This window comes from Azospirillum sp. (assembly GCF_050789165.1).
Genome location: NZ_JBOZRT010000159.1, coordinates 55,236 through 107,278 on the forward strand (window position 1 = coordinate 55,236; position 52,043 = coordinate 107,278).

The following is a 52,043-nucleotide window of genomic DNA, read 5'->3' on the forward strand; positions in this document are numbered from 1 at the left end:
CGAGGCGTCGGAGAACCTGGAGGCGCGGCTGATCCTGCTGCAACGCCGGCTGGCCGAGCGCTGCGAGGTCCTGCGTCTGGAGAAGACCGGGCGCGGGCGCTTTCGTTTGGTGGTCCAGCGCCCGCTGGCGCTGGAGGAGATGGGGTGAGAGCCCTTTGCCGTCATCCCCGCGAAGGCGGGGAGATGGTCTCACGTTTGAAGCGCAACAGCATGATTTCTGGAGAATAGATCGTCTCATCAACGTGCTGTGGCTCGACCGTGGGAAGGCGCACGTCGCGGCCGCCTTCGAGGTCGATGTTCCTGGTCGCGCCGAATGGCCGTGAGGAAGAGGTCCGCGCCCAGCTCGCCCGGCCCGCGTTCTCCTGTCCGTTTCGGGACCGGTATGAAGGCCGTCCACGCCATCTCGCGCACCTTGGTCTGACGCCCGGAAAGACGTCGGCCGCCCGGAGGCGGTCGACGCTTGGCGCGGAAGGTATGGTGACGTGCTGAGCGTAGGCGTTATGCGTGCGCCACGTCTTCTCGGCAGGGGCGGTAGGGCCGAAGGCCAGCCCTCGGACGAACGAGGCGCCTCGTCTGCATCGTTGAGAGCGGCTGCCCAGGCGATGCAAGATCCTGAGTGTGACGCGGGTTTGGTCCAGAGGTTGGGCACCGGCTTCCCGGCTGGCCAGGTTGGTTCGAGTCCAGCAGCCCGCTCCATCCCTTTCGAGCCGTGACTTCGGCCCCACCACCGGCTGACGGTGATGGGGCCGAAGTCCGTTTCCGGCGCCGATCAGCCCTTACGAGCCTTCCGGCCGACGGCGGTCAGCATTCCGGCGAGCACCAGGAACACGATGGCGCCGCCGCCCCAGACCCGGACGTAGCCGGGCATGCCGAGGCTGGGGACGAAGGCGTAGACGGCGGCCAGAACCGCCCACACGGCGACGATCGCCAGGGTCAGCCAGAGTTCATCGTTCTTCATAACGGATCTCCTGCGCTCAGTGGCCATGGCCGCCGCCGATGGCGATGATCGGCAGGGACTGGATCAGCTGGAACGCGACGATGGTGAAGACGTACATGGCGGCGACCAGAGCCGCGACCGACACCGGCCCGGTCCACGCGGGCGCCGCACCGACACCGCGTGCCCCGGTCTGCCAGTCAACCACCGGCGCCTCGGCCGCGACCGGCGAGCGGCGCGACAGCAGGGTGCGGACGACGCCATAGACGGTGACCGAGATGGCGGCGGCGAAGACGGTGGCACCGACGCCGACCAGCGCCATCAGCACCGGCCATGCTGCCGGGGCCATGCCGCCGTAGCTGACGTCGAACACACGGCGCGGCACGCCCATGAAGCCCGCCGCAATGCCCGCGGCGCCGAAGATGACCAGACCGATGGTGACGATGGCCGGCATGCGCCTCAGCACAGCCGGACGCCACAGCGCGCCGCCGCCGAGTGCCGGAAGCATCACCATCATGGCCGCCAGGAAGGTCTGGGTGAGGACGCCGACCGCGAAGAAGTGGAAGTAGCCGGGGACGAAGAACGTATCGCTCAACATCGGCGCCAGCTCGCCCTGGATCAGGACGAAGGCGAAGGTGATGCCGATCATCATGTTCACCGCCGCCCAAACGGTGTTCGCCATGGCCGGGTTGTCCCACGGCAACCCGCGCATCCAGCCGAAGAAGCCGGCCGCGCCACGCGCCCGCGCGCTGGCTTCCAGCGACGACGCAATGATCGCGAAGGCCGCGAGCGTCGGCACCGAGACGAACAGCGACAACAGCGAGCCGACCACCCGCACGCCTTCCGACAGGTTCGGCTCCAGGAACATGTGGTAGAGCGAGGTGGGCGGCACGAAGACCAGGTAGGTGGCGAAGACGACCTTCGACAGGCGCGCGCCGTGGATGGACTTCACGCCGGTCAGGTGTTCGGTCAGCACGTACCACACCAGCACCGTCGCCATCAGCGGCAGGTAGTGCAGGTTGTGGAACAGGATGTGCCATTCCGTCCCGTGGTCGGCCGGGAATGGCCCCGCGCCGAGCGCCCACAGCACGCCCGGCAGGAAAGCGTTGGTGGCCGCGATGGCGCTGACCACCAGGAAGCCCGCCCAGGCGAACAGGGCGAAGCCGACGGCGGTGAACTCGTTCGCCTCGCCGCGCAGCCGGGGCTGGAGCACCGTGGCGATGCCGCTCACGGCCGAGGCCACGAGGCCACCGGAGAGCAGCAGGTAGCCGAGCGCGAAGAACCCGACCGAGCGCGGGTCGTCTGCCGCGAGCTCAGGGCTGCCGTCGTACAGCAGCGGCGTGCCGGTGTACGAGATCCACTCGCTCACACCGAAGCCCGCCAGCATCAGGGCGGCGCCGAGCCAGGCGAACGGACGTAGCGCCAGCCCGCGGCCGTTCTCGACCGCCGCCAGCACCAGCAGGAGCGCCGCCTGGATCAGGTACAGCCAGTAGAAGAACACCGACACGCCGTGCAGGGTCAGGATGCGGTAAGCGTCGTCCGGGAAGAAGGTGAGCGCACCGGCGCGGGCCAGCGCGGTCACGAAGCCACCGGCCAAACCCAGCGCCAGCGCCAGCAGAGCGGCGCCGAACAGCAGCTTGAGGAGGGCCTTGTCAGGCGTTGGCAGGGTCTTGATGCGCCCCGTCAGGCGCGAGGTCGAAGCACCCGGGGCGAAGTTCGTCGAAATGGCATCCATGATGGGTCCTCCCCGGGTCACGCGACGACGATGCGGCCCTGCATGGCGTCGTGCGCCTGGCCGCAGTAGACGGTGCAGTACACCAGGTACTCGCCCGGCTTGGTGAAGGTGATGACCTGCTCGGTGACCGTGTTCGGGCGCAGGCGGATGATGCGGCTGGCGGAGCCCAGCTGGATCGAGGCGCCGTGCGTGATGTCGTCCGCCATCATGCGGAACCGGTACGGCACACCTGCCTTCAGCCTCAGGACGTCGGGGCTGTAGGCGAACTTCTGGGCCATCAGGTAGACGTCGACCGGCTCACCACCGGCGGCGTGGCTGTGGTCATTCCCCTCGGCGGCGTGGCTGTGCGCGTCCTCGCTCACGTGCGGGTTCACGCCGCCGTCCGGCTGGGTGTAGCGCTGGACGAAATAGTCGTGCTCGAAGCGGAACTCCTCGGGCGCCATCCCCGCGGACGCGCCGTGGCCTCCATGGCCACCGGTCTCGGCGGGCGCCTCCGCGGCGCCATGTCCGCCGTGGCTGCCGCCATGAGCGTCGGGTTCGGGGGCAGCGGCCGTCTTGCCGCCGAAGGGGAGCGGTGCGGCCCCGTAGGCCGCCCAGGCGCCGTACAGGGAGACGGCGCCGAAGCCCAGTCCGGCGATGAAGCCGCGACGGGTTGTGAAATGCCTCTCAGACATTGTGAGAGTCCTCTGATCGCGTGGTCGGAATCACGTGCGGCACCGCGCGAACGCGGCGCATGGCCGGACTCCCGACGCGAACGTCAGAAGGCTCGGCCGATCAGAGGCTGGACTTCGGAGGGGGCGTGTCCGGGGTGATGTCCCGGGCGTCCGGGGCGTAGTCCGGCCGCGGATGCCAGGACGTCTCGACCGTCGTCACCGAGAGGGTGATGACGTGCTTCGCCGGAGCCTCGGCCGCCGGGCAGCACGTCGCGGCGACGGCGAGGGCAGCCTTGTGATGGTCGTGTTGGGACGGTGCCGATGGCACCGGTGCATGGCGGGACCCATGGTGGTCCATCGCGCCGCCATGAGCGTCCACATGCGCCATGGCTCCGCCCGCCGCGCCCGTCAGGAGCGCGAAGGCGAACGCCAGAACGGCGAAGATGTGGCCCAACCGCTTCATGTCTGCCGTCGTCATGAACGACCCAGGACTTCCCAGGTCATCTCGACCATAACCCACAGCCTAGGTCAGGACATTGATCGGCGTCAACCGATGACCCTTCAGAGTCAGTGATTCTCCCGGTTCTCGGCGACCAAGGCGTCGATTCCGTGCGGACTCTCCGGCAGCGGTCACAGGGAAGCGCCGGAATGGCTCTGGCTGCCCAAGTTGCGTCGCTCAGGCCTGTAGCAAGGAAATGAGATCAAAGAACTTTTTCAGTCCGGCGTCGCTGCGGGGGTTGAGAGCCGAGGCGATTGTGCCACGTAGAGAGCGTGCGGCGGATCGGTGTCCATCACCGGTGTCGGCTCTGCTGATTTTGGCCCTTGACCTTCCAGCGACTGGAAGGTGGATGGTGATCCAGCAACCCTTGCGGCGACGTCGAAGGAGTGAGTGGCGGGATGCCGCACCACTCCCCGGAACCCGGGCAAGGACGGTTGCAGAGACCGGGGAATGGTCCTAGGTTTCTAAGAGAGGGCAGTGAGCACTCCGGTGCCGCACGACCTCCATCGAGGATGAGGCAATCGCCATGTGGCGCGGGACGCGGTCGACGGTGAGGAGGGTGGTGGTGAGCCTGCTGACGCTGGCCACGCTGCTCGTCTATGCCGCACCGAGCCACGCCAGTCTTCTCCCGCATCATCCCCAGGCACCACACGAGCACGTTCTGGTCAATGCTCATGGCGATGCCGTCACCGCGGTCGCTGACCATGAGCACGAGCAGGGTCCCTGCAAGGACCTTGGACTGCTCGACGACGGAGTCTGCTGTAGCGTCGCCCAGTGCGCCACCATGCACAGCGGCCTTCCCGCGGTGGTGGTCGAGACGTTCATCCCGCGCCTGAACGCCTCCCTCCATCTGCCTGCCCTGGCCACGCCGGACGGCATCGGCATCGACCCGGCCCTGCGTCCCCCGCTCTGATCATCTGACGCCACGAGTCCGTCCGCGCCCGACCTGAGCCTTGGCTCGGCGAAGGACGCCGGTTTCGGACCTCGTGCGCTTGGCTTTCGCGTCCCCGGCGCTCCCGCGTGGAGTCCGTCCGGGGAAGGCTCGAACCAGATGATCCGATGGAGGACGCCATGTCGTCTCTCACCCGCACGATGCTCCCGGCCTTCGCGCTCGCCGCCATGATGTCGGTCGCCCAGGCCCAGACCACCACCGACCAGGACCACAACGCGCATCATCCCGACGGCGCGGCGCCGACGGCGCAGGCCCAGCCCGTTCCGGCCCCGATCCCAGCTCCCACGCAGCCGGCCCCGGGCGCGAAGCCCGGCACGCCTGGCAACGCGCCGATGATGGGACAGGGCATGGGCAGCGGCATGGTCGTCCAGCCCGGCACCCAGGCGCAGGGCGGCCAGCCTGGCATGATGATGATGAACATGGACCAGATGCGCTCGATGATGGGCAGCATGATGGGCCAGCAGGACGGGCAGTCCGGCATGATGTCCATGATGCGCCAGATGATGATGGGGCAGCAGGGCGCGATGGGCTTGCCCTTCGAGCACGTCGAAGGTCGCATCGCCTTCCTCAAGGCGGAACTCAAGATCACCGACGCCCAGACGGCGCCGTGGAACGCCTTCGCTGACACCCTGCGGGCGAACGCCAAGGCCCATCAGGCGGTGCACGAGCAGATGACCAAGGGCGGCATGCCGTCCTCTTGGCCGGATCGCTTGGCTGTGCAGCAGAAGATGCTGGGCATGCGCCTTGACGCCGTGAAGGCGCTCGAGGCGGCCGCAAAGCCGCTCTACGCCGTACTGACCGACGAGCAGAAGAAGCTCGCGGACAAGCTGCTCACCGGCCCCATGGGCATGATGTGAGGAGGCGGCCATGACGCACCACGAACACACCCATCAAACCCCCGAGCCGCAAGCGTGCACGCCCTGGTACCGGACCTGGACCGGACTGGCCTGCCTCGGCGCGGTCGCCCTGGCGGCCGTGTACCTGCCGCTCTTCCACGTCGACCACGTGCTCGACGCGCTTCCGCTTCTCGTCCTGCTCCAATGGCCGACCGTCCTGACGCTCGCGGTGTTCCCGCTGCTGGTGCTGATGTATGGGCGCTACGCCGCGGTCACGCCGGGTTGGATGCCGCATCTCTCATCCCAAGGGCCGAACCACCCCAGAGTGGGAGGGGCGTTCGGTGCGTGATGTCGGTTTGAAGCTCATGAAGCAGGCGGCGGCAACGACCATTGCCGTGTGCCTGCTGGCGCTCCCGGCCGGTGCGCAGACGCTGCGCGACGCGGTCGAGGGCGCTTGGCGGCTGAACCCGGAGGTCAAGAGCCTGGAGGCGCGGCGGGCCGTGGCCACCGCCCAGCGGGGTGCCGGGACGTCGCTGGTTCCGGCCGCTCCGGCGGTCACGCTGCGGCACACCACGGACTACCTGAGCCGGAACGTCGGGCGGCGCGAGTACGAGGCCGAGCTCGGCGTTCCGCTCTGGCTGCCCGGCCAGGGAACGGCCACCATCCGCGCCGCCGACGCGCTGCTGGCGCGCACCGACGCCGAGATCGCCGCCCGCCAGCTGGCGGTCGCCGGGGAAGTCCGGACGGCCATGTGGCAGGTGGCGCTCGCCGAACGGCGCGCCGAGCTCGCCCGTCAGCGCCTGAAGGTCGCGCGTCAGCTGGAGTCCGATACCCGGAGGACGTCGGCGGCCGGTGAGACCTCCGAGGCCGACCTTCAGCTGGCCCGCGCCGAGGCGCTGGCCGTGGCCGCGGACGTGCGCGACGAGGAACTGGCGCTGGAGGACGCGCGCCAAGCGTTCCGGACCCTGACCGGCATGGGGCCCCCAAAGGCCGCTCCTGAGCCGGACATCGGCAACCCGCCGCTCGACCGGCACCCGTCCCTCCTGGCGGCGCAGCTGGGCGTGCGGGCCGCGCAGGCCCAGCGGCAGCTGGTGGACTTGACCACGCGCGACAACCCCGAGGTCGGGTTGATGGCGCGGCGCGAGCGTGATGTTCGCGGCGAACGGTACGACACCGTCATGGGCATGTCGGTCCGCATCCCGTTCTCGGTCGAGGCGGTGAACGCGCCCAAGCGGGCCGAGGCCATGACCGAAGTCGTCCGGTCCGAGGCCGAGCAGGCCAACGCGGCGCGCACCATCGAAGCGGAGATCCGCCGGGCCCGTCTGGCCTACCAGACGGCGACCGAACGCCAGTCGATCGCCCGCGACCGCGCCGCCGCCCTCCGGGCTCGCCTCTCGAACGTCGAGCGCGCGCGGAGAGGCGGCGAGATCAGCCTCGTCGAGTTCGTGCGCGCCCAGGAGACGGCTTTCGAGGCCGACCTCGCCCGCGCCACCGCCGAAGTCCAGGTCGGCGCCGCCCGCGCCCGCCTGAACCAGTCCCTTGGAGTTCTGCCATGACCATCCGACGCCTTGTCGCCGCGGTCGCGATCGCCGCGGGCGTCGCCGCGCCGGTCGCCTTTCCCGCCCTGGCTCACGAAGGGCACGCGCACGGCGGCGAGGAGCCGAAGCCGGTCGTCACGACAGCCGCCCCCACCCTGGAGACGTCCTCGTCGGATTTCGAGCTCGTGGCGGTCGTCCAGGGCAGGCACCTGCTCGTCCACCTGGACCGCTTCGCCACCAACGAGCCGGTAAACGGCGCCACCGTGGAGGTCGCTGCCGACGGTGAGGCCGTCACCGCCGCGCCGGTGCCCGGTGACGACGGGGTGTACCGGCTCGAAGCCGGATGGCTGTCGAAGCCCGGTGCACACGACTTGACCGTCTCGATCACCGCGGCCGATGCGTCCGACCTGCTGATCGGAAGCCTGGAAATCCCGGTAACCTTGGCCGCCGGCCCGGTCATCGGAACCGGCAACGGCGTCGCCGACGTGCTCGGGCGGGTTCGCCAGGACTCCGGCCTGCTGCTCGGCGCCGCCATGGTCTTCCTGCTCGGCGTGCTGACCACGGTCGCCTTGACCCAGCGCGGGCGCACGCGCACGGCCGCCGGGGCGGCCCTGATTGGGCTCGGCCTGTTGCTGGCCAGCGGTGCCGCCTTCGCGCACGGCGACGAGGACCACAGCCAGGACAACAAGGGCAAGGCTCCCGCAGCGGCCGCGCCGATGGCGCCCACGGGCGCGTCAGAGAGCCCGCGCCGCCTGCCGGACGGCAGCCTGTACGTGCCGAAGCCGTCACAGCGCCTGCTGGCGGTGCGCACGACGGTCGCCAAGCCGCAGGAGGCCGCGCAGACCGTGCAGCTGATCGGCCAGATCGTCGCCGACCCGAACGGCGGCGGCCACGTCCAGGCGACGCAGACCGGCCGCATCGAGCCGGGCGACAAGGGGCTGCCCTTCGTCGGCCAGCGGGTCGAGGCGGGGCAGGTCCTCGCCTACATCGCTCCCGCGGTGACCATCATCGACCGGAGCGGCATCCAGCAGCAGATCGCCACGGTCGAGCAGGAGCTCGTCATCGCCGAATCCCGCGTCCAACGCCTGAGGAAGCTGGAGGGGAGCGTCCCCCAACGCGACATCGAGGAGGCCGAGGCCAATCTGAACGGCTTGCGCAGGCGCCGGGCGGCCCTGTCACCGACCCTGACCACCAAGGAGGCCCTGCGCGCGCCCATCTCGGGCATCGTGACCGCGAACAACGTCAAGGTCGGACAGGTCGTCGAGGGCCGTGACCAAGTGCTGTTCGAGATCGTCGATCCCGCGCGGCTGATGGTCGAGGCCGTCGCCTTCGACCCCCGCGTGGCCAACACCGTCCACGGCGCGACGGCCACCACCGCCGATGGCGTCACCCTGACCCTGGAGCACCTCGGCCACAGCCTGGCGCTGCGCCAGCAGGCCATCCCGCTGCTCTTCCAGATCAACACCCCGCCCCAGGGGCTGAGCGTCGGCCAGCCGGTGCGCATCGTCGCGCAGATCCAGGGCACGATGTCCGGCATCGTTCTGCCGCGCCAGAGTGTGGTCCGCGGGCCGAACGGCCAACCGCTGGTGTGGGAGCACGAGTCCCCACAGCGGTTCGTGGCCCGGCCGGTGCGCATGCAGCCGGTGGACGGCAACACGGTCCTGGTGTCGGCGGGCATCGGGCCGGAGGCGCGTATCGTGACCGACGGCGCCGGTCTCCTCAACCAGGTCCGGTGAGGAGCCGCCCGCCATGTTCAACGTCCTCGTCAACACCAGCCTGCGCAACCGGCTGTTCGTCCTGGCCGCCGCGGCGATCCTCGTCGTCTACGGCTCGTTCGTCCTCAAGGACCTGCCGATCGACGTCTTCCCCGACCTGAACAAGCCCACGGTCACGCTGATGACCGAGGCCGAGGGCTTGGCGCCGGAGGAGGTCGAGCAGCTGGTCACCTTCCCGCTCGAGACCTCGATGAACGGCATGCCGGGCATCACCCGCGTGCGGTCGGTGTCCGGCGTTGGCCTGTCCATCGTCTTCGTCGAGTTCGACTGGGGCACCGACATCTACCGCAACCGCCAGCAGGTCGCGGAACGCTTGGCCATTGTCCAGGGGCAGCTGCCGCCGAACGTCCGCCCGCAGATGGGACCCATCTCGTCCATCATGGGCGAGATCATGCTCATCGCCATGTCCGGCGACGGCGTGAGCCCGATGCAGGTGCGCGAACTCGCGGACTGGGTGGTGCGGCCGCGTCTGCTCGCCATCCCCGGCGTCAGCCAGGTCATTCCCATCGGCGGCGAGATCAAGCAGTACCGCATCGCCCCGGACCCGGCACGCCTGCACGACCTGGAGATTGGCACGGACGTGCTGGTGGCGGCGCTGCGGCAGTTCTCGGCGAACACCGGCGGCGGCTTCATCGACCAGCACTCCGAGGAGTACCTGATCCGCAACATCGGCCGGACGACCCGGCTGGACGACCTGCGCAACCTCGTCGTCGCCTATAAGGTCGGGCAGCCCATTCTGCTCCACCAAGTCGCGGCGGTGGATTTCGCGGCGCGAGTGAAGCGCGGCGATGCGGGCGTGAACGGCAAGCCCGCCGTCATCCTGTCCGTGCAGAAGCAACCCGGCGCCGACACCACCGAGCTCACCGCGGAGGTCGAGAAGGCGCTGGGCGACCTGACGCAGTTCCTTCCCAAGGGCGTCAACGCCGACGAGATCCTGTTCAAGCAGGCCAACTTCATCCAGACCTCGATCGGCAACGTCGAGAAGGTGTTGATGGAGGCGGTCGCCGTCGTGGCGGTCATCCTCTTCCTGTTCCTGCTGAACGTGCGCACCACGTTCATCTCGCTCACCGCCATCCCGATCTCGATCCTGATCACCGTGCTGGTGTTCAAGGCCTTCGGAATGTCCATCAACACCATGACGCTGGGCGGCCTCGCCATCGCCATCGGCGAGCTCGTCGATGACGCCGTGGTGGACGTGGAGAACATCTACCGGCGCTTGGGCGAAAATCGCCGGGCGGGCAACCCGCGGCCCATCCTGGAGGTGGTGGCGTCGGCATCGCAGGAGGTGCGCTCGGGCATCGTCTACGCCACCGTCATCATCATCCTGGTTTTCGTGCCACTGTTCGCGCTGTCCGGCATCGAGGGGCGGCTGTTCGCGCCCCTGGGCGTGGCCTACATCGTCTCGATCCTGGCCAGCCTCATCACGGCGATCACCGTGACGCCGGTGCTGTCCTACTACCTGCTGCCCAGGCTGAAGCGGCTGGAGGAGCACGACAGCTGGCTGGTGCGGCGGCTGAAGGCGGGCAACGCCCGGCTGCTCGGCTGGGCCTTCGCCAACCCGCGCGCGCTGTTCGCCGCCGTGGGCGCTGCCGTGGTAATCGCCGCGGCGACGGTGCCCAGCCTGCCGCGCGCCTTCCTGCCGCCGTTCAACGAGGGCACCCTGACCATCTCCATGGTGCTCAACCCGGGCATCTCGCTGGCCGAGGCCAACCGGGTCGGCCAAGCCGCCGAGAAGCTGATCATGAAGGTGCCGGAGGTGAAGTCGGTCGGGCGCCGCACCGGCCGCGCCGAACTCGATGAGCACGCCGAGGGCGTCCACTCGAGCGAGATCGACGTGGACTTGGAGCCTTCGGTGCGCAGCCGGGCGGAGGTCCTGGCCGACGTGCGCGCCCGGCTGGCGGCGCTGCCGGTGTCGGTGAACATCGGCCAGCCGATCTCCCATCGGCTCGACCACATGCTCTCGGGCGTGCGCGCCCAGATCGCGCTGAAGCTCTATGGCGAAGACCTGGACACCTTGCGCAGCCTCGCCGGGCAGCTCCAGCAGAAGCTCGCGGGCGTCCCCGGACTGGTCGACCTCCAGATCGAGAAGCAGGTCCGGATCCCGCAGGTGCAGGTCGTCGTGGACTATGAGCGGGCGGCGCTGTTCGGCGTCACCCCGGCCATGGCGACCGAGGCGCTGGAGAGCCTGTCGAACGGCCGCGTGGTATCCGAGATCGTCGATGGCACGCGGCGCTTCGACGTGGTGCTGCGCCTGTCCGACGAGGACCGCACCACCAGCGGGTTGGCGAACCTGCTGGTGGAGACCCCGGCGGGCCGGGTGCCGCTCAGCATGTTCGCCTCGGTCGAGGAGACCGACGGGCCCAACCAGATCCTGCGGGAGAACGGCAAGCGGCGCATCGTCATCCTCGGCAACTCCGACGGCAAGACGGACATGGCGCAGATCGTCGCGGGCATCCGCGGCGTGGTCGCCGGGGCGCAGCTGCCGTCCGGGTACTTCACCAGCCTGGAGGGCACCTTCCAGGCGCAGGAGGAGGCGTCGAAGACCATCGCCGCCCTGTCGATGGTGTCCCTGGCGATGATCTTCCTGGTGCTGTACAGCCGCTACCGTTCGGCCGTGCTGGCACTGATCATCATGGGCAACGTGCCGCTGGCCCTCATCGGCAGCGTGGCCGCCCTGTGGATCGCCGGTCAGCCGCTGTCGGTGGCCTCGATGATCGGCTTCATCACGCTGACCGGCATCTCGACGCGCAACGGCATCCTGAAGATCAGCCACTACATCAACCTGGTCCTGCACGAGGGTGAGTCCTTCGGTCGGGCCATGGTGACCCGCGGCAGCCAGGAGCGGCTGACGCCGGTGCTGATGACCGCGCTGTCGGCGGGCGTGGCGCTGGTGCCGCTGATGATCGGCGCCGATGCACCGGGCAAGGAGATCCTGCATCCGGTCGCCGTCACCATCTTCGGCGGCTTGGTCAGCGCCACCCTGCTCGACACGGTCCTCACCCCGGTCCTCTTCCTCAAGCTCGGCGAGAAGCCGCTCAACCGCCTTATTGAAGCCCAGGCCGGTTCGCTGCGCCCCGCCGAGGCGTACTGACCCCTTTCACCTTCGTCCACATGGAGAAACACACGTGAAGTTCCCGACCATCCTCCTCGCCGCCGCCCTGTTCACCGCCCCGGCCACGGCGTTCGCCGATGGCCCCAAGATCGGCCCGAACGGCGGCCAGCGGACCGACGCCGGTCCGTACCACACCGAACTCGTGCTCAAGGGTAACGACGTCGTGCTGTACGTGACCGATGGCGCCGACAAGCCGGTGGATGTGACCGGCGCCAAGGCTGAGGCGACCATCCTGGCGAACAAGCAGACCCAGAAGGTTGCGCTCGAGCCCGCGGGCGCCAACGCCCTGAAGGGGCAGGCCAACCTGGGCGGCGGGCACGACAGCGTGAAGGTGGTCACCGCCCTGACGATGCCGGGACAGAAGCCGGTCCAGGCCCGCTTCGAGATGGGCCACGCGGGTCACTGATCGGCGAACCGGAAGGCACGACGCCATGAACCGGATCTGGGCAGTTCCCGATACGAGGTTGTCAGCGGTCCGCCGGTATGTGGCGGTGATCGCGCTCGGCAACCTGATCTGGGAGTTCGCCCAGATGCCGCTCTACACGTTGTGGCAGACCGGGACGGCAGGCGAGATCGTCGTCGCGGCCCTGCATTGCACCGGGGGCGACGTGCTGATCGCGACGGCGTCGCTGCTGGTGGCCCTCCTCGTCGTCAACTCACCAGACTGGCCACATCAGCGGTTTTTGCCGGTGGCCGGCACGGCGATGGCGTTGGGCTTCGGCTACACGGTGTTCAGCGAGTGGCTGAACATCGAGGTCCGCCGGACCTGGTCCTACTCGGACCTGATGCCGACACTGCCGTGGCTTGGGACCGGTCTCTCTCCGCTGGCCCAGTGGCTCACCATTCCTGCTCTGGCGTTCTGGGCGTCCTATCGCGCGATGGTCCCGGAAGCCGCCACCGCTTCCCTGAAGAACGGAACAGTTCCATGACACCAATATCCAAGAAGACCCTGATGAGCGCCTTGGTCGGTGCCGCCCTGATCGGCGGTGCATCGCTCGGCGCACCCGCCCTCCTGGGCAGCACCCCGGCCGCCGCCCAGCAGGTCGAGGTTTGGAAGTCGCCGACCTGCGGGTGCTGCGGCGGGTGGGTGAAGCACATGGAGGCCGCGGGCTTCTCCATGAAGGTCCACACCATCGAGGATGTCGACGCGGTGAAGGCCGCCAAGGGCGTGCCGGACACCCTGATGTCCTGTCACACGGCGGTCGTGGACGGCTATGTCGTCGAGGGCCACGTGCCCGCGAGCGACATCCGGCGGCTGCTCGCCGAGCGCCCGAAGGCGAAGGGCCTGAGCGCACCCGGCATGCCGCAGTCCTCGCCCGGCATGGACATGCCCGGCCAGCCCTACGACGTCATCGTCTTCGGCACGCCGGAGGGCAACAAGGTCTACGCCCGGCACTGAGGCGGAACGCGAACGGTGAGGTCATGATGCGGGGCGTCCCGAATCTGAAGGTTGGTGTCGGATTGGCGTTGGGCGTGGCGATCGCCGTGGCTGGCGTCGTCCTGTTCGCTGGTCCCAAGGCGGGCGCCGACCCGAACGACGCGGCGCAGGTTGCCCGGGGCAAGGTGGTCTACGCGGAGCAGTGCGCGTCGTGCCACGGCGTGCGGCTCGAGGGCCAGCCGGAGTGGCAAAGCCGCAAGCCGGACGGCCGCCTGCCCGCGCCACCGCATGATGCCTCCGGGCACACGTGGCACCATCCGGACGCCGACCTCTTCAAGATCACGAAGCAGGGCGTCGTCGCGTTCGCCCCGGCCGGGTACGAGAGCGACATGCCCGCCTTCGGCGGCGTGCTGAGCGACGCGGAGATCTGGGCGGTGCTGGCCTTCATCAAGAGCTCCTGGCCGGACGAGACCCGCCGTCGCCACGCCGCCATGAGCGAGCGGACGAAGAAGTGAGCAACGGCGGACGACCGGCACAAGGGCATTGACCTTCCCATCACTGCAAGGCGGAGCCTTGGTTCATGGTGCTCCGCCTGGAAATGGGACGGCACCCGGGAGCGCCACGAGATCGGCGCCGAGCATGCGGAGGGAGCAGACATGAACAACCTGCGCCATGGCCACGCGCACCACCACGACCATCATGCCGAACACGGCGACCATGCCAAGGTGAAGGACCCCGTGTGCGGCATGATGGTCGATCCGGAGCGGACCGAGCACCACGCCGAGCACGGCGGCCAGACCTTCCACTTCTGCTCGGCACGTTGCCGGGGGAAGTTCGTTGCGGCCCCCGAGCAGTACCTGAAGCCGGAGGCCAAGCCCGCAGCGCCCGAAAGCGCCGGTCAGGCTTCACCGCAGACGGGCATGATTTACACCTGCCCGATGCACCCGGAGATCCGCCAGGAGGGGCCGGGCAACTGCCCCATCTGCGGCATGGCCCTGGAGCCGGTCGGCGCCACCCTTGAGGAGGGGCCGAATCCCGAGCTCGTGGACATGACCCGGCGGTTCTGGATTGGCGTGGCGCTGAGCGTGCCGCTGCTGGTGCTGGAGATGGGCAGCCACATCCCGGGCCTCGGCATTCATGGCCTTGCGTCGCCCCGCATCTCCGTGTGGATTCAGTTCCTGCTCGCGACGCCGGTGGTGCTGTGGGCGGGATGGCCGCTCCTCGAGCGCGGCTGGCAGTCCTTCCGGCGGCGCAGCCTGAACATGTTCAGCTTGATCGCGCTCGGTGTCAGCGTTGCCTACGTGTTCAGCTTGGTGGCGACCTTCCTGCCCCGGATTTTCCCACCGACCTTCCGGGGCATGGATGGGGTGGTGGCCGTCTACTACGAGGCGGCCGCGGTCATCACGGTGCTGGTGCTGCTGGGGCAGGTGCTCGAGCTCCGCGCCCGCGAGCAGACCGGCGGCGCGATCCGGGCGCTGCTGAACCTGGCGCCGAAGACGGCGCGCCGCATCCGCGCCAACGGCGAGGACGACGAGATTCCGCTCGACCAGGTCCACGTTGGCGACCGGCTGCGGGTCCGTCCTGGCGACGGTGTTCCGGTCGATGGCGAGGTGCTCGATGGCCGCAGCGCCGTGGACGAGTCCATGGTGACCGGCGAGAGCATGCCAGTCGAGAAGGAGCCGGGCGCCAGGGTCATCGGCGGCACGGTGAACCAGACCGGCGCGCTGGTGATGCGCGCGGACAAGGTCGGCTCGGACACCATGCTGTCGCGCATCGTGACCATGGTCGCCGAGGCTCAGCGCAGCCGTGCGCCCATCCAGCGCATGGCCGACGTGGTGTCCGGCTACTTCGTCCCGGCCGTCATCCTCGTCGCCGTCCTGGCCTTCGTTGGCTGGATGGTTTGGGGGCCGCAGCCCGCCTTTGCGTACGCGCTGATCGCGGCAGTCTCGGTGCTCATCATCGCGTGCCCGTGCGCATTGGGGCTGGCGACGCCCATGTCGATCATGGTCGGCGTCGGCAAGGGGGCCCAGGCGGGCGTGCTCATCAAGGACGCCGCGTCCCTGGAGCGGTTCGAGAAGGTCGACACGCTGGTCGTCGACAAGACCGGCACTCTTACCGAAGGCAAGCCGCGGGTGACCGCCGTCGTCCCGGCGCCGGGTGTCAACGAGGCGACCCTGCTGTCGCTGGCGGCAAGCCTGGAGCGGTCGAGCGAGCATCCGCTGGCAGCTGCCATCGTCGCCTCGGCCAAGGAGCGGGGGCTGCCTTTGCATGAGGTCGCTGACTTCGGCTCCGTCACCGGCAAGGGCGTGCATGGTGGAGTTGGCAGCCGCTTGGTGTCCCTGGGCAACGCCGCGATGATGCGAGACCAGGGGATTGCCTTGGGTGACCTGGAGGCGCGCGCGGAGGAACTGCGGCGCGGGGGCGCCACGGCGCTGTACGCTGCCATCGACGGCCACCCCGGCGGCGTCATCGCAGTCGCCGACCCGATCAAGGCGAGCACGCCTCAAGCGCTGGAGACGCTGCGGGCCGATGGCGTGCGCATCGTGATGCTGACGGGCGACAACCGGACCACGGCCGAGGCGGTGGCACGCCGCCTGGGCATCGCCGAGGTCGAAGCCGAGGTGCTGCCGGACCAGAAGCACCAAGTCGTCCGTAAGCTGAAGGCCGAGGGTCGCGTGGTCGCGATGGCCGGCGACGGCGTGAACGACGCACCGGCGTTGGCCGAAGCCGATGTCGGCGTTGCCATGGGCTCCGGCACCGACGTGGCGATCCAGAGCGCGGGCGTCACCTTGGTGAAGGGCGACTTGGCGGGTATCGCGCGGGCTCGGACGCTCAGCCGGGCGACGATGCGGAACATCCGGCAGAACCTGTTCCTGGCGTTCGTCTACAACGCGCTGGGCGTGCCGGTCGCGGCGGGCGTCTTCTACCCGCTGTTCGGCTGGACGCTGTCACCCATTATCGCGGCCGCGGCCATGGCTCTGAGTTCGGTATCGGTCATCGGCAACGCCTTGCGGCTGCGCAGCACCCGCCTGTAAGGAGGCGAGGACCGGCTTGAACAGCGGCACCGCTCGAAGGGGGTTTCCCCGCTCAGCTCTGGAAGGTGCGGCGCACCTCAAGGGACGTGTCTGATGTGGGAGATCGCGCCCTTTCGTTCTCGTTCGTTTCAGGTTCGAAATCTTCGCTTACGAAAATTTTAGGATTGCGTGAGGGAAGAGTTAGCAACGGCTTCGCTTCAGCCGAGCCTATAGTCCCGGCCGACCTTCACTCCTGACGGGGACGGCACGATGGACACGCGGGAACGCGTTCGGGCGCTGGAGCAGATGATGCTCATCCGCGCCTATGAGGAAACGGTGATCGCGCTGCACGCCGAGCAGCGCGCGGCGGGCACCTGCACCGCGGTCGGGCAGGAGGCTGCGGCGGTGGGCGTGGTGTCCGCGCTGTCGGCCGACGACCAGATCCTGACCAACCACCGCAGCGCCGGCCACCTGCTGGCGCGCGGCGCCGATCCGGGGCGGATGCTGGCCGAGGTGATGGGCCGGCGCGACGGCTATTGCGGCGGCAAGAGCGGGTCGCTGCACATCGCGGCGAAGGAACTGGGGGTGGTGCTGACCTCCACCATCGTCGGCGGCGAGCTGTCGCTGGTCACCGGCGTGGCGCTGTCGCGCTCCATGCTCGGCGGGGAGGGCATCGTCGCCTGCTTCTTCGGCGACGGCGCCGCGTGCGAGGGGCGCTTCCACGAGTCCCTCAACCTCGCCGCCGTGTGGAATCTGCCGATCCTCTATGTGTGCGAGAACAATCAGTGGCAGGCCTTCGTGCACCGGCGCGAGACCACGCTGGCCGAGGGCGTGGCGCCGCAGGCCGCGGCCTACGGCATGGACTGGCGCATCGTCGACGGCAACGACGTGGACGCGGTGCGCGCCGCCGCCGAGCGTGCCGTCGCCACCATCCGCGAGACGCGCAAGCCCTTCCTGTTGGAGGTGCAGACCTACCGTCTGCGCGGCCACTTCGAGCCGGACGACCAGTCCTACGTCGATCCCCAGGAACTGGCCCGTTGGCGTGCCCGCGACCCGATCCTGCTGGCGCAGAGCCGCCTGATCGCGGAGGGCCACCTCTCCGACGCCGCCGCGCGGGAGATGGAGGCCGCCGTGAAGCGGCGGATGGAGCAGGCCGCCGCCTTCGCCGAGGCCAGCCCCTTCCCGGGCTTCGAGGCCCTCACCACCGACGTCTACGCCTGAGGAGGCACCGATGCAGACCATGACCGTCACCGACGCCGTCTCCGCTGCGCTGGCCGAGGAGATGCGCCGCGACGACCGTGTCCTCATCTTCGGCGAGGGCGTGGCGACCAAGCGCAAGGACCTGCTGGCGGAGTTCGGCGCCGCCCGCGTGCGCAACACGCCGCTGGCCGAGGGCATCATCGCCGGCACCGCCGCGGGTGCCGCGGCGACCGGGCTGCGCCCGGTGGTCGACCTGCTGTTCGCGCCGTTCCTGTGCTACGCCATGGACGAGATCGTCAACAGCGCCGGCAAGCTGCGCTACATGTCCGGCGGGCAGTTCGCGTTCCCGATGGTGGTGCTCGCCATGACCGGAGGCGGCTGGGGCGTCGGCGCCCAGCACAATCACAACGTCGAGGCCTGGTTCGTGCACAGTCCCGGCCTGAAGGTGGTCATGCCATCCACGGCCGCCGACTACAAGGGCCTGCTCAAGGCGGCGATCCGCGACGAGAACCCGGTGCTGTTCTTCACCGACATCGCGCTCGGCTACGCGCCCGGCGCGGTGCCGGACGGCGAAGCCGTGGTTCCGCTGGGCAAGGCCGCGGTGCGGCGCGAGGGCACGGACGTGACGCTCGTCAGCTACGCCAAGAGCGTGCACGCCTGCCTCCAGGCCGCCGACCGGCTGGCGACGCAGGGCGTCGCGGCGGAGGTCATCGACCTGCGCACGCTGAAGCCGCTGGACGAGGAGACCGTCCTGCGCTCGGCGCGCAAGACCGGGCGTGTCGTCGTGGTGCACGAGGCGAGCCGCATGTGCGGCGTCGGCGCCGAGATCGCCGCTCTGGTCGCCGAGAAGGCGTTCGGCGATCTCCGCGCCCCGGTGATGCGGCTGACCGGCCCGGACGCCCCGGCCCCCGCCAGCTTTCCGCTGGAGCAGGCCTTCGCCCCGTCCGCCGACACCATCGTCGAGACCGTGGGCCGCCTCGTCGGCCTCGTCCCGGCGTGAGGAGACATCCGATGAAGACCATCAGCCTGTCCGTTTTCGCCGTGGCCCTGTTCGCCACCCAGGCCGCCGCGGCCGAGGACCTCGTCAAGCGGGGCGAATACCTCGCCCGGATCATGGACTGCCAGGGATGCCACACCGGCGGCGCCCTGGCCGGCAAGCCCGATCCCGCCCTGCATCTGGCGGGATCCACCGTGGGCTTCGGCATCCCCGACCTCGGCGTCTTCTACCCGCCCAATCTGACGCCGGACCGCGAGACCGGCCTCGGCGCGTGGAGCGAGGCGGACATCATCCGCGCGGTGCGAACCGGAATGCGGCCGGACGGGCGCCAGCTGGTGCCGGTGATGCCGTGGCCGTCCTACGCCGCGCTCACCGACGCCGACGCCAAGGCGCTGGCAACCTACCTGAAGAGCCTGCCGCCGGTGCGCCACCAGGCGCCGTCGCCGGTCGGCGCCTCCGGCAAGGCCGCGGCCCCCTATCTCGGCGTGATGCTGCCGCAGTAGGGCGCCGCATCGGGCGGCGGGGACGGCAAGCCCCGGGATCGATTTCCTCTCTCCACTTCCCCTCCGGTTCGTTATGATGCCCGACGCATAACGAACCGGAGGGGAATGTCCGAGATGCCGTCGCTGTTTCGCCGCACCGTTCTGACCGCTTTCGCCGCTGTCGCGGTCGTCGGGCTTTCCGCCGCGCCGGGGTTGGCGCAGACGCCGTTCATCACCGTCGCCTCGACCACCTCGACCGAGGATTCCGGGCTGTTCAAGCACATCCTGCCGATCTTCACGGCGAAGACCGGGATCGAGGTGCGCGTCGTCGCCAAGGGCACCGGCCAGGCCATCGACCAGGCCAAGCGCGGCGACGCCGACGTGCTGTTCGTCCACCACAAGCCGTCTGAGGAGAAGTTCGTCGCCGAGGGCTTCGGCGTCGAGCGCTTTCCGGTCATGTACAACGACTTCGTGCTGATCGGCCCGAAGTCCGACCCGGCCGGCGTCAAGGGCGGCAAGGACATCAACGCGGCGCTCAAGACGATCGCCGAGAAGCAGGCGCCCTTCGCCTCGCGCGGCGACGACAGCGGCACCAACAAGACCGAGCTGGGCCTGTGGAAGGCCGCCGGGGTCGAGCCGAAGTCGGGCGGCTGGTACAAGGCGCTGGGCCAGGGCATGGGGCCGACGCTCAACACCGCCGCCGCCATGAACGCCTACACGCTGGCCGACCGCGGCACGTGGCTGAGCTTCAAGAACCGCGGCGACCTGGAGGTCGTGGTCGAGGGCGACAAGCGCCTGTTCAACCAGTACGGCGTCATGCTGGTGAATCCCGCGAAGTTCGCCCACGTCAAGAAGGCCGAGGGGCAGGCGTTCGTCGATTGGCTGCGCTCGCCGGACGGCCAGGGCGCCATCGCCGGCTACAAGATCGGCGGCGAGCCACTGTTCTTCCCCAACGCCGGCGAACCGGGGGCCTGAACGGCCTCCCGGTTGACCAGCGCGACGCCCTTGATCTGCACGTAGACCGGCTGGCCCGGTGCGAGGCCGAGGGCGTCCCACGACTTGCGGGTGACGCGCGCCAGCAGGCGGGCGCCGGCGCCGTCCTCGCCCAGCCCCACCACCGCCATCACCTGCACGCCGTCCTGCGGCTCGGCGGCGGCGATGCGGCCGGGCAGCACGTTGAGGATGGTGCTGTCCGCCGCCGGACGCCGCGCCAGGCTGACGTCGGAGGCGGCGATGCGGACGCGGCGCGGCGTTCCCTCCGCACCCAGGTCGCCCGGCACCAGCAGCCGGCCGCCGTGCAGCGCCAGCGCGGTCAGGCCGTAGGCGGGCTCGTGGCCGGCGACCGTGGCGGGCAGGGTGACGCCGGCCTCCGGCATGCGGGCGGTGGGCAGCGTCGGGTCGGCCTGCAGCTCCTGCACCGGGCCGGACGCCACGACCCGGCCGTCGTTGAGCAGCACCAGATGGTCGGCCAGCCGCTCCACCTCGGCGATGTCGTGGCTGACGTAGAGCACCGGCACCGACAGCGCGTCGTGCAGCCGTTCCAGGTAGGGCAGGATCTCGTCCTTGCTGAAGCGGTCGAGGGCGGCCAGCGGCTCGTCCATCAGCAGCAGCTTGGGCTGCGACAGCAGCGCCCGCCCGATTGCCACGCGCTGGCGCTCGCCGCCCGAGAGGTGCCCCACGGCGCGGTCGAACAGCCGCCCGAGGCCCAGCAGCTCGATCACCTCGTCCACCCGGATGGTCTCGGGCACGCCGCGGCCGACGGTGCGGCGGTGGCCGTACAGCAGGTTGGCGCGCACGCCGAGGTGGGGGAACAGGCTCGCCTCCTGGAAGACGTAGCCGATGGGCCGCTGGTGCGTGGGGCGGAAGGCGGCGCCGTCCTGCCAGACTTCGCCGTCCAGCGCGAAGCGGCCGTCCAGGCGCTGCAGCCCGGCGACGCAGCGCAGCACGGTGGTCTTGCCGCAGCCGGACGGCCCGAACAGCGCGGTGACGCCGCGCCCCGGCGCCTCGAACGCCACGTCGAGCGTGAAGGAGCCCTGGGCGCCGTGGAAGCGGGCCTCCATCCGGCCGCTCACGGCTTCGCCCGCCCGATGCGCTTCTCCAGCGTCATCATGGTGAGGATCACGGCGAAGGAGAACACCAGCATGCCGCCGGCCAGCAGGTGCGCCTCCGTCCATTGCAGCGTCTCGACGTAGTCGAGGATCGCGACGGACAGCACGCGCGTCTTGCCCGGGATGTTGCCGCCGATCATCAGCACCACGCCGAACTCGCCCATGGTGTGGGCGAAGCCGAGCACCGCGCCGGTCAGGAAGCCGCGCCGCGCCAGCGGCACCGCCACCGTGAAGAAGGTGTCGAGCGGCGAGGCGCGCAGCGTCGCCGCCGCCTCCAGCGGGCGGTCGCCGATCGCCTCGAAAGCGTTGCGGATCGGCTGCACCACGAAGGGCATGGAGTAGAGGATCGAGCCGATCAGCAGCCCCTCGAAGCTGAAGGCCAGCGAGCGCCCGCCCCACAGCGACGCCAGCCAGCCGCCGGGCCCGTTCGGCCCCAGCAGCATCAGCAGGTAGAAGCCCAGCACGGTGGGCGGCAGCACCAGCGGCAGCGCCACCACGGTGGCCACCGCCTCCTTCCACCACGCCTTCGAGCGCGCCAGCCACCACGCCAGCGGCGTGCCGATCAGCAGCAGGATGACGGTGGTGAGCGACGCCAGCTTCAGGGTCAGGAGGATGGGCTGCCAGATCGACATGGGGCCGTTGGGGTGAGAGGTGGTGCGCAGTGCTGTGCCCCCTCCCTAACCCTCCCCCGCTTCGCGGTGGAGGGAACTCCGCTGCTTCGGCGGCAGACCCCCTCTCCCGCAACGCGGGGGAGGGATGGGGAGGGGGCAAACGGTCAGTTCGTAGCCGCCGTGCCGTAGCCGTACTTGGCGATCACCGCGCCGGCCTCGGGACCCTTGAGGAAGGCGAGGAACGCCTTGGCCGCCTCGTCGCCGGCGCCCTTCTTCAGCAGCACGGCGTCCTGGCGGATCGGGTCGTGCAGCGCCTCCGGCACCAGCCAGCGCGAGCCCCCGGCCTTCAGCGCGACCTGCGACAGGGCGACGAAGCCGACCTCGGCGTTGCCGGTTTCGACGAACTGGTAGGTCTGGGCGATGGTGTTGCCCTGCACGAACTTCGGCTGCAGCGCGTCGAACACGCCCAGCTTCTTCATCGCCTGCACCGCCGCGGCGCCGTAGGGGGCGACCGCCGGGTTGGCCAGCGCGACCTTGTCGAAGGCGGCTTTCTTCAGCGTCTCCTCGCCGCCGACCTTGGCCGGGTCCTTGCTCCACAGCACGAGGCGCCCGATGGCGTAGGTGAAGCGCGACTCGGCGACCGCGAGGCCGTCCTCCACCGCCTTCGCCGGCGTCGTGTCGTCGGCCGCCAGCAGCACGGTGAACGGCGCGTCCTGTTTGATCTGCGCGTAGAACTGGCCGGTGGCGCCGAAGCTCAGCACCGCGGTGTGGCCGGTCCTGGCGGTGAAGGCCTTGGCGATCTCCTTCGCCGGCTCGGTGAAGTTGGCGGCGACCGCGACGGTGGTCTCGGCGGCGTGGGCGGCGCCGGCCGACAGCAGCAGGGCGGCGGCGAGGAGGACGGTCTTCATGCCAGGGGGCTCCTTGTCTTCAGTCGACGGCCAGGATGATGTGCGAGGCGTCGATCAGCGCGCAGGCCGGCTGCCCGACGGCGAAGCCGAGGTCGTCGGCGCTGTGCTTGGTGATGATGGCGGTCAAGGTCTTGCCGCCGCCGATGTCCAGCGTGACCTCGGCGTTGACGGCGCCGTCCTCGCGGCGGCAGACCGTGCCCTCGACCCGGTTGCGCACCGAGGTGCGGCGCGCCTCGTCCGCGGGGGCGAGGATGACGAAGGGGGCCTTGATCAGCGCCGTCGCCTCGCGCCCCGGGAACAGGCCCAGGTCGCGCACGCTGTCGCGGGTGATGACGGCGGTCAGGGTGGTCTGGTCGGACACCCGGAGCGCCACCTCGGCGTTCACCGCGCCGTCGGTGACGGCGGTGACGGTGCCGCGGAGCGCGTTGCGGGCGCTGGTGCGCATGAAGAACCCCCACATCAGGTTGGCGGCGGAGAGGCCGGTTCCGGTCAGTTCCGGCTCCAGCGCGTGGAAGGCGCGGGCCAGTTCGCCCTCCAGGCGGTGGAACGTCTCGACCAGCCTGAGCCCCTCCGGCGTCAGCGCCGCGCCGCCGCCGCGCTTGCCGCCGGTCTGACCGGCCACCAAGGGCTGGCCGAACAGGTTGTTCATGGCGTCGATGGCGTCCCACGCCGCCTTGTAGGTGATGCCGGTCGCCCGCGCCGCGGCGGAGATGCTGCCCTCGCGCGCCACTGCCTCGAGCAGGCGGATGCGCTCCCGCCCGACCGGCGAGCCGCTGGGTGCGGCGAAGGAAACCTGGGCACGAACGGTCATGGGCCGTCCCCGTCGAAGCGGTGTATACCTGAACTACATAACGCGGTTGACGACGGAAGGGAAGCCTGTATTCTCAAGATCGCCGGACAGCATTCCGCGATCCGGCGAAAGGAGAACGGCCGGCTGGCGCCCGAATCGGTGCGAGGCGGACGCTTGCACGCAGTAATCATGTGGTCAAAATCCGTGCAATCCGCGCATTCCCTGTGCGGGAATACGGATCCATGACCGCGCCATCAGGGAGTCCGATCATGAAGCTCAGCGCCCGCAACCAGCTCAAGGGCACCGTCATCTCCGTCGAGAAGGGGCCGATCTCGGCCAAGGTGAAGATCGACGTGGGCGGCGGCAACACCATCACCTCGACCGTGACGGCGGAGACCATCGACGACCTCGGCCTGAAGGACGGCGACGCGGTGGTCGCCATCATCAAGTCGTCCGAGGTCATCATCGGCAAGTGACGCGACGCGACGCGGCGGGAGCGGCCCCGGCGCCGCTTCCGGCCCGCGGCGCCCGGACCACGGCGCTTGTGCGAACCCGGGCGATGTGGCAGATAGCCGTCTTCCGATTCGCAACCCCTTTGGTAAAGCCGGCGCTATGGACATCGTTTATGGAAAGCACTCCGTCCGGGCGGTGTTCATGACCCGCCCCGAGGACGTCCGGCGGATGCTTCTCCTGTCCGGCAAGATGGAACCGCCGGAGGAGTTCCTGGCCCTGGCGCGCAAGCACGGCATCAAGCCGGAGATCCTGCCCTGGGACAAGTTCCTCAAGGGCGGCAAGATGACCGACAGCGACAACCACCAGGGTGTCTGCATCTTCACCGAGCCGCGCACGATCCTCGACGAGTACGACCTGGGCTCGCTGGCCGACGCCAAGTCGGTGCTGGTGCTGGACCAGATCACCAACCCGCAGAACCTCGGCACCATCCTGCGCAACGCCGCGTTCTTCGGCGTCGATGCGGTGGTGTTCCTGAAGAACCGGGCGGTCGACGTCACCTCCACCGCGGTGCGCGTGGCGGTGGGCGGCGCGGAGTTCGTCAAGATCTACCGCGTCACCAATCTGGCCCGCGCGCTGGAGAAGATGAAGGAGCTGGGCTTCTGGGTCTACGGCCTGGACGAGCGCGGCGAGAAGACCCTGGCGCAGACCGAGTTCGCCGAGAAGGCGGTGTTCGTGGTCGGCGCCGAGGGCGAGGGCCTGCGCCTGCGCACCGCCGACATCTGCGACGTGCTGGTGCGCATCCCCGGCGGCCGTCCGGGCCTGGAGAGCCTGAACGCCGGCGTGGCGACCGCCGTGGCGCTGGCCGAGCTGTTCCGCAACCGGACCTGAGCGGCGTTCAGAGCGCCCGCTTCCCCTGCACGTATGTCGCCTTGACCGCCCGGTCGTCGCCGAGCGTCATCAGGACGAACAGCTCCTCCTCCAGGTCGCCGCGCACCGTCTCCATGCGGTGCGCCATCGCGGGCGTGGCGCGGGAATCCAGCACCACCACGTCGGCCCAGCGGCCGGGCTCCAGCGAGCCGATCGCATCGCGCAGGCCGAGCGCCTCGGCGTTGCCGCGGGTCATGGCGTGGAAGGCGGTCAGCGCCGGCAGGTTCTGGCCTTGCAGCTGGAGCACCTTGTACGCCTCGGCCGCGGTGCGCAGCATCGAATAGCTGGTGCCGCCGCCGACGTCGGTGGCCAGCGCGGTGCGCACCGGCGGCGCATGGCCTTTGAGCCGCGCCATGTCGAACAGGCCGCTGCCGATGAACAGGTTGGAGGTCGGGCAGAACACCGCCACCGAGCCGGCCTCGGCCAGCCGCCGCACCTCGTCGTCCTCCAGGTGGATGCAGTGCCCGAACAGCGAGCGGGGGCCGAGCAGCCCGTGCCGGTCGTAGACGTCGGTGTAGTGCTTCGCCCAGGGAAAGCGGGCGCGCACCGTGGCGATCTCCGCGTGGTTCTCCGACAGGTGGGTCTGGAGGTAGCAGTCGGGGTGCTCGCGCAGCAGCGCGCCGGAGGCCGCCAGTTGCTCCTCCGTCGACGTGACGGCGAAGCGCGGGGTCACGGCATAGCGTTGCCGGCCGCGGCCGTGCCAGCGGGCGATGAGCGCCTTGCTGTCGTCGTAGCCGCTCTGCGCGGTGTCGCGCAACGCGTCGGGCGCGCCGTGGTCCATCATCACCTTGCCGGCGATCATCGCGGTGCCGCGGCGCTCGGATTCGGTGAAGAACGCGTCGACGGACTGGGAATGGACGGTGCAGTACACCGCCGCCGTCGTGGTGCCGTTGCGCAGCAGCTCGTCCAGGAAGAAGCGGGCGTTGGCGGCGGCGTGCGCCGGGTCGGCGTACTTCTGCTCCTCGACGAAGGTGTACTTTTCCAGCCAGTCCAGCAGTTGCGCGCCGTAGGAGGCGATCACCTGCGTCTGCGGGAAGTGGATGTGCGGGTCGATGAAGCCCGGCATCACCAGGGCGTCCGGATGATGCTCCATCGGCGTGCCGGGCGGCAGGGATGGCAGCAGGTCGTCGGCCGGGCCGCACGCTGCGATCCGGCCGTCCTCGATCCGCAGCAGGCCGTCGGGGAGGTACCGATAACTGCCAGCGTCGCCCGGTCCGGCGGGCTCGGCGGTGAAGGTCAGCAGGCGGCCGCGGATGGCGCGGGTGTCGGTCATGGTTGGGTCCAGGCGGCGAGGATCCGGCGCTCCTCCGGGGTGATGCCGGTGACGTTGCCGGGCGGCATGGCGTCGGACAGGCCGGCCTGCACGCGGATCGGCCCGGCGTGCCGGCGGATGGCCTCGGCGCTGTCCAGGCGAACGCCGCGCGGGGCCTCGTGGATCCCGGCCCAGACGGGGGAGGCGGCGTGGCACATGCTGCACCGGGTCGAGACGATCTCCTGGATCTCGGCAAAGCCGACGCGGGTCGGCGCGGCAGCGAGGGCGGAGTCCTTCGGCCCGGCGGTGCTGAGCCACGCGATGGCCAGCATGCCGGCGGCGGCGGCGCCCCAGGTCCACCAGGGCACCGGCCGGCCGGCGTGCTTGGAATTGAAGAAGTGGCGGATCACCGCGCCCATCGCCAGCACGATGGCGGCGATCACCCAGTTGTACCTGGTGGCGAACGCCAGCGGGTAATGGTTGCTGATCATGAAGAACACGACCGGCAGCGTCAGGTAGTTGTTGTGCAGCGAGCGCTGCTTGGCCTGCTTGCCCAGGGCCGGGTCGGGCGCCTCGCCGCGCAGCATGGCGTCGACGGTCTTGCGCTGGTTCGGGATGATGATCAGGAAGACGTTGGCCGACATCATGGTGCCGATCAGCGCGCCCAGGTGCAGCAGCGCGCCGCGCCCGCTGAACACGTGCGTCAGCCCCCAGGCCACCGCCACCAGGAACACGTAGCCGGCCAGCGCCAGCCGCGTATCGTCCTTGCCCAGCGGCGACTTGCACAGCGCGTCGTAGACGTGCCAGCCGACCGCCAGCGACGCGAGGCTCGCCAGCACCGCGCCCCACCAGGGCAGGTCGAGCACCGCCGGATCGATCAGCAGCAGATCGGCGCTGCGGTAGTACAGCACGACCAGCAGGAAGAAGCCGCTGAGCCACGTGCTGTAGGACTCCCACTTGAACCAGGTGAGTTCCTTCGGCAGCTGCGGCGGGGCGACCAGGTACTTGACCATGTTGTAGAAGCCGCCGCCGTGAATCTGCCACGCCTCGCCCTGCGTGCCCTCGGCCAGATGCGGGCGCTTCCGCAGCGAGAGGTCGAGGTGGATGAAGTAGAAGGACGACCCGATCCACGCCACCGCCGTGACGACGTGCAGCCAGCGCGCGGCGACGTTGATCCACTCCCAGACGATCGGTTCCATGGCGCTCCTCGCGGGCGGGGTCGTTCGGGCGAAGTGTACGGTGCCGGTGTGCGCCGCGGGAAGCGGCGGCTGGGCGGCAGCACTTTCAAACAATCCGAAAAGGTGGAATGATTTTCCCCGCTTGCGAGGGGATGGCCGTGGCGCTGCTGGAGAACATGCGGGTTTTCGCGCGGGTGGTGGAACTGGGCAGCCTGTCGGCCGCCGGGCGGAACCTGCGCCTGTCGCCGGCCGTCGTCAGCCATCGCCTGCAGAACCTGGAGGAGCACCTCAACGTCCGCCTGCTGAACCGCACCACGCGGCAGGTGTCGCTGACCGAGGCGGGCCGGGTGTTCTACGAGCACTGCCAGGAGGTGCTGGAGGCCGCCGAGCGGGCGGAGAGCAGCGTCGCCGCCATCGGCGGCGCGCCGGCCGGCAGCCTGCGGGTGACGGCGCCGCTGGGCTTCGGCCGGCGGGTGCTGGCGCCGATGGTGCCGCGCTTCCGCGCCCTGCACCCGCTGGTGGACGTGCGGCTGCGCCTGTCCGACCACATGCTCGACTTGCTGCGCGAGGCGGCGGACGTCGCCATCCGCATGGCGGTGCTGAAGGATTCCAGCTTCGTCGTGCGCAAGGTGGCGGACTTGCGGCGGGTGCTGTGCGCCGCGCCCTCCTACCTGGAGGCGCGCGGCACGCCGGAGCGGCCGGAGGATCTGCTGGACCACCACTGCCTGCTGCTGCGCTTTCCCGGAACCCAGCAGTTCCAGTGGACCGTGCAGGGGCCGGAGGGGCCGATGAGCCTGTCGGTCGGCGGGCATTTCGACGCCGACGACGGCGACGTGCTGACGCGCTGGGCGCTGGACGGGCAGGGCGTCGTGCTGAAGCCGGTGTGGGAGGTCGGCGAGCATCTGGCGAGCGGGGCGTTGCGCGTCGTGCTGCCGCGGTTCCCGCCGGAGCCGGTGAGCCTCGCGGTGCTCTACCCGCACCGCAGCCTGCTGCCGGCGAAGATCCGCGCCTTCATCGACTTCTTCGCCGAGAACGTGCGGGCCGACCTCATGGCGATGAGCCCCGACGCGCTGCTGTGACGGCGGCGGCGAAGCGCTCCGCGGCTTCGTCGATCTCCGCTTCCGTGGTGGTGCGGCCGAGGCCGAAGCGGAACGAGGCGTGCGCCTCCTCCGGCGTGAGGCCCAGCGCCAGCAGGACGTGCGACGGCCCGGTCCGGTCGGTCGCGCAGGCGGACCCGGTGGACAGCGCCACGTCCGGCAGGTCGAGCAGCAGGTCGGCGGCGTCGACGCCGGGCACCACGAGGTTCAGGCAGCCGGGCAGGCAGCCCTCGGCCGGGCTGGTGCGGCGGAGGTCGATCCGGGCGGACAGCGATTGGAACAGCCGTTCGCGCAACGTCGCGATCCGCCGCGCGTCCTCGTCGCGGCGCAGACGGGCGAGCCGGCAGGCCTCGCCGAAGCCGACGCACAGCGCGGTCGGCAGCGTGCCGGCGCGGCGGCCCTGCTGCTGGTGGCCGCCGCGCATCAGCGGACGCAACACGACGCCGTCCCGGACCACCAGCGCGCCGATGCCCTGCGGGCCGTACAGCTTGTGGCCGGACAGGCTCAGGAGGTCGATGCCGTCCATCGGCACCGGTTCCTGCGCGGCGTCGCAGTGGAACAGCGCGCCGTGGGCGCGGCACAGCGCGGCGATCCCGGCGAGCGGCTGGAGCGTGCCGACCTCGTTGTTGGCGGCCATGACGGAGACCAGCGCCGGCCCGGCGCGCAGCGCCCGTTCCAGGCGGTCCAGATCGACCACGCCGCGCCGGTCGACGACCAGGCGCTCGTCCACGCCGCACGCCAGGACGCTCGGGTGCTCGATGGCGGAGGCGAGCACCCGCCCTCCCTCCGGCCGCGCGCCGAGCAGGGCGAGGTTGTTGGCCTCGGTGGCACCGGAGGTGAAGACCACGTCGCCCGGCTTGGCGCCGACCAGCGCGGCGACCTCGGCTCGGGCGGCGTCGATGGCCGTGGCGGCGGCCCAGCCCGGCCGGTGGCGGGCGTGCGGGTTGCCGGCGTGCGTCAACCACGGCAGCATCGCCTCCAGCACCGCCGGGTCGAGCGGCGTGGACGCGAGGTGGTCGAGGTAGATCACCACGTGAGCCCTCCCCCAGCCCCGCTGGGGGAGGGTTGGGTGGGGGCTAGGGATTCTCGGGCAGGGCGTTGCCCCCACCTAACCTCCCCCAGCGGGGCTGGGGGAGGGACTGTGACGGCGATCAGCACCTCCGCCGCCGCCAGCACCGCGATCACCGCTGGGCGCTTGTCGCCCTTCAGCGCGCCGCCGATGGGGCAGGTCAGGCGCTCCAAGGCTGCCGGATCCTGCCCGCGCGCCAGATATTCGCGCTCGAAGCGCCGCCGCTTGGTGGCGGAGCCGATCAGGCCGGCGTATGCGGCGTCGCCACGGCCCAGCACCGCCGCGGCGATGGTGAAGTCCAGCGCGTGGCTGTGCGTCAGGATCAGGTAGCCGCTTCCGGACGGAGCCGCCGCGACGTGATCCAGTGCGTTGGCGCTGACCACCCTCCGCACGCCGGGCGGCACCGGGGCGGGAAACTCGTGCGCCCGCTCGTCGATCCAGCGCACCGCCAGCGGCAAGGGCGCCAGCGCCGCCGCGATGGCCTTGCCGACGTGTCCGGCGCCGAACAGCAGCACGGTCGGGCGGCGCTCCGCCTCGGCCCGCTCCGCGTCTTCGAGGGAAGCCAGCGTGCCGATGTCCGCCCGCTCCAGCCGCAGCGTCACGTGCCCGCCGCAGCACTGCCCGAGCGCCGGGCCGAGCGGCATGTCCAGCGACTCCACCGCCGGGCCGCCGTCCAGCATGCGCCGCGCCCGCTCCACCGCCTCCCACTCCAGCCGGCCGCCGCCGACGGTGCCGAGCGCCGCGCTCCGCCCCACCAGCATGCGCGCCCCCTCTTCGCGCGGGGTGGAGCCGCGCGCCTCGGATATGGCCACCAGCACCGCCGGCTCGCCGCGCGCCAGCCAGTCCCGCAGCGTGGCGGCGAGGCCGGTCATGATCTGCGCAGCCGCTCTATGGCGGCCAGCACGCGCTCCGGCGTCGCCGGGGCGTCGAGGCGCGGGCAGACCCTGTGGTCGGCCACGCTCGCCACCGCGTCCGACAGCGCGTGCAGCACCGAGATGCCGAGCATGAACGGCGGCTCGCCCACCGCCTTGGAGCGGAACAGGTTGTCCTCGCGGTTCGGTGCGTCGAAGAAGCGCACGTTGAAGGTCTTCGGCCGGTCACCGCAGGCGGGGATCTTGTAGGTGGAGGGGGCGTGCGTGCGCAGCCGGCCTTGCCCGTCCCACCACAGCTCCTCCATGGTCAGCCAGCCGGCACCCTGGACGAAGCCGCCCTCCACCTGCCCGCGGTCGATGGCCGGGTTCAGCGAACGCCCGACGTCGTGCAGGATGTCCGCGCGGTCCAGCCGGTACTCGCCGGTCAGCGTGTCCACCGTCACCTCGGACACGGCGGCGCCGTAGGCGAAGTAGAAGAACGGCCGTCCCTCGCCGGTCCCGCGGTTCCAGTGGATGTGCGGCGTCTTGTGGAAGCCGGTGGAGGACAGGTGCACCCGCGCCATGTAAGCCGCCTTGACCAAATCGGCGAAGTCCATGGCGTGGTTGCCGACGTGCACCCGCCCGGCGCGGAACAGCACGGCGTCGCGCGGCACGCCCCAGTGCCCGGCGGCGAAGTCGATGAGGCGGTCCTTGATGGTGCGCGCGGCGTTCTGCGCCGCCCGGCCGTTGAGGTCGGTGCCGCTGGACGCCGCGGTGGCCGAGGTGTTCGGCACCTTGGCGGTGGTGGTGGCGGTGATGCGCACGCGGTCGATGTCGACCTGGAACTCTTCGGCCACCACCTGCGCCACCTTGGTGTGCAGGCCCTGGCCCATCTCGGTGCCGCCGTGGTTCAGGTGGATGGAGCCGTCGGTGTAGACGTGCACCAGCGCCGAGCCCTGGTTGTAGTGCGTGGCGGTGAAGGAGATGCCGAACTTCACCGGCGTCAGCGCCAGCCCCTTGCGCAGCCAGCGGTTCTCCCGGTTGAAGGCGCGGACCTGGGCGCGGCGGTCCCAGTAGCGGCTCTCCTCCTCCAACTGCGCGATCAGCTCGGGCAGGATGTTGTCCTCGACCGTCTGCTTGTAGGGCGTGACGTCGCGGCCGGGGCCGTAGAGGTTTAGCTTGCGGATCTCCAGCGGGTCCTTGCCCAGCGCGAAGGCGATCTCCTCGACGACGCGTTCGGCGCCGACCATGCCCTGCGGGCCGCCGAAGCCGCGGAAGGCGGTGTTGGATACCGTGTTGGTCTTCAGCGGCAGCGATTCGATGCGCGCGGCCGGGTAGAAGTAGCCGTTGTCGGCGTGGAACAGCGCGCGGTCGGTCACCGGCCCCGACAGATCGGCGGAGTAGCCGCAGCGCGCCGCGTAGACCATGTCGACGGCGAGGATGCGGCCCTCGTCGTCGAAGCCGACGGAGTAGTCGACCTCGAAGTCGTGGCGCTTGCCGGTGATGACCATGTCGTCGTCGCGGTCCGGGCGGATCTTGGCGGCGCGGCCGGTCTTCTTGGCGACCAGCGCCGCGCAGGCGGCGAACAGGTTGGCCTGCGTCTCCTTGCCGCCGAAGCCGCCGCCCATGCGCCGCACCTCGATCGCCACCGCGCCGTCCGGCACGCCCAGCACGTGGGCGACGATGTGCTGCACCTCGCTGGGGTGCTGGGTGGAGGAATGCACCAGCACCTCGTCGTCCTCCGCCGGGATGGCGAGCGCGGCGTGGCTTTCCAGGTAGAAGTGTTCCTGCCCGCCCATGACGAGACGGCCCGAGACGGTGCGCGGCGCCTGCGCCAGCGCCGCCGCGGGGTCGCCCGTCTTCAGCGTCATCGGCGGGAAGACCAGCTGCGGGTCCGGGCGGGCGGCGGCGATGTCCAGCACCGCCGGCAGGTCCTCGTACTCCACCGCGGCGAGTCTGGCGGCGCGGCGGGCGGCGTCGCGGGTGGTCGCGGCGACGGCGAACAGCGGCTGCCCGGCGTACTCGACGAGGTCGGTGGCGAACAGCGGTTCGTCGTGGCGGCCCATCGGGCTGACGTCGTTCTCGCCGGGCACGTCTTCGGCGGTGAACACCGCGACGACGCCCGGTGCGGCGCGCACCTCGGACAGGTCCATGGACCGCACGCGCGCGTGCGCCTTCGCCGACAGGCCGAGATAGACGTGCAGCAGCCCGGCGGGCTCCGGCATGTCATCGACGTAGACGGCCTCGCCGCTGACGTGCTTGTGGGCGCTGTCGTGGCGGCGCTCCTGATGGACGCCTCCGGTGATGGTGAGCGGCTGCGGCGTGTCAGGCATGGGCGAGCCTCCCCGGGCCGACGAGGCGGGTGACGGCCGCCTCCTCCGTCGTCTCGACGAACAGCTTCAGCAGCAGGTTGGCGGCCACCGTGGCGCGGTAGTCGGCGCCGGCGCGCCAGTCGGTCAGCGGCGTGAAGTCCTCCCGCAGCGCCGCCATGGCGCGCCGCACGCTGGCCTCGCTCCAGGACTGGCCGACCAGCGCGGCCTCGGCGGCCGAGGCGCGCTTCGGCGTCGCCGCCATGCCGCCGTAGGCGAGGCGGGCGCGGCTGACCCGGCCGTTGTCCAGCTCGACCAGAAAGGCGCCGCAGACGGCCGAGATGTCCTGATCGAAGCGCTTCGACACCTTGTAGGCGCGGAACAGCGCGCCGGGGGCGGGCCTGGGCAGGACGATCTTCTCGACGAACTCGCCGGGCCGCCGGTCCTGCTTGCCGTAGGCGAGGAAGAAGTCCTCCAGCGGCAGCGTGCGCCGCTCGATGCCGAGGCGCAGCACCACCGTCGCCCCGGCGGCGATCAGCGCCGGCGGCGTGTCGCCGATGGGCGAGCCGTTGGCGACGTTGCCGCCGATGGTGCCGGCGTTGCGCACCTGCACCGCGCCGATGCGGCGGATCAGCTCGCCGAAGTCGGGGTAGAGCGCGGCGATGGCGTCGGCGGCGTCGGTGTAGGTGACGGCGGCGCCGATCTCCAACGCGGTGTCGGTCGCGCGCAGGCGCCTCAACTCGGCGACGCGGCCGGTCCAGACGATGTCCGGCAGCACGCGCTGGAACTTGGTGACCCACAGCCCGACGTCGGTGGCGCCGGACACGATGGTGGCGTCCGGGTGCTGCAGAAGCAGGTCGGCGAACTGCCCCTCGGTGGCCGGGGCGTAGAAGCGGCGTCCGCCGTGGCCGACGCACAGCACCTCCTCGTCCCGCAAGGCGCGCAGCCGGTCGGCGACGGAGTCGGCGGCCAGGGCGAAGCGGTCGCGGGCGCGGTCGCCCAGGTCGTACATGCGCTGCGCCGCGCGGACGATGGGGGCGTAGCCGGTGCAGCGGCACAGGTTGCCGGCCAGCGCGTCGTCGATGCGGTCCTCGGCCGGGCGGTCCTCGTTCAGGTACAGCGCCAGCATCGACATGACGAAGCCCGGCGTGCAGAAGCCGCACTGCGAGCCGTGCTCGTCCACCATCGCCTGTTGCACCGGGTGCAGCGCGCCGTCCGGGCCCTTCAGATGCTCGACGGTCAGCAGCTGGCAGCCGTCCAGGGTGGGCAGGAAGCGGATGCAGGCGTTCACCGCCTCGTAGCGCAGCGTCTCGCCATCCAGGCGGCCGACCACCACGGTGCAGGCGCCGCAGTCGCCCTCGTTGCAGCCCTCCTTGGTGCCGGTGCGCCGTTCCTCCAGCCGCAGCCAGTCGAGCACGGTCATGGTTGGATCGACGTCGCGGATCTCGCGCGGCTCGTCGCCCAGCAGGAAGCGGAGGGTCTCGCGCATCCGCATCGTTCAGCTGCCCCGGTATGTGGAATAGCCGTAGGGCGAGACCAGCAGCGGCACGTGGTAGTGCTGCTCGGCCACGGAGATCGCGAAGCGGATCGGGATGACGTCGAGGAACGCCGGCTCGTCCAGCGCCACGCCCAGGCCGCGGAAATAGGCGCCGACCTTGAACACCAGCTCGTAGCAGCCGGGTTTCATGGTCTCGCCGGCCAGCAGCGGCACGTCGCAGCGCCCGTCGGCGTTGGTGCGGGCGTCGAGCACCCAGATGCGCTGCTCGGTCTCGACGCGGTAGAGGGTCACCGCGATGCCGGCGCCCGGCCGGCCGTGCGTGGTGTCGAGGACATGGGTGGTGAGCCGTCCACCGGTGCTCATATCGTCTCGTCTCCCCGGTCTTCCGCCGTATGTTAGGGAAGTATATCGACGCTGGCGCGCGGCTCTAACAGGGGGTGCCGGGGAAAGACTTTCAAACCGATCCGAAAGGTACCACCGCTTTTCGTCGATTATCATGGGAATGGCAGCGCAGCAGGGGGTAAGGCATGTCCGGTTCCGGCTATCCCAGGGATCTCATCGGCTACGGGCCGACCCCGCCCAAGGCCGACTGGCCCGGCGGGGCGCGCATCGCGGTGCAGTGCGTCCTCAACTACGAGGAGGGCGGCGAGAACAACATCCTGCACGGCGACGCGGCGTCCGAGGCCTTCCTGTCGGAGATGGTCGCCGCCCAGCCGCTGCCCGGCCGGCGCAGCATGGCCATGGAGTCGCTGTACGAGTACGGCTCGCGCGTCGGCGTCTGGCGCCTGCTGAAGCTGTTCGAGCGCAAGGGCATCCCGCTCACCGTCTTCGCCGTCGCCATGGCGGCCGAGCGGCACCCGGACGTCATCCGCGCCATGGTGGACGCCGGGCACGAGATCGCCAGCCACGGCTGGCGCTGGATCAACTACCAGGACATGGACGAGGCGGAGGAGCGCGCGCACCTGCACCGCGCCATGGAGATCCTGACGCGCCTGACCGGCGACCGGCCGCTCGGCTGGTACACCGGGCGGACCGGCCCGAACACGCGGCGGCTGGTGGCGGAGTACGGCGGCTTCCTCTACGACGCCGACGCCTACGACGACGACCTGCCGCACTGGGAGTTGGTCGAGGGCAGGCCGCAACTGATCGTGCCCTACACGCTGGACTGCAACGACATGCGCTTCACCCAGGTGCAAGGCTTCAACAGCGGCGACCAGTTCTTCACCTACCTCAAGGACAGCTTCGACGCGCTGTACGAGGAGGGGGCGGAGACGCCGCGCATGATATCGGTCGGCCTGCACTGCCGGCTGGTCGGCAAGCCGGGTCGCATCAAGGCGCTGGAACGCTTCCTCGACTACGCCGCCGGGCACGAGGGCGTATGGTTCTGCCGCCGCGTGGACATCGCCCGGCACTGGCACGAGCGGCACCCATACCAGGGGGGCGAGTGATGCGCCCCGGCGATATGGACCGCGACGCCTTCGTCGCCCGCTTCGGTCCCGTCTTCGAGCATTCCCCGTGGATCGCCGAGGAGGCGTGGGACGCCAGGCTGCGGCCGGACACCGCCGAGGGGCTGCACGCCGCCCTGGTCGCCGTGCTGCGCGACGCCCCGCGCGAGCGGCAGCTGGCCCTGCTCAACGCGCACCCCGATCTCGCCGGCAAGCTGGCGGTGCGCGGCGCGCTGACCGCGGATTCGACGGCCGAGCAGGCCTCGGCCGGCCTGGATCGCTGCACGCCGGAGGAGTTCGCCCGCTTCACCGAACTGAACGACGCCTACAAGGCCAGGTTCGGCTTCCCCTTCATCCTGGCGGTCAAGGGCCGGACCCGCGCCGAGATCCTGGAGGCGTTCGAGCGCCGCATCCACAACACCCCGGAGGAGGAGTTCGCCACGGCCCTGGGCCAAGTTGAGCGCATCGCATTGCTGCGCCTGAAGGATCTGTTGCCATGAGCGACCTGATGGCGCGCCTGGACGCGTTCGCCGCGTTCTCGGCCGACGACGGCGCGCTGACCCGGCTGTGCTTCTCGCCGCCGCACCGCGCCGCCGCCGACCGGCTGATGGAGTGGATGCGCGCGGCGGGGATGGCCGTCCATCTCGACCCCGCCGGCACGGTGGTCGGCCGCTACGAGGGCGCGCGGCCGGGCGCGCCGGCGCTGCTGCTGGGCTCGCACATCGACACGGTGCGCAACGCCGGGAAGTACGACGGCAACCTCGGCGTGCTGGCGGCGGTCGAGGCGGTGGCCGAGCTGAACCGGCTGGGCGAGCGGTTGCCCTTCGCCATCGAGGTGCTGGGCTTCGGCGACGAGGAGGGGGTGCGCTTCCCGGTCACCCTGACCGGCAGCCGCGCCGCCGCCGGCCGCTTCGACCCGGCGGCGCTGGAGGGCCGCGACCGCGACGGCGTGCGCTTCGCCGACGCGCTGGCCGCCTTCGGCGGCGACCCGGCGCGCATCGCCGAGGCGAAGCGGGACGCGCTGGCCTATCTGGAAGTCCACATCGAGCAGGGGCCGGTGCTGGAGGCGGAGGGGCTGCCGCTCGGCACCGTCACGGCGATCAACGGCGCCACCCGCTTCACGGTGACCGTCACCGGCATGGCCGGCCACGCCGGCACCGTGCCGATGGAGCTGCGCCGCGACGCGCTGGCCGCAGCGGCGGAGATGGTGCTGGCGGTCGAGGCCCGGGGGGCGTCGGCGCCCGGCCTGGTGGCGACGGTCGGGCGGCTGGAGACCTTCCCCGGCGCCGTCAACGTCATTCCCGGCAGGGTCGTCTTCACCGTCGATGTGCGCGCCTCGGACGACGCGCTGCGCCGGTCGGCGGTCCAGGCGATCCGGGAGGCCTGCGCGGCCGTCGCCGGCCGGCGCGGCGTGGCGCTGGACGTCCAGCCGGGCCACGACGCCGACGCGGCGCCGTGCTCGCCGGGCGTCGTCGCCCAGATCGAGGCGGCGGTGCGGCGCGCCGGCGTCCGGCCGTTCCGGCTGCCGAGCGGGGCCGGGCACGACGCCATGGCCTTTACGGGCGTCCTGCCGATGGGCATGCTGTTCGTCCGCTGCAAGGGCGGCATCAGCCACAACCCTGCCGAATCCATCACCGCCGAGGACGCCGCCCTGGCGGTGCGCGTCCTTCTCGACATCCTCCGCAACTTCGAGCCCGCGCCATGACCGACGCCCAAGCCATCCGCGACTTCCTGCGCGCCTCGCGGGAGGCCCAGACCCGCTTCCTGGCCGAGCTGGTCAAGGTCCCCTCCGACAACCCGCCCGGCGACTGCGCCCCGCACGCCGAGCGCGCCGGCGCGCTGCTGGAAGACCTGGGCTTCACCGTCGAGCGGCACCGCGTGCCGGACGACCTCGTGCGCGCCAACGGGATGGCCAGCGCGGTCAACCTCGTGGTGCGCCGGCGTTTCGGCGACGGGCCGGTGGTGGCGTTGAACGCGCATGGCGACGTGGTGCCGCCCGGCGAGGGCTGGACGAAGGACCCGTACGGCGCCGAGATCGTGGACGGCTGGATGTACGGCCGCGGTGTCGCCGTGTCGAAATCCGATTTCGCGACGTACGCGTACGCCCTGCTGGCGCTGGAGAAGTCCGGCCTGGACCGCGGCACGGTCGAGCTGCACCTGACGTACGACGAGGAGGCCGGCGGCGAGATCGGCCCGAAATGGCTGCTCGACGAGGGCATCTCCAAGCCCGACTGCGCCATCGGCGCCGGCTTCAGCTACGGCGTGGTGACCGCGCACAACGGCTGCCTGCACCTGGAGGTCGAGGTCAACGGCAAGTCGGCGCACGCCGCCTTGCCCGGCACCGGTATCGACGCGCTGGAGGCGGCGACCGGCGTGCTGAACGCCCTGTACGCGCTGCGCAAGACGTACGGCGAAACGGTGTCGGCGGTGCCCGGCATCGGCTCGCCTCAGCTGACGGTCGGCCTGATCAAGGGCGGCATCAACACCAACGTGGTGCCGGACCGCATCATGCTGCGCCTTGACCGCCGCATGATCCCGGAGGAGACGCCGGAAGCGGTGGAGGAGGGCGTGCGCGCCGTGATCGCCGAGGCCGCCAGGGCCTTCCCGCAGGCGCGCGTCGCGGTCCGGCGCATCCTGCTCGCCCGGCCGCTGAAGCCGCTGCCCGGCACCGACCGGCTGGCCGGCATCCTCTGCGGCCACGCCAGCCGCGTCATGGGCGAGCCGGTGGAGGCCCGGGGGGTGCCGCTCTACACCGACGCGCGGCATTACGCCGATGCCGGCGTGCCGATCATCCTCTACGGCGCCGGCCCGCACACCATCGAGGAGGCCAACGCCCACCGCGCCGACGAGCGCCTGCCGCTGTCCGACCTGCACAAGGCGACCGAGGTGGTGGCGCTGACCCTGGCCGATCTGTTGGCGGCGGACCTGCTGGCGGCCTCATGACCGAGGCCGCCCGCGTCGAGGGGAGCCGCTCGCCGGCCGTCTGGCATCTGGTGGGGCTGCTGCTGGCGGTGGCGGGGGTGCTCGCCTTCTCGCTGCGGCCGGTCATCATCAAGACCGCCTACACCTACGGCGTCGATCCGATCACGCTGATCCTGCTGCGCATGGTCTTCGCGCTGCCGTTCTTCCTGGGCATGGCGGCGTGGAGCGGTTGGCGCGGCGGGCGGGCGCGCATCTCCGGACGCGACTGGGCGCTGACGCTGGGGCTGGGCGCGCTCGGCTACTATCTGGCGAGCTTCTTCGATTTCCTGGGGCTGCAGTACGTCAGCGCCGGCATCGGGCGGCTGCTGCTGTTCCTCTACCCGACCATCGTGGTGGTGCTCTCCGCGCTGTTCCTCGGCAAGCGCATCGGCGGGCGCGAGGTGCTGTCGCTGGCGGTGTCCTACGCCGGCGTGGCGCTGGTGGTGTCCACCGAGTGGCGCGACGGCGGGGCGGACTTCGGCTGGGGCGCGCTGCTCGTGTTCGGCAGCGCGGTCTGCTACGCGGTCTACCTGGTGGCCGGCAGCAAGGTGATCGAGCGCGTCGGCTCGCTGCGCTTCACCGCCTATGCGCTGACCAGCGCCAGCGTGTGCTGCATCGTGCAGTTCCTGGCGCTGCGCCCGCTGTCGGCGCTCGACCTGCCGGCGGCGGTTTACGGGCTGTCGGGGATCATGGCGGTGGTCTGCACCGTGCTGCCGGTGTTCATGACCGCAGAGGCGCTGCGCCGCGTCGGCGCCAACAGCGTGGCGCTGGTTGGGGCGCTGGGCCCGGTGTCGGCGGCCGGCCTGGGCTATCTGGCGCTGGGCGAGGAGGTGACCTGGGTGCAGATGGTCGGGGCCGCGCTGGTGGTCTTTGGTGTGATGATCGTCAGCCTTAAGGGTCGGCGCTGAATTGACGCGTGACAACGTGTCGCGGGTCCATTAGCATTTCGGCAGTTCGACCCACGGAAGTTCCGCATGTTTTCCCTTGCCGACCATGGTGGATCAAGGCGGATGTGTACGGGCATCCCCGCCACGCAGGGGGATGTCCGGCATTGCGGCGAGTGCCGCAGCTTCCTCGACGGCCAGTGCCGCGGGCGCGACCCGCAGGTGCCGCTGCAGGTGTCCTGCGGCGTGCTGCTGCTGGGGCTGATCCTGGTCGGGGCCGTGGTGTTCTCGTAACGGGCTTCCGGCGCCCGCTCACTCCCACCATTTCGGCGGCGGGCCGTCGTAGCGGACCGGCTGCAACGGCACGATCTCGTCGAGGGTGGGGGCCAGCTCCACCTCCTCGCGCAGCTCGGTCGGGCGCTTGGCCGGCCGGCGGCCGAGATCGGCCATCAGGCGGGTGCGGGCCCGGCCGGCGCCCTCGGTCTCGGCGTCCTGCAGCGCGGCCTTCGCCTCGATCAGGCGCTCGCCCGGCTGCGGGATCTGCGGCATGCGCAGGCGACCGCGCTCGCTGCGCGCCAGCTCGTAGGCGCGGTCGACGATCCGGCCGCGGAAGCTCGGGTCCAGCGAATCGAAGGCGACGGTGGCGTACTCCAGGTCGGTCCGGTTGCGCGAGGTGGCGGCGCGCGCCAGCGCGTCGGAGGCGACCGAGAACTCGACGATGCCCGGCACGCGCTCGCGCTGCACGGCGAGCGCCAGAACCTGCACCGCCGTCGCGGTGTCGTCGTCCAGGGACGCCGGGGAGGGGAGGGGCGGTGCCATGATCCGCGTTTGAGTCCGGAAATCAACGAAGTCTGGCAACTATCTGATTCCCATGCTAGGTGCGTCAACGTCCGGTCGCGGGCCTCCGTGCAGGAAACCAGGAAGTGTTGCGCGGCGGACTCACCCCGCCCCGGCCCCCTGGCCGGGGGCGCCGACACCCACCACCTCCTTGCGACCCGCCCGAAGAGCGCCATGCGTGACATCCCCGCCGAACCCGCAAACGAACCCGCACCGCCCTCCCTGGCGGACGAGCTGCTGATCGACGTCGAGGACGGCGCTATCCCTGAGCGCCCGCGCCACCCGCTGCTGATCGCCGCGGCGCTGGTGCTGATCGCGCTCAACCTGCGCCCGGCGCTGTCCAGCCTCGGCACGGTGCTGGCGGAGGTGGTGCGCGACACCGGCGTTTCCGCCTCCTCCGCCAGCATCCTGACCACCGTGCCGGTGGTCTGCCTGGGGGTGTTCGGGCTGGCGGCGCCCGCACTGGCGCGGCGGTTCGGCAGCGAGCGGGTGATCCTCGCCATGCTGGCGGCGCTGGCCGCCGGCATCGCGTTGCGCGCCGTGCCCACCTTCGCCGCGCAGGTGGCGGCTGCCCTGGTGGTCGGGGCCGGCATCGGCGTCGTCGGCGCGCTGCTGCCCGGCCTCGTCAAGCGCGACTTCCCGGAACGCGCCGCGCTGATGACCGGCGTCTACACCATGGCGCTGTGCGGCGGGGCGGCGCTGGCCGCCGGCACCACCGTGCCGCTGTCGCACGCGCTGGGCGGTTGGCCGCTGGCGCTCGCCTTCTGGGCGCTGCCGGCGCTGGTCGCCGTGGCAGTGTGGTTTACCGGCCTGCCCGACGCCGGGGCCCACCGCGCCCACGGCCGGTGGGAGGTGCGCGGGCTGTGGCGCGACCCGCTGGCGTGGCAGGTGACGCTGTTCATGGGGCTGCAATCCTCGCTGGCCTACGTGGTGTTCGCGTGGCTGGCGCCGATCCTGCGCGACCGCGGGCTCGACCCGGTGACGGCGGGCTTCGTGGTCTCCAGCTCGATCCTGGTGCAGCTGACCACCGCGCTGACGGCGCCGATCGTCGCCGGCCGGAGCCGGCACCAGGGCGGGGTTGTGCTGGTCGTGGTGGCGCTGACCCTCGCCGGGCTGCTCGGCTGCCTGTACGCGCCGATCGGCAGCGTGTGGCTGTGGGCGGTGCTGGTCGGGTTGGGACAGGGCGGCAGCTTCGCGCTGGCACTGACGCTGATCGTGCTGCGCGCCGGCGACCCGCACGTCGCCGCAGCGCTGTCCAGCATGGCGCAGAGCGTCGGCTACACCCTGGCGTCCTTCGGGCCGCTGCTGGTCGGGCTGCTGCACGACCGCACCGGAGGCTGGGGGCTGTCGGGCGTGCTGTTCGCGGTGGTGATGGCTGGAGCCGCGGTGTTCGGCGTGCTGGCCGGACGGCCGCTGCACGTGCGGGTCGTCAGCCGCCCCGTTTGACTGCTAGCATGCGCGCCATGGACGCCGCCACCGCCACCGAGTCCCCCCGCAAGCCGCGCAAGGCCGGCACCCCCCGCGACCCCGAGGGCACGCGCGCCCGCATCCTGGCGGCGGCGCGCGACGAGTTCGCGCGGCACGGTCTGGGCGGCGCCCGGGTGGACCGCATCGCCGAGGCGGCGGGCACCAACAAGCGCATGCTCTACTACCACGTCGGCAACAAGCAGGAACTGTACCTGGCGGTGCTGGAGGCGGCCTACGCCGACATCCGCACCGCCGAACGCGCGCTGAGCCTGGAGACGCTGGCGCCGCCGGACGCCATCGCCCGGCTCATCGCCTTCACGTGGCAGTACTTCATCGAGCACCCGGAGTTCCTGGCGCTGCTCAACACCGAGAACATCCACCGCGCCGAGCACCTGAGGCGGTCGCAGAACGTCGCGTCCATGCACTCGCCCTTCGTCCGGCTGATCGCCGACGTGCTGGCGCGCGGCGAGGCCGACGGCGTCTTCCGCACCGGGGTTGACCCGGTGCAGCTCTACATCTCCATCGCGGCGCTGGCCTATTTCTACCTGTCGAACGTGCACACGCTCTCGGCGATCTTCGGCCGCGACCTGCTGGCCGAGTCCGCCAAGAGCGAGCGCCTCGCCCACATGACCGAACTGGTGCTCGCCTCGCTGCGGCGCTGACCGGCGGTCAGTGCATCGACGACATGTCTCGTTCCATCTGGATGCGCTTCGCCGTGTCGCTGGGCGGCTCGCCGCCGTCGCGCCGGTCGAAGAACGAGCCGAACCCCGGGTCGTACGCGCGGCCGGAGCGGCCGCTGTACACCGGGCGGTCGCGGTCATAGCGACGGTGCGCCGGCCGGTCATAGTAGCCGACCGCCGGCCGGTCGTAATAGCCGTATGATGAGCCGAACGACGGGCGGTCGTAATAGCCGTACCCGTAGCCGTCGTCGTACCCCGGCCCGATGCAGGCCGACAGCGACAGCGCCACCGCTCCGGCCGCCAGCACCCGCGTGATCCTCATTGGTCTCCTCCATGGGTTCATAGGGAGATGAACAGCGGAAAACGCGGTTTCATCCCATCCCCTGCCGTAAGCCGGGGTGGGCGAATGATCCGCCTATCCCTCTTGGTGGATTGACGGGCATAGGCCCACGCCGGTAACTTTTAACCAGCCGGTTAAAACGCGCACGGACGAGGCGCGCGCCGGCGGGGAGGGAGCGATGGACCGTCAACGCGGCGTGACCGCGGCTGAGCGCGTGCTGAATTCCGGCTGGCTGCGGCCGCTGATCTTCCTGGTGCTGCTGACCGTGCTGTGGGACGTGACGGTGCGCGTCATGAAGATCCCGCCCTACCTGATCCCGGCGCCGAAGGACGTGATCGTCGCGCTGATCGCCGAGTGGGACACGCTGCTCGCCGCCGCGGTGCCGACCACCGTGGCGACGCTGGGCGGCTTCGCGCTGTCGGTCGCCTTCGGCATCCCGATCGCCATGCTGATCGCCGGTTCGCGCACGGTGGAGGCGTACGTCTACCCGCTGCTGGTGTTCTCGCAGTCGATTCCCAAGGTCGCCATCGCGCCGCTGTTCGTCGTGTGGTTCGGCTTCGGCATCGTGCCGAAGGTGATCTCGGCGTTCCTGCTGGCCTTCTTCCCCGTCGTCGTCTCGGCGGTGCAGGGCTTCAAGTCGGTGGACCAGGACATGATGGACCTCGCGCGCTCGATGAAGGCGTCGCGGCTCCAGACCTTCCGCATGGTCAGCCTGCCGCACGCGCTGCCGGCGATCTTCGCCGGGCTGAAGGTGTCGGTGACCCTGGCCGTCGTGGGGGCCGTGGTGGGGGAGTTCGTGGGTTCGAACTCCGGCATCGGCTTCGTGCTGCAGCGCTCCATCGGCAACTTCGAGCTGCCGACCATGTTCGCCGCGCTGATCGTCCTGGCGCTGATCGGCGTGGTGCTGTTCTGGATCATCGACGTCGTCGAACGGCTCGCCATCCCCTGGCGTCACCTCGTCGTCGCCACCGCGTGAAGCACGAAACAAACGGGAGGGAACGGATGAAGAAGGCTTGGTTCGCGGCCGTGGCCGCGCTGTTCGCCGCGTCTCCGGCGTTCGCGGCGGACAAGGTCACGCTGATGCTCAACTGGTACGTCTACGGCGAGCACGCGCCCTTCTACTACGGCAAGGAGAAGGGTTATTTCGCCGAGCAGGGCATCGACCTGGAGATCCAGGAGGGCCGCGGCTCCGCCGTGACGGCGCAGGCGGTGGCGGCGAAGACCGCCGACTTCGGCTACATCGACGTGCCCACCATGATCAAGGCCGCCGCCAAGGGCGCGCCGCTGGTCGCCACCGGCGTGCTGCTGCAGACCAGCCCGATGTCGGCCATGGGCTTCTCCGACAAGAACATCCGCAAGCCCGAGGACATCAAGGGCAAGACCGTCGCCGTCACGCCGGGCGATTCCATGTCGCAGATCTGGCCGCTGTTCCTCAAGAAGACCGGCCTGAAGGAGAGCGACTTCCGCACCGTGTCCGGCGACGCGCAGACCAAGCTGAACGCCGTCATCAACGGGCAGGCCGACCTGCTGCTCGGCTACGTCATGGACCAGTCCATGAAGATCAAGGACGCCACCGGCAAGGCGGTGACGCCGATCCGCTTCGCCGACTACGGCATCAAGATGGTCAGCTCCGGCATCGTGGCGAACACCGACTACGTGAAGGAGAAGGAGGGGCTGGTGCGCCGCTTCATGGCGGCGGCGACCAAGTCGGTCGAGGAGGCCTCCAAGCACCCGAAGGACGCGGCGCAGTCGATCCTCACCGCCAACCCCAAGGGCGGGCAGATCGCCACGCTGACCGAGGGCTTCGAGCTGACCATCCCGCTGTACAAGGACCCGGACGGCAAGAGCAAGCAGCCGTTCCGCGTCTCCGAGGACAACATGAAGGAGTCGGTGGACCTGCTGGTGGAGTACGGCGGCCTCGACGCGGCGGCGAAGGGCAAGCTCGCCAGCTTCTACACCAACGCCTACCTGCCGAACCCCGGCCAGTGACGGAGAATGTGGGGATGGCATCGCACCTGAAGCTGGTGGGGGAGGCGCCGATGACGGCGCAGCGGCCGCCGCAGACCCTGATCCGGGTCGAGGGCGTGTCGAAGACCTACCGCACCCGCGACGGCGAGGTGCCGTCCCTGCAGCCGCTCACCTTCGACGTCCGCGAGGGCGAATTCCTGGTGATCGTCGGGCCGTCGGGCTGCGGCAAGTCGACGCTGCTGAAGATGGTCGCCGGCCTGCTGCCGGCGACCGGCGGCTCGATCCGCATCGAGGGCACGGAGATCACCGAGCCGCACGACGACGTCGGCATCGTGTTCCAGAGCCCGGTGCTGCTGGCGTGGCGCTCGGTGCTGCGCAACATCATGATGCCGGTGGAGGTGCGCGGCCTACCGCGGGCCGAATACCTGGAGCGGGCTCAACGCCTGCTGCGCACGACCGGGCTGGAGGGCTTCGCCAACAAGTACCCCTGGCAGCTGTCGGGCGGCATGCAGCAGCGGGCATCCCTGTGCCGGGCGCTGGTGCACGACCCGAAGATCCTGCTGATGGACGAGCCGTTCGGCGCGCTCGACGCCATGACGCGGGAGCGCATGAACCTGGAACTGCAGCGCATCCAGCACGAGACCGGCAAGACCGTGCTGCTGATCACCCACTCGATCCCCGAGGCGGTGTTCCTCGCCGACCGCGTCATGGTGATGAGCGAGCGGCCGGGCACCATCGCCGCGACCTACGAGGTGCCGCTGCCCCGGCCGCGCACGCTGGACGTCATGGGCGACCCGGTCTTCGTGCAGCTGACGCAGAAGATCCGCGGGCACTTTTTCACCCAGGGGCACCTCGACTGATGGAGGCGCCCCGGCTCCGCATCCGCACCGTTGAGCTGTTCGAGCGGCCCGTGCGCTTCCGCAAGCCCTTCCGCTTCGGTGCGGTGACCGTGGAGGCGGCGGCGCAGGCGTTCGTCCGCGTGCTGGTCGATGTGGAAGGCCGCGGCGAGGCGTGGGGCTGCACCGCCGAGATGATGATGCCCAAGTGGTTCGACAAGCGCCCCGACCGAAGCCCGGCGCGGACGGTGGACGGGCTGCGGGTGTCGCTTCGCCTCGCGGCGCGCGGGTATGGGGGCGGGTCCTGGCCCGACACGGCGTTCGGCCACCACGCGGCGGTGCGCGGCGCACACGAGGCGGCCTGCCTAGCGGCGGGCGAGACCCGGCTGACCGCGGCCTACGGGCCGGCGCTGCTCGACAAGGCGGTGCTGGACGGGCTGCTGCGGGCGCTCGGCGTGGATTTCTTCACCGGGATGGCGGGGAACGTCGCCGGCATCGACACGCGTTCGACGCCGGACCTCGACGGGTTCGGGCTGGATGGGTTCCTCAAGGGGCTGCGGCCGCTGGCGGCGGTGTGTCTGCGGCACACGGTGGGGCTGGTGGACGATGTGGAGTCGTTGAGGGCGCTCGTTGCCGGCCCCCTCCCTAACCCTCCCCCGCTTCGCGGTGGAGGGAACTCCGCCGCTTCGGCGGCAGACTCCCTCTCCCGCGAAGCGGGGGAGGGATGGGGAGGGGGCAAATGCCCCCACCACGTCAAGATCAAGCTCTCCGGCGACCCGGCCTCCGACCTCGACCGGCTGCGCGCCATCGCCGCGGTGCTCGGCCCGGCGCTGCCCACCTGCCGCGCCACGCTGGACGGCAACGAGCAGTACCCCGACACCGCGACGCTCGCCGCCTTCCTCGACGGGCTGGAGGCCGACCCGGCCCTCGCCGCGTTCCGCCGCGCCCTGCTGTACGTCGAGCAACCCATCGCCCGCGAGCGCGCGCTCGACGAGCCGCTCGGCCCCGTCGGCCAGCGGCACGCCGTCATCATCGACGAGTCCGACGAATCCTATGACGCCTTCCCGCGCGCCCGCGCCATGGGCTACCGGGGCGTCTCGTCGAAGTCGTGCAAGGGCCTGTACAAGGCGATCCTCAACGCCGCCCGTTGCGCGGCGTGGAACGGCGACGGCAGCCGCCACTTCATCTCGGCCGAGGACCTGACCTGCCAGGCCGGGCTGTCGGTGCAGCAGGACACCGCGCTGGTCGCCCTGCTCGGCATCGGCCACGCCGAGCGCAACGGGCACCAGTACGTGGACGGCTTCGCCGGCGCTCCCGAGGAGGAGGCCGAGGCGTTCCTGGCCGCCCACCCCGGCTTCTACGCCCGCCAGGACGGCCCCCATGGAGGTGGCGTCCGGCTGAACACCGGCGCCGGCAGCCTGCCGACATCCCCGCTTCGCGTCCCCGGCTTCGCCCACGCGGCGGAGCCGCGCTGGGACAGCCTGCAACCCCTCGCCTCTCCGGCCGAAGTCAGTAAGGAGACCCTTTCATGAGCACGCGTCGTCTTGGGATCATCATGCACGGCGTGACCGGCCGCATGGGGATGAACCAGCACCTGATCCGCTCCATTCTCGCCATCCGCGCCCAGGGCGGCGTCGCGCTGTCGGACGGCAGCCGCGTCATGCCCGATCCGATCCTGGTCGGCCGCAACGAGGAGAAGATCCGCCGCCTCGCCGAGCAGCACGGCGTCGAGCGCTGGACCACCGACCTCGATCGGGCGCTCGATGACCCGAAGGACGAGCTGTTCTTCGACGCCGGCACCACGCAGATGCGCCCGACGCTGCTGGAGAAGGCGATGCGCGCCGGCAAGCACGTCTACTGCGAGAAGCCCATCGCCACCAACCTGGAGCAGGCGCTGCACGTGGTGCGCCTCGCCAAGGAACTGGGCCTGAAGAACGGCACGGTGCAGGACAAGCTGTTCCTGCCCGGCCTGCAGAAGATGCGCATGCTGAAGGACTCCGGCTTCTTCGGTCGGCTGCTGTCGGTGCGCGGCGAGTTCGGCTACTGGGTGTTCGAGGGCGACTGGCAAACGGCGCAGCGGCCCTCCTGGAACTACCGGGCGGAGGACGGCGGCGGCATCATCCTCGACATGCTCTGCCACTGGCGCTACGTGCTGGACAACCTGTTCGGCGAGGTGCGCAGCGTGTCGTGCCTGGGCGCCACCCACATCCCCGAGCGCTGGGACGAGCAGGGCCAGCGCTACGAGGCCACCGCCGACGACGCCGCCTACGCCACCTTCCAGCTGGAGGGCGGGGTGATCGCGCAGATGAACTCGTCCTGGACCACGCGCGTCCACCGCGACGACCTCGTGACCTTCCACGCCGACGGCACGCTGGGCTCGGCGGTCGCCGGGCTGCACGACTGCGTGATCCAGCCGCGCGCCGCGACGCCGCGCCCGGTGTGGAACCCCGACCAGAGGCAGACGCTGGACTTCTACGACACCTGGGCGACGGTGCCCGACAACCAGCCCTTCGATAACGGCTTCAAGGCGCAGTGGGAGATGTTCATCCGCCACCTCTGCGAGGACGCCCCCTACCGCTACACGCTGATCGAGGGTGCCAAGGGCGTGCAGCTGGTCGAGGCGGCGCTGCGGAGCTGGAAGGAGCGGCGCTGGGTGGACGTTCCGGCGCTGGAGGTGTGAGCATGTCCCTGACCATCCGCCTGCCGCGCCCCGACCGCACGCTGGAACCCTACGAGGTCGCCCCGGCGCGCGGCTTCCCCGGCAGGATCGCCGGGCCGCTCAACCGCGTCGCCTTCGCCGCCGCGCACGTGGTGGCCGACCCGCTGGCCGACGCCGACCCGTGGCTGACCCCGGCCATCGACTGGGACCGCACCATCGCCTTCCGCGAGCACCTGTGGGACCTCGGCTTCGGCGTCGCCGAGGCGATGGACACCGCGCAGCGCGGCATGGGGCTGGACTGGGCGGCCTCGCAGGAGCTGATCCGGCGCTCGCTGGCCGCCGCCCGGCCGCGCGGCGGGCTGGTGTTCAGCGGCGCCGGCACCGACCATCTGGCGCCGGAGGACGCCCGCTCGCTCGACGACGTCATCCGCGCCTACGAGGAGCAGGTGGCGGCGGTCGAGGGCATGGGCGGGCGCATCATCCTGATGGCGTCGCGCGCGCTGGCCCGCGTTGCGCGCTCGGCCGACGATTACCTGCGGGTCTATTCCCGCATCCTGTCCCAGGTGAAGGAGCCGGTGATCATCCACTGGCTGGGCGACATGTTCGACCCGGCCCTGGCGGGGTACTGGGGCACAAAGGACCTCGACGCCGCCATGGACACCGCGGTGGCGATCATCAACGACCACGCCGCCAAGGTGGACGGGGTGAAGGTCTCCCTCCTCGACAAGGACAAGGAGATCGCCATGCGCCGGCGGCTGAACCCGCAGGTGCGCATGTACACCGGCGACGACTTCAACTACGCGGAGCTGATCGCGGGCGACGAGCACGGCTTCAGCCACGCGCTGCTCGGCATCTTCGACGCCATCGCGCCGGCCGCCTCGGCCGCCCTGGCGGCGCTGGCGGGGGGCGATGCCAAGACCTTCCACAGCATCCTGGAGCCGACGGTGCCGCTGTCGCGCCACATCTTCCGGGCGCCGACGCGCTTCTACAAGACCGGCGTCGTCTTCATGGCCTACCTGAACGGCCACCAGGACCATTTCACCATGGTCGGCGGCCAGGAGAGCGCACGCTCCACCCTGCACCTGACCGAGATCTTCAAACTCGCCGACAAGGCCGGCCTGCTGCGCGATCCCGAGCAGGCGGTGTGGCGAATGGCCGACGTGCTGGCGGTGCGCGGGATCGAGGCGGTGTGATGCGCGACTTTTCGCCCAGAGATTTTTCCGGGGATCACCGCTGGCTCTCCATCAACACCGCCACCGTCAAGGCGCAGGGCGACTTCGTGCAGATCGCCGAGGCCTGCGCCCGGCACGGCATCCGCGCCGTCTCCCCCTGGCGCGACCAGGTCGCGGCGGTCGGGCTGGAGCACGCCGTGCGGGCGGTGCGCGCCGCGGAGCTGGAGCTGTCCGGCTACTGCCGCGGCGGCATGTTCCCGGCGGACGCCGCGCACCGGGCGCAAGCGCGCGACGACAACCGCCGCGCCGTCGATGAGGCGAAGGCGCTGGGCGCGCGCTGCCTCGTGCTGGTGGTCGGCGGGCTGCCGCAGTATTCCCGCCCCGGCTCGGCGCCTTCGAAAGACATCGCCGCGGCGCGGGGACTGGTGGAGGACGGCATCGCCGAGCTGCTGGAGCACGCCCGCGGCGCCGGCATGCCGCTGGCCATCGAGCCGCTGCACCCGATGTACGCCGCCGACCGCGCCTGCGTGAACACGATGCGCCACGCGCTCGACCTGTGCGACCGGCTGGATCCGGGGCGGACGGGCGCGCTCGGCGTGGCGGTGGACGTCTACCACGTCTGGTGGGACCCGGAGCTGGAGGCGCAGATCGCCCGCGCCGGCCGCGACCGGCTGCTGGCCTTCCACGTCTGCGACTGGCTGGTGCCGACCACCGACCTGCTGCTCGACCGCGGTATGATGGGCGACGGGGTGATCGACATCCCGAAGATCCGCGCCCTCGTCGAGGCGCAGGGCTACGCCGGGCACGCGGAAGTGGAGATCTTCTCCAACCGCTGGTGGGGGCGGCCGATGGGCGAGGTGCTGGCCACCTGCATCGAGCGGTACCGGACGGTGGTGTAGCGGTTCCGAGTGGAACGGTTTGGAACACCGTGGAACAGTGTGCAGGGGGTGTTCAGTACGCCATCCCGGGCGTTGGACGCAGCTCGGGCCTTTGTGACTGCGATCCTATCGGAACGCGGTGCGCTTGGCAAGATGGTCGTGCCGCGGGCTGGTGAGTCGTGGGACGGCTTTCCGTTCTGTGCGACCTTTCTCAACCGTCATCCTTGCGCAGGCGCATGGGTGCTGACTTTGGCCCCGGTCCACCACCTTCTTGGCCGTCATCCCCGCGAAGGCGGGGATGACGGCTTGGGAAGGGAATGAGCGCGGGGAAGGGGGCCCAATCGCTTGATTGAGTGCCTATGCGCCTTTGCGGGGACGCCGACGACGGTGAGGTCGGACGAACCGGCAAGCCCTCCTACCCGGCGGCGTGCCACACCTCCAGCAGCGCCGCCTCGAAAGCGGCGGTGAAGCGTGCGGCGTCGCAGATCTCCGCCGCCATGTCCGCGCGCAACGCCGCCCGGCGGGCAGTCAGCGCGGCGGGATCGGCGATCAGGCGCGCGGCGATGTCCAGGTAGGCCTCGGGCGCGGCGGCCACCAGATCGGGGTGGCCGATCTGCCGGAGGATCGCCAGCGACTGCCGCGCCACCGGGCGGCGGCCCTCCAGCGTCACCACCGGCACGCCCATCCACAGCGCCTCCAGCGTCGTCAGGCAGCCGCAGAACGGGAACGGGTCGAGCGCCACGTCGATGTCGGCGTATTCCGCCAGCATCGCGTCGTGCTGCGAGGCCCCGCGCAGGTCGAGGCGGCTGGGGGCGACGCCGTGCGCGGCGAAGGCGACGCGAAGGGCGGTGCGCTCCTCCCCGTCGCCCAGCGTGTGCCACTTCAGCACGAGGCGCGCGGCCGGCACCCGTTTCAGCAGCGCCGCCCACAGCGCGACCACCGCCGGCGTCAGCTTGGACAGGTTGTTGAAGCTGCCGAAGGTCGGGGCGCCGCGCGCCAGCAGCGGCGGCGGCGCCACCGGCGGGCTGGGCTGCGGCGGGGTGTAGCAGAAGCGGCCGGACGCCAGCGGCACCACGCGCTCGGAGAACCAGCCGCGATGCTCCGGCGGAACGCTGGCGGCGTCGGTGAACAGCGCGTCGATGGTCGGCAGGCCGGTGGTGTGGAAGTAGCCGAGCCAGCTCACCTGCACCGGCGCCGGCTTGGCGGCGAAGACCATCAGACGGTTGTTCGCGGTGTGCCCGGCGAGGTCGATCAGGATGTCGATGCCGGCGCGGCGCACCGCCGTCTCCAGATCGGCGTCGGACCAGCCGGCGCTGTCGTGCCAGACGTCGGCTGCGGCGCGCAGGCGGGCGGTGAGGTCGTCGGGCGCGCGGACGTCGCTGAACACGTGCACCTCGAACCGGCTGCGGTCGCGCCGCTCCAGCGCCGCCGCGGCGAGATAGCCGACCGGGTGCCGCTTGAGGTCGGGCGAGACGTAGCCCAGCCGCAGCCGCTCGTGCCGGACGCGGGCCGGCGGGCGCGGGCGGGCGACGGCGGCGCCCCAGGCGCGGTGCGCGGCGGCGAGGTCGTCGTCGCCGACCGCCGGGTCGTAGTTGAGCGCCAGCAGCAGGTTCGAGGTGGCGCCCCCGGCCCGGCCGGCGAGGGTCTGCGCCCACGCCAGCGCGCGGCGCGCCCGCTCCGGCCAGCGGCCGGCGAGCAGCGCGACGCCGAGGTTGTTGCACGCCTCCACCGCCTGCGGATCGAGCGCCAGCGCGGTGGCC

Annotated in this window: 52 protein-coding genes and 1 tRNA gene (1 of these 53 only partly in view); 35 read left to right on the forward strand and 18 right to left on the reverse strand. The window is 70.8% G+C overall.

From position 1 onward, the window contains the following. On the forward strand, positions 1-148 hold the final stretch of the coding sequence (locus tag ACRWK7_RS33695; protein ID WP_431861989.1) for a GAF domain-containing protein. The gene continues 1,202 nt to the left of window position 1, outside the view; the window shows 148 of its 1,350 coding nt (coding positions 1,203-1,350); the start codon falls outside the window, past its left edge; it ends in the stop codon at positions 146-148. A 475-nt stretch (positions 149-623) separates the two neighbouring features. Further along, positions 624-696 (forward strand) — tRNA-OTHER (locus tag ACRWK7_RS33700). 73 nt (positions 697-769) lie between these two features. Here ACRWK7_RS33700 and ACRWK7_RS33705 read toward each other — a convergent pair. The 4 genes from ACRWK7_RS33705 to ACRWK7_RS33720 all read right to left on the reverse strand — a co-directional run bounded on the left by ACRWK7_RS33705 (position 770) and on the right by ACRWK7_RS33720 (position 3,800). Continuing rightward, complete coding sequence (locus tag ACRWK7_RS33705; protein WP_431861991.1) at positions 770-958, reverse strand: hypothetical protein; 189 nt, start codon at positions 956-958, stop codon at positions 770-772. A 16-nt stretch (positions 959-974) separates the two neighbouring features. Beyond that, positions 975-2,669, reverse strand: coding sequence for a cbb3-type cytochrome c oxidase subunit I (locus ACRWK7_RS33710; protein ID WP_431861992.1), 1,695 nt, complete (start codon positions 2,667-2,669; stop codon positions 975-977). Between the two features lie 17 nt (positions 2,670-2,686). After that, entirely contained in the window at positions 2,687-3,343 is a 657-nt protein-coding gene (locus tag ACRWK7_RS33715) for a hypothetical protein (protein ID WP_431861993.1), read from the reverse strand. 100 nt (positions 3,344-3,443) lie between these two features. After that, positions 3,444-3,800, reverse strand: a complete 357-nt coding sequence (locus tag ACRWK7_RS33720; RefSeq protein WP_431861994.1) for a hypothetical protein — start codon at positions 3,798-3,800, stop codon at positions 3,444-3,446. A 586-nt stretch (positions 3,801-4,386) separates the two neighbouring features. Here ACRWK7_RS33720 and ACRWK7_RS33725 point away from each other — a divergent pair. From ACRWK7_RS33725 to ACRWK7_RS33795, 15 genes are all read left to right on the forward strand, one after another. Then, a complete protein-coding gene (locus ACRWK7_RS33725) occupies positions 4,387-4,734 on the forward strand; it encodes a hypothetical protein (RefSeq protein ID WP_431861996.1) in 348 nt (115 codons plus the stop codon). Positions 4,735-4,892: 158 nt separating this feature from the next. Continuing rightward, on the forward strand, positions 4,893-5,630 hold the full coding sequence (locus tag ACRWK7_RS33730; protein WP_431861997.1) for a Spy/CpxP family protein refolding chaperone: 738 nt from the start codon (positions 4,893-4,895) through the stop codon (positions 5,628-5,630). A 10-nt stretch (positions 5,631-5,640) separates the two neighbouring features. Beyond that, positions 5,641-5,958 (forward strand): hypothetical protein, encoded by a 318-nt coding sequence (locus ACRWK7_RS33735; RefSeq protein ID WP_431861999.1) that lies wholly within the window; start codon positions 5,641-5,643, stop codon positions 5,956-5,958. Then, positions 5,951-7,165, forward strand: a complete 1,215-nt coding sequence (locus tag ACRWK7_RS33740; protein ID WP_431862000.1) for a TolC family protein — start codon at positions 5,951-5,953, stop codon at positions 7,163-7,165. Before ACRWK7_RS33735 ends, ACRWK7_RS33740 begins: the two co-directional genes overlap by 8 nt. Positions 7,166-7,332: 167 nt before the next feature. Beyond that, entirely contained in the window at positions 7,333-8,883 is a 1,551-nt protein-coding gene (locus tag ACRWK7_RS33745) for an efflux RND transporter periplasmic adaptor subunit (protein WP_431862001.1), read from the forward strand. A gap of 13 nt (positions 8,884-8,896) precedes the next feature. Further along, complete coding sequence (locus ACRWK7_RS33750) at positions 8,897-12,013, forward strand: efflux RND transporter permease subunit (protein ID WP_431862002.1); 3,117 nt, start codon at positions 8,897-8,899, stop codon at positions 12,011-12,013. A 34-nt stretch (positions 12,014-12,047) separates the two neighbouring features. After that, complete coding sequence (locus ACRWK7_RS33755; RefSeq protein ID WP_431862003.1) at positions 12,048-12,440, forward strand: hypothetical protein; 393 nt, start codon at positions 12,048-12,050, stop codon at positions 12,438-12,440. A 25-nt stretch (positions 12,441-12,465) separates the two neighbouring features. Then, a complete protein-coding gene (locus tag ACRWK7_RS33760) occupies positions 12,466-12,963 on the forward strand; it encodes a hypothetical protein (RefSeq protein WP_431862004.1) in 498 nt (165 codons plus the stop codon). Positions 12,964-12,986: 23 nt separating this feature from the next. Beyond that, positions 12,987-13,433, forward strand: coding sequence for a DUF411 domain-containing protein (locus ACRWK7_RS33765; RefSeq protein WP_431862006.1), 447 nt, complete (start codon positions 12,987-12,989; stop codon positions 13,431-13,433). A gap of 86 nt (positions 13,434-13,519) precedes the next feature. Then, the gene (locus tag ACRWK7_RS33770; protein ID WP_431862008.1) at positions 13,520-13,927 is read left to right on the forward strand and encodes a c-type cytochrome; all 408 of its coding nucleotides are present in this window, start codon (positions 13,520-13,522) and stop codon (positions 13,925-13,927) included. Between the two features lie 141 nt (positions 13,928-14,068). Beyond that, positions 14,069-16,447, forward strand: a complete 2,379-nt coding sequence (locus tag ACRWK7_RS33775) for a heavy metal translocating P-type ATPase (RefSeq protein WP_431862010.1) — start codon at positions 14,069-14,071, stop codon at positions 16,445-16,447. Positions 16,448-16,696: 249 nt separating this feature from the next. After that, entirely contained in the window at positions 16,697-17,647 is a 951-nt protein-coding gene (locus tag ACRWK7_RS33780; RefSeq protein WP_431862012.1) for a thiamine pyrophosphate-dependent dehydrogenase E1 component subunit alpha, read from the forward strand. Between the two features lie 10 nt (positions 17,648-17,657). Beyond that, positions 17,658-18,626, forward strand: coding sequence for an alpha-ketoacid dehydrogenase subunit beta (locus tag ACRWK7_RS33785; protein ID WP_431862014.1), 969 nt, complete (start codon positions 17,658-17,660; stop codon positions 18,624-18,626). Between the two features lie 11 nt (positions 18,627-18,637). After that, positions 18,638-19,126 carry a c-type cytochrome gene (locus tag ACRWK7_RS33790; RefSeq protein WP_431862015.1) on the forward strand — a complete coding sequence of 163 codons (489 nt, stop codon included), beginning with the start codon at positions 18,638-18,640 and terminating at the stop codon, positions 19,124-19,126. Between the two features lie 114 nt (positions 19,127-19,240). After that, positions 19,241-20,080, forward strand: a complete 840-nt coding sequence (locus ACRWK7_RS33795) for a substrate-binding domain-containing protein (RefSeq protein ID WP_431862017.1) — start codon at positions 19,241-19,243, stop codon at positions 20,078-20,080. On the opposite strand, the gene modC is transcribed toward ACRWK7_RS33795, so the two are convergent. The 4 genes from modC to ACRWK7_RS33815 form a co-directional block, all read right to left on the reverse strand. Further along, positions 20,023-21,177 carry a molybdenum ABC transporter ATP-binding protein gene (modC, locus tag ACRWK7_RS33800; RefSeq protein ID WP_431862019.1) on the reverse strand — a complete coding sequence of 385 codons (1,155 nt, stop codon included), beginning with the start codon at positions 21,175-21,177 and terminating at the stop codon, positions 20,023-20,025. The genes ACRWK7_RS33795 and modC overlap by 58 nt on opposite strands. Then, on the reverse strand, positions 21,174-21,845 hold the full coding sequence (modB, locus tag ACRWK7_RS33805) for a molybdate ABC transporter permease subunit (RefSeq protein WP_431862020.1): 672 nt from the start codon (positions 21,843-21,845) through the stop codon (positions 21,174-21,176). The genes modC and modB overlap by 4 nt, the downstream gene beginning before the upstream one ends. Before the next feature lie 143 nt (positions 21,846-21,988). Then, positions 21,989-22,732, reverse strand: a complete 744-nt coding sequence (gene modA, locus ACRWK7_RS33810; protein ID WP_431862022.1) for a molybdate ABC transporter substrate-binding protein — start codon at positions 22,730-22,732, stop codon at positions 21,989-21,991. A gap of 19 nt (positions 22,733-22,751) precedes the next feature. Then, the gene (locus tag ACRWK7_RS33815; protein ID WP_431862024.1) at positions 22,752-23,543 is read right to left on the reverse strand and encodes a TOBE domain-containing protein; all 792 of its coding nucleotides are present in this window, start codon (positions 23,541-23,543) and stop codon (positions 22,752-22,754) included. 248 nt (positions 23,544-23,791) lie between these two features. On the opposite strand from ACRWK7_RS33815, the gene ACRWK7_RS33820 reads away from it, so the two are divergent. Beyond that, entirely contained in the window at positions 23,792-23,998 is a 207-nt protein-coding gene (locus ACRWK7_RS33820) for a TOBE domain-containing protein (protein ID WP_431862026.1), read from the forward strand. Positions 23,999-24,134: 136 nt separating this feature from the next. Beyond that, positions 24,135-24,863, forward strand: coding sequence for a 23S rRNA (guanosine(2251)-2'-O)-methyltransferase RlmB (gene rlmB / locus ACRWK7_RS33825; RefSeq protein ID WP_431862027.1), 729 nt, complete (start codon positions 24,135-24,137; stop codon positions 24,861-24,863). 7 nt (positions 24,864-24,870) lie between these two features. Here rlmB and guaD read toward each other — a convergent pair whose 3' ends face one another. Together guaD and ACRWK7_RS33835 are read right to left on the reverse strand one after the other, a co-directional pair. Further along, entirely contained in the window at positions 24,871-26,175 is a 1,305-nt protein-coding gene (gene guaD, locus ACRWK7_RS33830; protein ID WP_431862029.1) for a guanine deaminase, read from the reverse strand. Further along, positions 26,172-27,353 (reverse strand): urate hydroxylase PuuD, encoded by a 1,182-nt coding sequence (locus tag ACRWK7_RS33835; protein ID WP_431862030.1) that lies wholly within the window; start codon positions 27,351-27,353, stop codon positions 26,172-26,174. Before ACRWK7_RS33835 ends, guaD begins: the two co-directional genes overlap by 4 nt. A 107-nt stretch (positions 27,354-27,460) precedes the next feature. Here ACRWK7_RS33835 and ACRWK7_RS33840 point away from each other — a divergent pair, with 107 nt between their 5' ends. Next, positions 27,461-28,411 carry a LysR family transcriptional regulator gene (locus tag ACRWK7_RS33840; RefSeq protein WP_431862031.1) on the forward strand — a complete coding sequence of 317 codons (951 nt, stop codon included), beginning with the start codon at positions 27,461-27,463 and terminating at the stop codon, positions 28,409-28,411. Here ACRWK7_RS33840 and ACRWK7_RS33845 read toward each other — a convergent pair. From ACRWK7_RS33845 to uraH, 5 genes are read right to left on the reverse strand one after another with little or no spacing between them, the layout of a single operon-like run. After that, positions 28,380-29,462 carry a cysteine desulfurase family protein gene (locus tag ACRWK7_RS33845; RefSeq protein WP_431862033.1) on the reverse strand — a complete coding sequence of 361 codons (1,083 nt, stop codon included), beginning with the start codon at positions 29,460-29,462 and terminating at the stop codon, positions 28,380-28,382. The genes ACRWK7_RS33840 and ACRWK7_RS33845 overlap by 32 nt on opposite strands. Beyond that, a complete protein-coding gene (gene xdhC / locus ACRWK7_RS33850; RefSeq protein WP_431862035.1) occupies positions 29,456-30,370 on the reverse strand; it encodes a xanthine dehydrogenase accessory protein XdhC in 915 nt (304 codons plus the stop codon). Before xdhC ends, ACRWK7_RS33845 begins: the two co-directional genes overlap by 7 nt. After that, positions 30,367-32,682 carry a xanthine dehydrogenase molybdopterin binding subunit gene (gene xdhB, locus ACRWK7_RS33855; protein WP_431862037.1) on the reverse strand — a complete coding sequence of 772 codons (2,316 nt, stop codon included), beginning with the start codon at positions 32,680-32,682 and terminating at the stop codon, positions 30,367-30,369. Before xdhB ends, xdhC begins: the two co-directional genes overlap by 4 nt. Then, positions 32,675-34,147, reverse strand: coding sequence for a xanthine dehydrogenase small subunit (gene xdhA / locus ACRWK7_RS33860; RefSeq protein WP_431862039.1), 1,473 nt, complete (start codon positions 34,145-34,147; stop codon positions 32,675-32,677). Before xdhA ends, xdhB begins: the two co-directional genes overlap by 8 nt. Positions 34,148-34,156: 9 nt before the next feature. Beyond that, positions 34,157-34,519 (reverse strand): hydroxyisourate hydrolase, encoded by a 363-nt coding sequence (gene uraH, locus ACRWK7_RS33865; RefSeq protein WP_431862041.1) that lies wholly within the window; start codon positions 34,517-34,519, stop codon positions 34,157-34,159. Between the two features lie 164 nt (positions 34,520-34,683). Here uraH and puuE point away from each other — a divergent pair, with 164 nt between their 5' ends. The 6 genes from puuE (at position 34,684) to ACRWK7_RS33895 (ending at position 39,740) form a co-directional block, all read left to right on the forward strand. Then, a complete protein-coding gene (gene puuE / locus ACRWK7_RS33870; RefSeq protein WP_431862043.1) occupies positions 34,684-35,604 on the forward strand; it encodes an allantoinase PuuE in 921 nt (306 codons plus the stop codon). Continuing rightward, on the forward strand, positions 35,604-36,101 hold the full coding sequence (gene uraD, locus ACRWK7_RS33875) for a 2-oxo-4-hydroxy-4-carboxy-5-ureidoimidazoline decarboxylase (RefSeq protein ID WP_431862045.1): 498 nt from the start codon (positions 35,604-35,606) through the stop codon (positions 36,099-36,101). Before puuE ends, uraD begins: the two co-directional genes overlap by 1 nt. Beyond that, the gene (locus tag ACRWK7_RS33880) at positions 36,098-37,306 is read left to right on the forward strand and encodes an allantoate amidohydrolase (protein WP_431862047.1); all 1,209 of its coding nucleotides are present in this window, start codon (positions 36,098-36,100) and stop codon (positions 37,304-37,306) included. Before uraD ends, ACRWK7_RS33880 begins: the two co-directional genes overlap by 4 nt. Next, entirely contained in the window at positions 37,303-38,544 is a 1,242-nt protein-coding gene (locus ACRWK7_RS33885; protein WP_431862049.1) for a M20/M25/M40 family metallo-hydrolase, read from the forward strand. Before ACRWK7_RS33880 ends, ACRWK7_RS33885 begins: the two co-directional genes overlap by 4 nt. Continuing rightward, complete coding sequence (locus ACRWK7_RS33890) at positions 38,541-39,470, forward strand: DMT family transporter (RefSeq protein ID WP_431862051.1); 930 nt, start codon at positions 38,541-38,543, stop codon at positions 39,468-39,470. Before ACRWK7_RS33885 ends, ACRWK7_RS33890 begins: the two co-directional genes overlap by 4 nt. Before the next feature lie 102 nt (positions 39,471-39,572). Further along, positions 39,573-39,740 (forward strand): hypothetical protein, encoded by a 168-nt coding sequence (locus ACRWK7_RS33895; RefSeq protein WP_158284292.1) that lies wholly within the window; start codon positions 39,573-39,575, stop codon positions 39,738-39,740. A gap of 18 nt (positions 39,741-39,758) precedes the next feature. Here ACRWK7_RS33895 and ACRWK7_RS33900 read toward each other — a convergent pair whose 3' ends face one another. Next, on the reverse strand, positions 39,759-40,265 hold the full coding sequence (locus ACRWK7_RS33900) for a hypothetical protein (RefSeq protein ID WP_431862053.1): 507 nt from the start codon (positions 40,263-40,265) through the stop codon (positions 39,759-39,761). 192 nt (positions 40,266-40,457) lie between these two features. Here ACRWK7_RS33900 and ACRWK7_RS33905 point away from each other — a divergent pair, with 192 nt between their 5' ends. Together ACRWK7_RS33905 and ACRWK7_RS33910 are read left to right on the forward strand one after the other, a co-directional pair. Continuing rightward, positions 40,458-41,729, forward strand: coding sequence for a CynX/NimT family MFS transporter (locus ACRWK7_RS33905; protein ID WP_431862055.1), 1,272 nt, complete (start codon positions 40,458-40,460; stop codon positions 41,727-41,729). Positions 41,730-41,746: 17 nt separating this feature from the next. Further along, entirely contained in the window at positions 41,747-42,412 is a 666-nt protein-coding gene (locus ACRWK7_RS33910; RefSeq protein WP_431862057.1) for a TetR family transcriptional regulator, read from the forward strand. Between the two features lie 7 nt (positions 42,413-42,419). Here ACRWK7_RS33910 and ACRWK7_RS33915 read toward each other — a convergent pair whose 3' ends face one another. Beyond that, positions 42,420-42,752, reverse strand: a complete 333-nt coding sequence (locus ACRWK7_RS33915) for a hypothetical protein (protein WP_431862059.1) — start codon at positions 42,750-42,752, stop codon at positions 42,420-42,422. 196 nt (positions 42,753-42,948) lie between these two features. Between ACRWK7_RS33915 and ACRWK7_RS33920 the strand changes: the two genes are divergently transcribed. Genes ACRWK7_RS33920 through ACRWK7_RS33950 form a run of 7 tightly spaced genes read left to right on the forward strand, consistent with a single transcriptional unit; the run spans position 42,949 to position 50,304 of the window. After that, the gene (locus tag ACRWK7_RS33920; RefSeq protein ID WP_431862061.1) at positions 42,949-43,746 is read left to right on the forward strand and encodes an ABC transporter permease; all 798 of its coding nucleotides are present in this window, start codon (positions 42,949-42,951) and stop codon (positions 43,744-43,746) included. A 26-nt stretch (positions 43,747-43,772) separates the two neighbouring features. Next, entirely contained in the window at positions 43,773-44,759 is a 987-nt protein-coding gene (locus ACRWK7_RS33925) for an ABC transporter substrate-binding protein (RefSeq protein ID WP_431862063.1), read from the forward strand. Between the two features lie 14 nt (positions 44,760-44,773). Next, positions 44,774-45,598: an ABC transporter ATP-binding protein gene (locus tag ACRWK7_RS33930; protein WP_431862065.1), complete on the forward strand. Its 825-nt coding sequence runs from the start codon at positions 44,774-44,776 to the stop codon at positions 45,596-45,598. Further along, a complete protein-coding gene (locus ACRWK7_RS33935; RefSeq protein ID WP_431862067.1) occupies positions 45,598-47,106 on the forward strand; it encodes a hypothetical protein in 1,509 nt (502 codons plus the stop codon). The genes ACRWK7_RS33930 and ACRWK7_RS33935 overlap by 1 nt, the downstream gene beginning before the upstream one ends. After that, positions 47,103-48,254 carry a Gfo/Idh/MocA family protein gene (locus ACRWK7_RS33940; protein ID WP_431862069.1) on the forward strand — a complete coding sequence of 384 codons (1,152 nt, stop codon included), beginning with the start codon at positions 47,103-47,105 and terminating at the stop codon, positions 48,252-48,254. Before ACRWK7_RS33935 ends, ACRWK7_RS33940 begins: the two co-directional genes overlap by 4 nt. 2 nt (positions 48,255-48,256) lie before the next feature. Continuing rightward, positions 48,257-49,426 (forward strand): dihydrodipicolinate synthase family protein, encoded by a 1,170-nt coding sequence (locus ACRWK7_RS33945; protein WP_431862071.1) that lies wholly within the window; start codon positions 48,257-48,259, stop codon positions 49,424-49,426. After that, positions 49,426-50,304 carry a sugar phosphate isomerase/epimerase family protein gene (locus ACRWK7_RS33950; protein ID WP_431862073.1) on the forward strand — a complete coding sequence of 293 codons (879 nt, stop codon included), beginning with the start codon at positions 49,426-49,428 and terminating at the stop codon, positions 50,302-50,304. Before ACRWK7_RS33945 ends, ACRWK7_RS33950 begins: the two co-directional genes overlap by 1 nt. A gap of 394 nt (positions 50,305-50,698) precedes the next feature. On the opposite strand, the gene ACRWK7_RS33955 is transcribed toward ACRWK7_RS33950, so the two are convergent. Further along, the coding region (locus tag ACRWK7_RS33955) for a tetratricopeptide repeat protein (protein ID WP_431862075.1) at positions 50,699-52,043 on the reverse strand (1,345 nt) is incomplete at its 5' end.

Excerpts from the sequence above, each read along its gene's own strand:
- ACRWK7_RS33835 (WP_431862030.1), bottom strand. The coding sequence starts at position 27,353 with ATGGAACCGATCGTCTGGGAGTGGATCAACGTCGCCGCGCGCTGGCTG.
- ACRWK7_RS33785 (WP_431862014.1), top strand. The coding sequence starts at position 17,658 with ATGCAGACCATGACCGTCACCGACGCCGTCTCCGCTGCGCTGGCCGAG.
- ACRWK7_RS33880 (WP_431862047.1), top strand. The coding sequence starts at position 36,098 with ATGAGCGACCTGATGGCGCGCCTGGACGCGTTCGCCGCGTTCTCGGCC.
- ACRWK7_RS33935 (WP_431862067.1), top strand. The coding sequence starts at position 45,598 with ATGGAGGCGCCCCGGCTCCGCATCCGCACCGTTGAGCTGTTCGAGCGG.
- ACRWK7_RS33895 (WP_158284292.1), top strand. The coding sequence starts at position 39,573 with ATGTGTACGGGCATCCCCGCCACGCAGGGGGATGTCCGGCATTGCGGC.
- ACRWK7_RS33795 (WP_431862017.1), top strand. The coding sequence starts at position 19,241 with ATGCCGTCGCTGTTTCGCCGCACCGTTCTGACCGCTTTCGCCGCTGTC.
- xdhB (WP_431862037.1), bottom strand. The coding sequence starts at position 32,682 with ATGCCTGACACGCCGCAGCCGCTCACCATCACCGGAGGCGTCCATCAG.
- ACRWK7_RS33840 (WP_431862031.1), top strand. The coding sequence starts at position 27,461 with ATGATTTTCCCCGCTTGCGAGGGGATGGCCGTGGCGCTGCTGGAGAAC.
- ACRWK7_RS33890 (WP_431862051.1), top strand. The coding sequence starts at position 38,541 with ATGACCGAGGCCGCCCGCGTCGAGGGGAGCCGCTCGCCGGCCGTCTGG.
- ACRWK7_RS33710 (WP_431861992.1), bottom strand. The coding sequence starts at position 2,669 with ATGGATGCCATTTCGACGAACTTCGCCCCGGGTGCTTCGACCTCGCGC.
- ACRWK7_RS33735 (WP_431861999.1), top strand. The coding sequence starts at position 5,641 with ATGACGCACCACGAACACACCCATCAAACCCCCGAGCCGCAAGCGTGC.
- uraD (WP_431862045.1), top strand. The coding sequence starts at position 35,604 with ATGCGCCCCGGCGATATGGACCGCGACGCCTTCGTCGCCCGCTTCGGT.
- ACRWK7_RS33780 (WP_431862012.1), top strand. The coding sequence starts at position 16,697 with ATGGACACGCGGGAACGCGTTCGGGCGCTGGAGCAGATGATGCTCATC.
- ACRWK7_RS33900 (WP_431862053.1), bottom strand. The coding sequence starts at position 40,265 with ATGGCACCGCCCCTCCCCTCCCCGGCGTCCCTGGACGACGACACCGCG.
- ACRWK7_RS33910 (WP_431862057.1), top strand. The coding sequence starts at position 41,747 with ATGGACGCCGCCACCGCCACCGAGTCCCCCCGCAAGCCGCGCAAGGCC.
- ACRWK7_RS33905 (WP_431862055.1), top strand. The coding sequence starts at position 40,458 with ATGCGTGACATCCCCGCCGAACCCGCAAACGAACCCGCACCGCCCTCC.
- ACRWK7_RS33885 (WP_431862049.1), top strand. The coding sequence starts at position 37,303 with ATGACCGACGCCCAAGCCATCCGCGACTTCCTGCGCGCCTCGCGGGAG.
- ACRWK7_RS33760 (WP_431862004.1), top strand. The coding sequence starts at position 12,466 with ATGAACCGGATCTGGGCAGTTCCCGATACGAGGTTGTCAGCGGTCCGC.
- puuE (WP_431862043.1), top strand. The coding sequence starts at position 34,684 with ATGTCCGGTTCCGGCTATCCCAGGGATCTCATCGGCTACGGGCCGACC.
- guaD (WP_431862029.1), bottom strand. The coding sequence starts at position 26,175 with ATGACCGACACCCGCGCCATCCGCGGCCGCCTGCTGACCTTCACCGCC.
- ACRWK7_RS33940 (WP_431862069.1), top strand. The coding sequence starts at position 47,103 with ATGAGCACGCGTCGTCTTGGGATCATCATGCACGGCGTGACCGGCCGC.
- ACRWK7_RS33950 (WP_431862073.1), top strand. The coding sequence starts at position 49,426 with ATGCGCGACTTTTCGCCCAGAGATTTTTCCGGGGATCACCGCTGGCTC.
- ACRWK7_RS33945 (WP_431862071.1), top strand. The coding sequence starts at position 48,257 with ATGTCCCTGACCATCCGCCTGCCGCGCCCCGACCGCACGCTGGAACCC.
- ACRWK7_RS33925 (WP_431862063.1), top strand. The coding sequence starts at position 43,773 with ATGAAGAAGGCTTGGTTCGCGGCCGTGGCCGCGCTGTTCGCCGCGTCT.
- rlmB (WP_431862027.1), top strand. The coding sequence starts at position 24,135 with ATGGACATCGTTTATGGAAAGCACTCCGTCCGGGCGGTGTTCATGACC.
- ACRWK7_RS33790 (WP_431862015.1), top strand. The coding sequence starts at position 18,638 with ATGAAGACCATCAGCCTGTCCGTTTTCGCCGTGGCCCTGTTCGCCACC.
- ACRWK7_RS33730 (WP_431861997.1), top strand. The coding sequence starts at position 4,893 with ATGTCGTCTCTCACCCGCACGATGCTCCCGGCCTTCGCGCTCGCCGCC.
- ACRWK7_RS33750 (WP_431862002.1), top strand. The coding sequence starts at position 8,897 with ATGTTCAACGTCCTCGTCAACACCAGCCTGCGCAACCGGCTGTTCGTC.
- uraH (WP_431862041.1), bottom strand. The coding sequence starts at position 34,519 with ATGAGCACCGGTGGACGGCTCACCACCCATGTCCTCGACACCACGCAC.
- xdhC (WP_431862035.1), bottom strand. The coding sequence starts at position 30,370 with ATGACCGGCCTCGCCGCCACGCTGCGGGACTGGCTGGCGCGCGGCGAG.
- ACRWK7_RS33705 (WP_431861991.1), bottom strand. The coding sequence starts at position 958 with ATGAAGAACGATGAACTCTGGCTGACCCTGGCGATCGTCGCCGTGTGG.
- modA (WP_431862022.1), bottom strand. The coding sequence starts at position 22,732 with ATGAAGACCGTCCTCCTCGCCGCCGCCCTGCTGCTGTCGGCCGGCGCC.
- ACRWK7_RS33715 (WP_431861993.1), bottom strand. The coding sequence starts at position 3,343 with ATGTCTGAGAGGCATTTCACAACCCGTCGCGGCTTCATCGCCGGACTG.
- ACRWK7_RS33815 (WP_431862024.1), bottom strand. The coding sequence starts at position 23,543 with ATGACCGTTCGTGCCCAGGTTTCCTTCGCCGCACCCAGCGGCTCGCCG.
- ACRWK7_RS33915 (WP_431862059.1), bottom strand. The coding sequence starts at position 42,752 with ATGAGGATCACGCGGGTGCTGGCGGCCGGAGCGGTGGCGCTGTCGCTG.
- ACRWK7_RS33765 (WP_431862006.1), top strand. The coding sequence starts at position 12,987 with ATGAGCGCCTTGGTCGGTGCCGCCCTGATCGGCGGTGCATCGCTCGGC.
- modB (WP_431862020.1), bottom strand. The coding sequence starts at position 21,845 with ATGTCGATCTGGCAGCCCATCCTCCTGACCCTGAAGCTGGCGTCGCTC.
- ACRWK7_RS33920 (WP_431862061.1), top strand. The coding sequence starts at position 42,949 with ATGGACCGTCAACGCGGCGTGACCGCGGCTGAGCGCGTGCTGAATTCC.
- xdhA (WP_431862039.1), bottom strand. The coding sequence starts at position 34,147 with ATGCGCGAGACCCTCCGCTTCCTGCTGGGCGACGAGCCGCGCGAGATC.
- ACRWK7_RS33930 (WP_431862065.1), top strand. The coding sequence starts at position 44,774 with ATGGCATCGCACCTGAAGCTGGTGGGGGAGGCGCCGATGACGGCGCAG.
- ACRWK7_RS33720 (WP_431861994.1), bottom strand. The coding sequence starts at position 3,800 with ATGACGACGGCAGACATGAAGCGGTTGGGCCACATCTTCGCCGTTCTG.
- ACRWK7_RS33775 (WP_431862010.1), top strand. The coding sequence starts at position 14,069 with ATGAACAACCTGCGCCATGGCCACGCGCACCACCACGACCATCATGCC.
- ACRWK7_RS33820 (WP_431862026.1), top strand. The coding sequence starts at position 23,792 with ATGAAGCTCAGCGCCCGCAACCAGCTCAAGGGCACCGTCATCTCCGTC.